Raw genomic sequence first — 57,671 nt, forward strand, 5'->3', positions numbered from 1 at the left:
CCTTCTTGTTAGTCTAATGATATCAATTGCTTGTCACCTTTTTAATATCATACATTGCAGGAAGTTTCCACCCTAATTTGCGCGATTTTCTTTTTATAATAATAAGTTAGCTTCATGGACAGACACTAATTAGCTCACATTCAGCCGTTTATTAACGTGCTCAGAAAGGAACTTGCTTCCTTTTCTATTTCTAAAACTAAGAATCGCCCAGGAATTCCAGCAACGGGTAAATCGTCGTATTAGACCCGAAATATAAGCGTATTTCATGGAAACCGGTCCGACACGTTCGCCTTGTTTTTCGCTTAACCTGTTTGCTTTGTTGGATTCTCGCGGATCAAACGCGCGGCTAAGGAAGGCTGCTCCTTGTCGTGCCGCCTCCCAGGTCCGTTGTGGAAACCCGGCCGGTCCGGCTAGAGTGAATCCCATCTATGCGCAGAGGAAGAAATGCTTCGGAATAATTGGAGGAGTGGCACCGCGGACTGAATTCCTACGAGCAACCGTTTAAGCCCCGAAAATAGAATCACGCAAGGCAAGCCAGGGGAAGCGGTGGATATGGCCTTCCTTTTCGTTGGCCGGGCCGCGCAACATCCTGTGAAGCAGAGTGTCGGTTACAGGACATTCCGGTTGTTCGATGATGGGCGGTAACTGCTGTGTAACCATCTTGGGCGGACAAATCTCGTGCCAGTCACCTCAGGACCGCAGCAGATTACTATTGAATGGGCGCAAGAATACGACTTCCTCGTCAGATGGGTGGGAACTGCTCCCGTGCCTGGCGGTGGGTCGTTGGGCCAACGATAATACCCCTTTTACTGAAGATGCTGCTCCGACTTGAGGGCCGGAGCCCCTTGAGTTGAAAACGCATGCGGGGCTCGATGTATGGCCGGAACAGTTGCCGCGACCTGAACCCGCGTTCTCGGTATATGACGGCAATTCAAGTTCTTGGAGGTTCCCGGTCCAACCCGGTCCCCATCTGCTCTCACCCCATCCAAAACACCCATTCGCACCACGCATCTTCCGGATGCGGGTCCGGGGGACAAAAGCGGCACTCCACGCGTACTCCGGGGTCCACCACCTGGATCACATTGGCGAAGCAGGCCTCGAAGGTCGGTCTGCAGGGAAATTCGGCCTTGCCCAGTCGGGCTCTCTGTTCCTGGGGAGGGCATTGCCGGCAAGTCCACACCACCCCATTATCGGTCCGCTGGTATTCATAATCGAAGCTCGGGGCCCAGGACATGAGATCAATGGCGCGAAGAACGTTCTCGATCCCTCCGCCCAAACCGAACGACTCCTTGATCCGTTTAGCCTCGATTTTCGAACCGATCCGCCACATGCGCACGTCCAGGTCCATGGCCGCGTCCAGCCCGTATTTGTCTTCCACCCCGCTGAACCACAAGCCGTCCAGGGTCATCCAGTTTCTCGAATACATCTTGATCGCGTCGATGAGTTGTTCTTTGGAAAGCGTCCTTAGATAGGCTATGCCCGGATGATCCATTGCGAAGCTCCATTACTGCTATTCATTCTCAAGGGTTCGGGGAAACGCTCCCGAACCTTTAAAGCACTGCGGGCGGGCCAAACCCCGTCCCTGCGGAACGACCTTTCATCGATGCTTTCGGACAGGACGGGCGCCAGGACAAGCTTAATGTTCATCCAACTCCGCATGCGGAGGTCCGGCGGCATGGTCTCCCCTTCATACAAGAGGCCCTTCGCTTACCATTTAAGAGGGATTCGGAGAGCTTCCTGTTCGAGACCGAAAGGTGGCTTGAATTCATCCGTTCCCACAATTCGTGGTGCACACGTTGGCCGTTATTTTCGAACTCGGGATTTTCTTGTTTGATTCGAGGGGAACCTGGGGGAAACGCGGTGTCGTTCCCCCCAGTACGATGAACGTACGTTTATGCTCTCAACGGAACGCGAACTCGGTTCGCACCCCTTACTTGGTCATCTGCTTCATGAATACGGCCTCCGACTTGCCGGCCATATCCTCCGCCTTTTTCGAAGCCGTGTCGGCGCGCGCAGCCGCCTCTTCAGCCGATGTCTTGGCGTCTCCGGCCGCTTTCAGCGCCATATCCGACCTCTCCATCACCTGTTGAAGCTGTTGCTGCGTAGACCGCAAATCGGCCTCGGCCCTCTGGATCTCCTTCATCGCCATGTCGGACTTCTCCGTGGCCTTGGCCAGTTCTTCCCGAACGGCTTGCATGCCGGCTTCTATTTCTTTGGCCTTTTTCATTTGTTCCGCGGTAGCTACCTGGGATGCGGTAGCCATTCCCAGGGCCGCCTCGGCGGCTTCCCTGTTTTTCTTGAGCTCATCCTGGACCGCCGCCAACTCCGCAGCCGTTTGTTCAGCCGCTTTTAGAGCCTCTTCCGATCTGGCCAGGGCTTGCTGGGCCTGCTCCTGAACCGTGCCCAATTCCGCGGATACGGCATCCGCCTTTTTCGAGTAGTCTGCCGTAGCCGCCTTGGCCTCTTTGGCTTCCTTGAGCGCCTGTTCCGACTGATCGAGCGCCTGTTGGACCTCTCCTTGAACGCCTTTCATTTGTTCCGTTGTAGCGCAGCCCGCAAATGCAAACGCGAGGGCCGCCAACACGATGAAGCACGCTGCAAACCTTCCTTTTTCCCGGAAAACCATGTAAGTACCTCCCATTCTGTTTGATGTATGCCATTCGGGCTCAGAGAGACCGCAATTCTACCTCCTGGTGATCGACATACCACCTCCTTCCCCTACCGTTCCAATCCAAACAGGAACACCTTTTTGTTCCCTCAACGCGCTTTCCACTTTTTCTGCCGATGCGTACTTCCCCGCGCCCGATTTGGCAAGCCGCTCTTGCCCGTACCGGTTCAAATCGGGGATCCTGCCATACACATCGGGATGAACCTCCATAAATATTTCCCGACGAAGGAATCCTACTTTTACCGGTTCATATATAATGCTTACGTGTGCACCCACAAACATTTCGTCATACAATTCACCTATATGCTCCGGATAAAGCCGAATACATCCGTGGCTGACCGCTCGCCCCACAGCCCAGGGAAAATTGGTGCCGTGAATACCGTACCCCGGCAACGACAAAGCCATCCAATAGTCCCCCAAAGGGTTTCTGGGTCCGGGTGGAATCGTTGCCCGTCTGTATTTTTCCCTCAACGATGGAGGAATATGCCACGTTGGGTGGCGTATCTTCTCGGTAACCTTGCACGAACCGGACGGAGTTTCGGTCATGTTCGAACCGATGCCCACGGGGTAGGTTTTTACCCTTCCCTGCTTACTAAAATATCGGTACAGGCGCAGCTCGGCCAAATTGACCACAACGTCCGCGCGTCGGTTCGGCGGCACTATCCATTGAGTCGGTATGGACAGACGAAGCCCCGGTTCGGGAATCCATGGATCCAGTTGCGGATAGAGGTCCCGCATCTCGTTGAAACCCAGGGCGTATTTCCTGGCGATGTCCAGCAGAGTCTCTTTCGGCGCCACGGTATGCACCCACAGACAACCCACTACCGAGCGTTCCGAGCCCAACGTTCCGCCGCGTTTGTGAAAATGATATCGGAATGCTTCGGCGGCCGCTTCCGCCGAATTCCAGGACATCGCGAAGCATGACAAGAGGATGATTGTATGTAGGACAAAGCCTAATCGCTCGAACATGAAAAACCGCATGCACCTATCTCCGAAACCTCGAAGTTCGCCTTTTCCCGGATGTCACCGTAACTAAATGCGACCTGCGGCGGTTTCCTGTTTCACTTATCCGGATACTTCATTTCCACCGGCCCGGAAATGGACACGCGTCCAGGAATGTTCAATTCGAGGAATCCGTGCACGGTATCGAAAAATTCCAAACGAATCGAAGCCCCTCCCATGAGCACATCATTGGAACAATGGATCCCATTGCTGTAGTCCGAGTCCAGGAATGCCAGATATGTATGGTCATACAGCAGCACGACTACGCAGGATCCCGTTTCGTACTTCTGGATGAATAAATTGACCTCGGGCTGGTCGCTTTTCCAGATTCCGGACTGAAATAGGATCGAAGCAGAATTCGACCCTTGAATATAGACCCACGAGTAACCAGAGTCACTGGTCTGGTACAGAAGCACCTCTTTCTCGTATCGTTCGTCCGTGACGACCAGGAGCGTCGCCGGTCCCGAGACCAGACCGCTGAATTCAGTTCCGGACGAATCCTGTATCGATGTTATGGGCTGTTCACGAAGCAGGATCACACCGTCGTATTCACCGTATCTTAACCGGTTCTTGTCCAAAGGAATGGAACCGAACACCGGATCTACATGCACGAACACGCTCCCTCCATCCGTCCAGGCGTAGAAGTCCGCCTCGCTGTTTTCCACACGGATTCGGCTCGGATTCACCCAGTCGGGCGGTTCCGAAGGAAAGGAAGCCCACGCAGGTGCAGTGAGTAGAGCCGTTGCCAATAACAGGGACAGGATCCTTATCATACGTGTTCTCCGGGGCGCCCAGGGTCCAAGCAGCGCCATCCCGAATTCCGGTCGAGTTGGACTGTGTCCCCATGCCCGTCGGCGGCCCCTATTCCACCGGCCGTCTTTACGGTTTCTCGAGCCTTCCTGCACAGGTCGACCCCTCATGGATCGATCCAACACCCCCTACAAACGGAACTTCACCCGGCCCGGATTTCCTCCGAGTTCCAAGGCGTCAATCTCGTAATGTTCGCCCGAGCAATCGGTTTCAACTGTTATTTTACCTACACTTGTCCAAAAATCGAGACGATCTTTAAAAGAAAATGCGGAATCCTCGGGCCGCGGTGTTGCTCCACGCCCGTGCAACAGGATAATCTCTGGTCTTCGACACGTTTTGCCGCCCGTATAATAAGACTTTGGTACATACGGAAGATCCTCTGTTTTCTCCAGACCCTTTCCTATGCTATATGATGTTAATGGTACTCGAACTCATCGAACAGATCAAACGCCAAGCAACAAGTATCCGAGAGTTAACCGCCCACAAAGAACTACCGGTCAAAGCAACGGCATCCTCAATCGATTCGGGCGCGTGGTTGCCGCGCCTAAAAGACAAAAAAACTGTTCTGCCTGGATCTTGGCCCGAAACTTGCTTTCCCTGTGTAAGTAAAATAACAGGCTCGTTCGCCAATGGAGGGAACCATGGTCAAAATTGAGCCGGATCTGATCTATCTTGAAGGGATCCATCAGAAACCAGGCGTTACAGAAAAAACCGGGCAAACATTCCAGGATGTGCTGAATCGTCTGAATAATGCCCCATCCGGAAAGGTAAAATCTTCCCAATCGACAAGAAGCACGGAGAGCATTTTGCCTACAAGGACTTACGATCACCCCGTATTGAATCAGGCCGAAACGCTTCTGCAAACAATGGAGCAATATCAGCAGGATCTGCTGAACCCTGGAAAGAATCTTAGAGAAATAGAACAAACGCTGGCACGGATGCGAGGTCAAGCTCGGACCTTGAAACGCGAAAGCGCTTCCCTGCCGCCGACGTTGAAGGAGCTGACCGACAGGATAACGTTGACGGCGGAAGTGGAAAGACTTAAGTTCAATCGTGGCGACTATCTCGGTTGAAAGGTTTTCTAGTTGTAAGCGATCTATTTTTATAGTGCACGCCTGAAACGCCCTCTGTCCCGTCCTTTCATCGTATCCGAGAGCTGTTCCCTGACAATCCGTGATGCTGAGAGGCATCCGCCTTCCTTCAAGCGAGGGACGGAACCTTCCCATTTCGAAGGCCTTCTTATAGGCCTCTGCTCTCACCTTCCGCTCAGTGGCCGAGATCGATCATTGACAGAAGAATAAGAAAGCATTTATAGATTCCTGGGCGGACAGAAACGAGATCCGTCTGCCGTATCGCCCTTTTCCTGGCATCTCGAGTCAGCCGTGAAGCCGCGCCTGTGCTCGAGGTATTTGAATGCCCCGACGGCTTTCGCCCTTTCCCTCCCGGACGGCGAAGCCAAGGCTTCCTCTTTTCAGCACGTCGCGCCGATGGCGGGTTTTAACTGCAAGAACGGAAAGTCCTTCCCGGCCGCGTGCTCATTTGCCATTCGAGTGTGTGAGCCGTGGATTTGTATTTGCGCATATCACCCGTGTTTCTGGTGCTCGCCTTGGGCATCATAGGAAAGCGACTAGGCTTTATCCCTGATTCGTTCGTTGGACCGGCCAATCGGCTCATCTATTATTTCGCCATTCCCTTCCTGGTCTTTTTGAAGGTTTCCTACGCTCCGTTTCGAGAAGCCTTCAACTTGAACTGCGCCATGTTCGTAGCCGCCTCCTATCTGATTATTCTGGCGTTGGCGCTTGTGTTATCCAGGTTCTTTTCGCCAAGTTCCAAAAACAATAATCCTCTGCGGGCGAGTTTCGTTCAGGCCAGTACCCACGGTAATTTAGGTTATATCGGTATCGCGGTGATTTACTATGCGTTTGGAGACGAAGGCCTGACGGCTTCGGGATTTGCTTTGGCGGTATTGATCCTGATGCAGAACGTCTTCTCGATCCTTGTTCTCATCCACTATGGCGGTAGGGAGCATGCGGGGAAGCATGGGCTTTGGGTTCCATTGAAGTCCGTGTTGCTGAATCCCATCATTATCAGCCTGCTGTTGGGGCTCCTGTTCTCGATCGAGGGATGGACCGTACCCGATTTCTTGCACCGCTCCATGGACATGATCTCCGGCATGGCTTTACCTATGGCGCTGCTCATCATCGGGGCATCGCTGTCGTTCGCCACGTTTTCCAGGACCGCGTTTGAGATGGGGACATGCGCTTTTTTGAAACTGCTGGCGCTGCCCGCCCTGGGTGTTCTCCTTTTTTCCCTGGGAGACGTTCCGTCCGTGACGCGATCTGCAGCCACCGTGCTTTTGGCGGCTCCCACAGCCACCGTAAGCGTTGTGATGTCCGGAGAACTGGGAGGAGATCCTTCCTGGGCCGCCAACACGGTATCCTTTACGACACTACTCTCGGTTGGAACCTATTACGCCTGGATGTGGATTTTGAATCTTTAGTCCATGATAGGGTTGAAAAAAAACGCCAATCGGGGAACAATAAGGGTATGGGAAACGATCTCATCCTGGGATTGACTCGAGCGGTCAAGGAGGAGGTGATTGAAAATTACCTCCTGAACCGTCGCATCATCGATGAAATTTGCCAGGATTTCGAGCATCGGAAAAACCGCGTCAACCGATATCGGGAGCTGGTGGGTAAGCGGTTCCTCAGGATATTCGGGCTGTTGATCGACCCGCACTACATAAAGGAATTCATAAAAATCATCGAAGTGGAGCGAATTCGTCCTTTCGAGTTTTTCGGAAGCGATCTCGACATGAGACAGCTCAGGCTGATCCCTGCCAGCGGCTTTACCTTTCGATCGAGGTATCGGACGCTCCTTAGGGAAGCTTACAATCGATTGGTCAAATGGGTAACGCGGTACAACGAATCTTATGCTGAGCTGTTCGAAGAGTGCAAAGCGGTCAATATCAATATCAAGAATTTCAACCAGGAGTTCGACCTGCTTGCCATCATTCACTTTTTGAAAACTATGGACATTGCGGACTTGGAACGAAAGCAATTTCTGGGGGGGAATTTTACATCCAAGGAACTCCATTCGCTCGAAAAGAAAATGCTGTTCCACCCGATTAATTGGGAATCCTTGCGACTCCCAAAGCCCATCGATCTTCCGGAATATCGAAGAATAAGAAAGCCGTTACAGTCGTTGTCCGATCGGGTTTTCGATGGATATCAGGCAAAGCTTCGAAGTCTCATCAAGTAGTCCGGATTTCCGGCTGCACTGGAATTTGGCATGACACTGCATCCTGTTTCTTTTTCGTTCCGACCGGCATGGTCGAGCTACTTCGTTTTTTATACGGCCGCGGCCTTGTTCATTCTTGGTCCCTCGCTCAACCCGGATTACGCTCCGTATCGTGTCCAGGGCCTGTTCGTCTCGGCGCTCATTCTGGTTTTCGTGGTTTTGCGGCGATCCACGACTCTGTACGCCTGGAAAGAGAATGGATTCACCGTCAACAACGGTATCCCTCGAGGCCGGGATGAAGAAATTCCCTACGGCAACATTTCGGAGGTCGAGCTGAGAAGAGGTCTGACTCAACGCATGCTGGGCATCGGGAACGTGGCTCTGCATCTCAAATCCCCCGAGGGGCGCGTTCGCGTTCTGTACGGCGTTCGCAATCCGGTGCAGTTCAAGGAACGGCTGATTCAGCGTCTGGACAAGTGACTTCTTCTTTAGGGCCAGAAACGGTGGTTGCGGAATTGACAGCCGTTTCAACTCCCAAAAATGAACGTTTGGAGGGGGCCCGGGACTGAAAAAAACCTTGTTAAGGCCTGCCCGTTCCTGATATATAGAATGTTCATTTTTGAACAATCGAATACAAGAACCGAATTTGGGTTAAGGAGGTAGTATCTATGACAGCGTTGTTTGGGGGTATCGTTGCTCTCGTTCTCGGGGTCATCGGAATTATCGTGTTCTGGAAGTTTTTCCTCATGATCCTCGGTGGCGGAATTCCATTGATCCTCATTCTGGGGGGCGCTCTTGCGACCTATCTCGGCCTCGAAGAAGTAAAGGATAAGATGGAGCAAAAGAAAGAGGAAGACGAGGGGTTTACGGCTACATACGGGCAAGAAAATTCAGAAAAATTCAAAGAGGAAAGCAAGAAATACAAAGAGGAAGTCGAGGCGCTGAAGAAAGAAATCAACGACCTGAAAGGTAAGGTCGCCAAAGATTAGTCGATCCCTCTCCACTCAATGGAGTCGTCGGGTCCGAGGCTTGATCCCGGCATCACCGCGGAACGGTTGCCCGAATTCACGGGGTGATTTCAACAAGCTGATCTGTCGTGTATCCGGGATGGCCTCACGAAAGGCTCGTCGGAGTGCGGTCTTGTCTGTATTGTAAGCCGTCCGGCCGCTGGTCTGGGCGGCGTTTTTTTGCACGTACCGTTTCCGGGGACGCGGCCTTTCGCGGATCTCAGTCCGCCGCAGGCTGGCGCCTGCACTTTCTGAACGCCTCTTTCTGACTTAGCAGCGTGATCCTGGGCCTCCCCGTCAAGGGATTGCGATCCAAAAGGACGCGCTTGCCGTAAACCTGAAAGACCGAATCCTCCGTTACCACCTCATCCGGCCGCCCCATCTTGAACACACGACCGTTGGACACCAGAACCATTTTCTCGCAATATTGGGCCGCCAAATTGATATCGTGAGATACGGCAACGATGGTTACGCCCGTGTTCCGGTTCAACTCCCAGATGAAATCAAAGAATTCTATTTGATGCCGGATGTCCAAAAACGCGGTGGGTTCGTCAAATAGAATAATCTGGGGTTCCTGGGCCAGCGCCCGGGCGATAATGACTCTTTGGCGCTCTCCCCCGCTGAGTTCATGAAACTTTCGGTCCGCCAGATGTTCGGTGTCGGTCGAACACATGGAACGCAGAGCCACTTCCATATCGTGTGAACTCTCGAATCCCAGGCGGCTCATGTGGGCGTACCGTCCCATCAACACGATTTCACGAACGGTAAAAGGATATGAGAATGCATATTCCTGGGCCACAACCCCCATACTTCGAGCCAGTTCTTTTCTGGGAAAGGCGCGAATGGGCTTGCGCCTGAACAACACCCGCCCTTTACTGGGCTCGGCCACTCCGTTCAACACCTTGAGCAACGTGGTTTTCCCGGATCCGTTGGGTCCTATGATGCCGAGGAAGTCCCCCTCCTCCACTTGGATGGATACATCGTCGAGGACCGTTTTCGAGCCGTAGGCAAAAGCCACGCCTTCGGTTTCTAAGAGGATCCCCATCCGGCTCCCTTTCGGTTCAGGATGAGAATAAAGAACGGAGCCCCCAAAAACGCGGTTATGACCCCTAAAGGCAGCTCTGTCGGTGCGATCAACACGCGCGCGCCCGCGTCCGCCGCGATCAGGAAGGAAGCACCAAAAAGCCCCGCGGCCGGCAGCAACATCCGATGGTCGGATCCCAGCACCATTCGCATCAGATGCGGGACGATCAGACCGACAAAACCGATGACCCCGCTGACCGAAACCACGAATCCGGTGATGAGCGACACCGTTACAAAAAGGATGATCTTGGTCCGCTCGACGGCCAGTCCCAAATGGTGCGCAGCCTCCTCGCCCGCAGCCAGCAGGTTCAAATTCTTAGCGTAGCTGAAAAGGAAAACCCCTCCTAACCCCACGATGGGAGCCACCGCCGCCACGTGGAAGTATCGGCTGCGTCCGAGATCTCCGTACAGCCAAAACAGAAGCGAATGCAGTTTCTCCTCGGAGGTTGTGGATATGAAGAACAGAATGATCGAATAAAAAAAGGCGTTCAGAATCACGCCTGAGAGCAGTAACGAAGTGGTGTTCACAGGTCCGCGACCATGGGCGATTCCAAGTATCAATAGAATGGTGAGCAAAGCCGCCACAAACGCGCAAGCGGAAACCGCTCCAATAAACTGGAAACCAAATACTATGGCCGCGATGGCTCCCAGAGCCGAACCGCTGGAAACGCCCAGAATGAACGGTTCGGCCAGCGGATTTCTGAGAAGCGTCTGGAAGACCACCCCACACTGGGCGAGACCTATTCCCACGCAACCGGCCAGCAGAACCCGAGGTAATCGGATGTCCAGAACGATGGTTCGCTTCACCGAATGCTCGGCGGAACCAAGAAGAATCTGCCAGAGATCCTGAAAACGTATGGTCACGGCTCCACTGACAAGCGCAATGAAGGTCACCAGGATCAAGAATAACAGCAATACTCCCGAAACGATTAGGATATTACGGGGTCGAGCCGCAATCAATTGGGATCTCCGGGTGGATAATCTTAAACATGGCTTCGAGGCCGTCCAGGATACGAGGAGCGGCTCGAGCGATGAGGTCCGACTGAACCACGTACAGCCGATGGTCCCGGACGGCCGGCAATGCCGGAAACCGCTTCCAGCGATCCAGTTCCGTCGCCAATCGAGCCTCCTCCTGCATGGTGCTGATAATAATGATCTCGGGCTGCCTTAAGAGCACGGTCTCGAGGCTGTAACGGGGATACCGGACGGACTCCTCCGCCGACAGGTTTCTTCCGCCGGCCAGTTCGATGAGTTGGCTCTGAAGCGTGTCGCCATTTACAGTGACCAGGGGGTTCTGCTCGATTTGCAGCAACACGAGGGGCCGGTCCAGGCCCTCTGTCAAATGGCGGATGCAATCCAGGCGCTTCCTCAGTTTGGCCACAAGAAGTCCGGCTCTTTCGGCGCGATCCGTGATCTCCCCGATTTTTTCGATCGAAACCAACATGGCTGGAATGGTCTTGGGATCCACCAAATATACGGGAATGTGCAGATCCCGGATCCTGTCGAGATCATGCAGAGGGTTCCCGTCCGCCACGCCCACGACCAGGTCCGGATCCAGATTCAGGACCGCTTCCACGCTGATGTTCTTGTAGGAACCTACTCTTGGCAGACGCGCCGTCTCCGGTGGAAAATCACTGAAGTCCGTCACACCGACGATTCGATCTCCAAGTTCCAGTGAAAACAGGATTTCGGTGACACTTGGAGCCAACGCCACAATACGTTGCGGTGCAGCCGGCAGTTCAATCTGAAACCCTTTCACGTCCGTCCAGCCGGCACCGTATGCCTGTTGCCCCAGGGAGAACGACATGGCGAGAATGATCACCCGTAGACCGTGTCGTCTCTGTTTGCGCTTCGCACTCGCCAAAATGATGGTTCCACCTCCGGGAGACGTTCCGGAAATCACCTATATTGAATAATTGATTCCCTTTCAACCATTAGCCGCGGATTCCCACGCCGATCATCGCGCGCTATAGGGCGTAGCATCGATCCCTTATTCGGTCGCGACGGCACTTGGCCATATCCCGATAGGTTTTGAGTCGATTGGCTAGATCGGAAAGAAAGGGAGAAAGGTCGCTCGGTCGGCAGAATCAACGGTGAGATCCCCAACGAGCAGGATCCGCCGCCCGATCACTACTGAAATCCGGCCGAGGAGGAGGATGGATGCAGCTCACCGAACTCGGGGTCGCGCACTCATTTCATCAATCCGCTGTTCCCGCTCTGCAGATGCTCTTGAGGAGAAAAACGCTCTTCCAGTAGGAGGAAGCAACAGAGATGATACCTGTTCCCGCAACCCCTGGACTCCTCGTCGAACTCAAACCAGATGCAGTCGTCGCAGACCTCTGGATCCCCTTCGCCGCGGATACGTAAAGCGCCCGGAAAAACCTGTTCCATTCAATGTCCAATTCCTTGCGTCGAACGCAGGACAGGGAACGCACCCTCCGCGCATTGACGCAACCTCTCTCTAAAATATTTTGGCGCTTTGGTCTTTAAGACATTTAGGAATGTGACAATTTGTTTATATAATCATAACAAATACGTCAAGAAAAATCTATTCCCTCGGGATCTTTGTCCCGTAATCGTGGAAGAACTGTTGAAAGTCCCGTGATGGTGTTCCGTGGGAAGGGGTTTCGAAAATGGACACCTCATTCGGCTGCGGCGCACTAACGACAAATCCACGGCCTCATGGCCGCGGATGTATTCCGTGAGAGGCTTGCACCTTCCGAACCGTCAGTCCTTTCGGCTCTCTTCTTTGACTTCTTTGGCCTCGTCTTCCTGTTTTTCAGGAGTTACATCGATCTCCGAGGGTTCTTTTGTAGCTTTACGGAAGTTCTTGATTCCTTTGCCGATACCGCTTCCGATTTCCGGCAGCTTACCTGCGCCGAAAATGATCAGAATGATGACCAGAATGATGATCAATTCCGGCATTCCTATGCCAAACATATCTGTTCGCCTCCACCGGCTTACTGCTCAAGTTCCGTTAGCAGCCGCCGAAACTCCTTGGAATTTCGATACTTCGACATGGCTTTCTGGTACTTCAGCCACATCTCCCACAACGTGACCCATTCATCGTTGTGATAATACTGTCTTTCAGCCGGTTCGCCTCGCCTCACTTTCTGGAAGATTTCCCAGTCCAAAGCGCACGCCTCGCAAAAGGAAAACTCTTCGTGCGGAACCATGCAGGCATGGGCATGGACCTCCAACTGCGTTCCGCACTTGGCGCACTTGGAAGGACAAGCGCTGCAGAGGAAAATACGTCTCGCAGCTTCGAGCTTTTCTTTCGTCCCTTCCTGACGCTGCTGTTCCCTCTTGTTGGATAGGTCGATGATCTCGCCCATAATTTCCTCGTCAATGCTAAATTTCGTTGAAACAAAGCTGCAGTGCTAAAATTCTATCATCCTGACATTCAATACGTCAAGGAACACGCCGGAGAGCCCTATTCATCCCCGTTCAAGGCAAAAATACTACGCGTGAGGTCGATATCGCTTTCCCGATTGGCCTCGTGCTTCCGCCCCCGTTTCAGAAACTGCACCGGATTGTGCAACAACTTTTTCACTATGGCGGAACTCATCGAATCAATAGCCGAAATCTGCTGCGAAGATAACGGCCCCAGCCGCGGCATCGTCTTATCCAGTTCCGCTTTCCGGATTCGTTCCGCCCACTCGATGAGGTGTTTGATCGTGGGCACTACATCGAGGGTATCCAACCATTTCTCGAATTTGATCGTCTCCTCCTTGACGATGCGCTCCCCTTTCAACGCCTCCTGTTGCCGCTCGAGAACGTTTTCATCGACCACATTCCGCAATTCATCGATATCGTATACGTACATATTCGGCATCTCGTTAATACGCGGATCGATGTCTCGGGGTACGGCTATGTCGATAAAAAACAGGGGCCGGTTCCTCCTCTTACGCATGAGGCCTTGAACGTCCCTGTGCGTGAGAACGTAGTCTCTGGATGCGGTGGAAGAAATCACAATATCCACGGACGCCAGGAGCGTGACGATCTCCTCCATCGTGACGGCCGAGCCCCTGAATTCGGAAGCCAAGTCCAGAGCCCGTTGCAGCGTCCTATTGGCCACGACGATTTCTTTAATCCCGTTTCTCCAGAGGTGCCGTAAAGCCAATTCCGCCATCTCGCCCGCCCCGATCAGCAAGACCTTCTTGGCCGTGAGATCGCCGAAAATCTTTCTGGCCAGCTCCACGGCGGCGTAACTGACGCTCACGGCGCTACTTCCGATGCCGGTTTCCGATCGGACCCTTTTGGCCACAAAAAAGGCCCTGTGCAAGAGCCGGTTGAGAACGACTCCCGTGCAATGGTGTTGCACCGAAAACCGGTAAGCTTCCTTTAACTGGCCCAGAATTTGGGGCTCGCCCAATACCATTGAATCGAGGCTCGATGAAACCCGAAACAGATGACGGACGGCTTCATGCCCTTCGAGCGCGTACAGATAGTCGCCCCAGTTCTCCATACCGAGGTCACCGTCTCCCGTAAGCAGGGAAACGGCCTCCTGAACCGTCTCTTTCGGCTCCAACGAGACGATCAGAGTCTCCACCCGGTTGCAGGTAGAAAGAAACAAGCACTCCAAAACCGAAGACAATGCGGAAAGCTTCCGCAAGAACTCCTCCGCTCCCAGCCGGTCCGAAGCGATCTTTTCCCGGATTTCCACCGGAGCTGACTGGTGATTCATTCCCACCAATACGATGTTCACCGGGAGACCTCCGGCAGGGCGTACGTATGGTAGCCCTTCATCCACGTTCCGACCACCAGAAACGTGAATAACAAGATCAGGAAGGCTACAATGGACATGATGGCCGCGCGTCGGCCTTGCCATCCCACGGTCAGCCTTTGGTGCAGAAGGGCCGCGTACATGAACCAGGTGATCAGCGACCAGACCTCCATGGGGTCCCACCGCCAGTAGGAACCCAGGCTGATCTGAGCATAAATGGACCCCGTTATCATGCCCAGGCTCAGGAGAGGAAAACCGATGACGAGACATCCGTAGTTAAGCGCATCCAGTCGATCCAGGGGGGGGAGACGCCTGAAAAAGAACCCTAGTTTCTTCTTCTTAATGGTGTGTTCCTGCAAGAGATACATGACACTGACCACGAACGCCACTGCAAAGATCCCGTTCCCGAGAAACACTGTAATCACGTGAGCCGGAAGCCAGACACTTTTATATGTGGGTTTGTACGGGAGGGTACCCAGTGGAAACAGGGAAGAACTGATCATCAGGACTACGGCCAGAGGCGCTACGAAAGAGCCTAGAACCCGTAGGTTGAATTTCGATTGCAGCAAAAAGTAACACCCCACGATGGCCCAGGCAAAAAAAGACAATGATTGCTGGAAATTCACAATCGGGAAATGCCCTGACTCGAGGTATTGCAGGATGAAGTAGACGGACTGAGACGCGAAACCGAAAGCGAGGGAGACTAGACCCAACAGGCTCAGTTGCTTCCGTTGTATAAAAATATACAACAGGTACAGGATGGCGCCCGCCAGATACGCGCACAAACAGACCCAAAAAAGAAGTTCACTCATCCGATGTGTTCCTTTGTCCGATAACCACCCCCAGATCGTCGAGTGTAACCGGTTCATCTAACACTGAACAAACCGCTTTCTCGATGCGCTCATGGTTTCCGTCCGTAATCCAATTCAGAATGGGGGAATCAATCAAGTCGCCTATCTTCTTCCTCGCCTCCTCTGAAAAACGACCCTGTTTCTTCAAACGGGACCTCAAGGCGCCCAGCAAGTCTACGAGGGGGCCGTAGGCGGGCGAAAGCTCTTTTTCAAATCGCTTCCGCAACTTTCCGGAAAGAGCGGGGCTTTTCCCTTCCGTAGATATGGCAACGACCAGGTCCCCTTTCCGCACTACCGCAGGCGCCACAAAGCTCGATAGTTCCGGGCTGTCCACCACGTTGCACAGCACGTTTCTCGCCTTCGCCGCCTCCGATACGGTCCGATTCACATCAGCGTCATCCGTGGCAGCTATAATCAAAAACGCGTCTTCCAGATCCGTATCGTGAAAGTGTCGGTCTCGGTACTCTAATTTCTTCTCCTGAATAAGCGTTTCCAAGTCCGGTGAAACCTCGGGACTGACCAGAATGACCCGGGCGCCGCATTGCAGTAGCTTCCTGACTTTACGTGCTCCAACGGCCCCTCCCCCGACCACCAGACACATGCGGTCGTGAATGTCCAAGTTGGCGCAGTAGTATCGCATCCGGAGATCCTGTTGCAGATTACACCCACAACGTTAAACGCGGGACCATGTATCGGGATCGGCTACCGACCCGGAGAAAGCTCTTGCGTCTCGATATCAGCCGCAAGGGCCCTGGAAGGGAGTTCATTCTTTTTGCAAATCTCATGAGAAACGCACCGAATGGATCATCCGGACAAGGAATGCTCGTACTTTCCCCACAGAAGCTTCGAACACTCAAAGCACGCCGGGGGCCGTTGTTGTCGGACTCCCCGAGATCCGACCCTCGGATTGTTTTTCTCTTGAGTCTTTAACAACTATTTTGCACCATTACAAGCGCTTGATCCCGAACCACCACGGGCGGTATCTGCGAATGGGCTCCATCTGAATTCTTGAACCAACCCCCACGAATGTTTGAAGGAAACCCTAATGGCTGAGAAAGCACTCGTTGCCGTAATCATGGCGGGTGGGTCCGGTACGCGTTTCTGGCCTCTGAGCACCGCGGATCGGCCGAAGCAGTTTATCACCTTTTTTGGAGACCGAACACTATTGCAGCACAGTTACGATCGTCTTATGGGAACGGCGGCTCCGGATCGCATCCTGGTTCTGACCAACCAGGCCTACGCGCAGTTCCCCAGCGGAACATCATCGGCGAGCCGATGATGCGTGACACGGCCGCCGCAGTGACCCTCGGAGCGGTCATCTGCCGGAGGCTTTTCGGCAACCCGGTAATGGCCGTGCTCACCGCGGACCATTTCATTTCTCCCGTTCGTCGATTCCAGCAGGTGATGGAGTCCGCCGCCGGATGCGCAAAACGGACTGGGGCGTTGTATACCATTGGGATCACAACGGGACGCGCGGCTACCGGTTACGGCTACCTCGAAACCGGAAAGCGTCTGGAACCGGACGGAGATGTCCAACACTTTCAACTCGTGCGCTTCAAAGAAAAGCCGGAGCCGACTACGGCGGAGCAATACCATGCAGACGAACGTTTCTATTGGAATAGCGGCATGTTTGTGTGGACGGTAGATTCCATACTCTCGGAGGTCCAGGCTCACCTCCCGATCCACTCGGAACGGTTATTTCCCTTGGGAAGGAAATTCGGGACTTCGGAGTGGACGGAAGCACTTCAAGAAGCTTTCAGCGCCTTGCCCCGAATCTCCATCGATTTTGGCGTCATGGAAAAAACGAAGAACATCCGTATGGTAAAGGGCGACTTCGACTGGGACGACGTAGGAAGCTGGAGCGCCCTCGATCGATTTCTGGCCCCCGACTCGCACGGAAATCGAGCCAGGGGCGTGCTGCATGCATCAGCCTCTGAGAATACCCTGGTTTTCTGCGAGGACCCCTCTGAAACCGTGGCTGTTTTAGGTGTTCGCGACCTGGTCGTAGTCCGATCCGGGAAACGCACGCTGGTTATGAATCGTTCTCAGGCTGAAGCTCTGAAACAGCTCGTCACTCGAATGCTCGATCCAACATGAATCGGATCCGCTGGATGTGATTAGCGATTTGGCGAAGTCGTTCCTCCCAACGTATCCAGTTGTACTTCCGGTAGGGTGTTGCCCGCCGGTCCGCCCTCAAGACCGGCGCCTCCCGGATCGTACTTTCTCGGATTTCCCCCCATCTTGGACCTAGGCATCGAACTCTTTTTGTAATCCGAAGTACCAAAACAGCGGCAGCCTGATTTAATTACAGAAGCGTAATCCTGATTTCTTCCATGTCACAGGACAGCCTTTCCGAAATGGTCGGATATTCATGGATATCCGGCCTTCATGCTCTCTCTGGCTCCTTGTCCGGGGCCTGGCCGACGTTTTGCATTCCTGTCTGGGAAAACCGATGATAGGAGTTCAAAACTGTAATGAGATTGTTTCGATTCTTTTGTATCCAAGTTTTCTTTCTGGCTCAATTACTGGTTATCTCACTCGCCCTTGCCACTGACGCCACGCTGAGCGAACTCACCATTCAAACGGCTATCGAGGATCGGGGTTTTTCCTGGACGGCCCGTGAAAACAACGTTACCCCGACTTACGAACCGGAACTCGAAGTAATCACCGTATTGAACGGTTCTTCTGCTCGCTTAGACGATGGTGCGGGCCTTTGGAACCCCCGATCACCCGTTTCGCCACTCCCCGATTCGCTGGATTGGAGAAACGTTCGAGATCAAAACTGGGTTGAATCCGGATCAGAGCCGGACCCGCAGGACAGCGGCCACCTTACCACGACTCTTCGGAACATCGGGGATCTTGCCTGCATCGCACAAGGGGATCCTTCGCGGATCCTAAACCTGACGGCGGGTTCCCTCGAGCCGGCAAGCAGCTTTTCCCAGCTATCTCTGACTGAAATTCAAGACTACCTCGTGCTGTTTGGAGCTTCCACGAATGGCCACGAACCCACGTATCTGCTGGATTCCTGGGAGTGGGTCACTAGGGAAGAAACCGACGTAGAGACCATCAAGCAAGCTGTTCTCAAAGGCCCGGTACTCACCACGATGAGACTTTTCGAGGACTTTCTGTTCTACGCCGGGGGCGTGTACGAGTCTCTCGGCTTAAACTACATAGGGCTTATTTTGGTGCGCATCATAGGGTGGGAGAACGCCACAGAAAGCTGGATCGTTCAGAACACCTGGGGCGAAGATTGGGGTGAAGACGGATGCGCTCGTGTCTATTGGGATGACCCCATTTCCAGAATCGGGAGGTTCAGCATTATTCATCACCTGTCTACAACAGAGAATTTCACCTCTGGATTGGAAACGCCCTTCACGGGCGGGGACGTCGAAAGTGAGCCGCGCGTCGTAGGAACCAAGCGCCCGATCACCTTTCTGGAAAAGAAGGACGGGGGAGCGGCCGCCTCCGTGGGTCATGCAGAGTACATTCGGAGCTTGAACGAAAGCCCCGTCACCATCCCAAGTACTTCCGTGATCCTCGAGTGGGACCCCTCCGCGAACGCGTCCTGGTACCAATTGGAATTGAACACGGATCCTAACTGGGGTGAGGCCACACGAGTGTTTTACGGCAACATCGGACCCGATCCGACTAAATCGTTCCAGGGACTCGAGGAACACGTGAGGTATTACTGGAGAGTCTGGGCTGGAAACGAAGCGGAGTCGAGCGAGCCTGCCGTTGGACCCAGTTTTTTACTCGAAGCTGCCACATCCGTCCCATCCATGGCTACGATCACCAACGTTGTGTCTGGAACTTACCGACAACTGGGAAAAGGCAAAAATCGGGTCAGTACCTTTGTGACAACCGATACCCTGAAAGCCGGCGAGACATTCGTCTTGAAGCTCTATGTTAGTGAAAAGACCACCGGATCGCCTGTCTCCAACGCAATCCTGGATATGTCAATTCAGGGTCCTTCAACCGCCCTGAAGTTATCCATGTCAAGTGATGTGAACGGGTTGGCGACGTTTACCTGGAAGACGTCCGCGCCCAACAAAAAAGGGCTGAACGGGACGACACCGGGGGCGTATTCGGCTACGGTAAAAAATGTACAGTCCCCCGACTATGTCTGGGATGGAGGAATCGTCAACGTGATGTTCTCCGTGCAGTAACAGGGGGCGGTTTCACCGCCGGGTGAAACCGCCGCCGGGAATACACACGGGCGAATGCCGTCAGACACGTGTTTCAGATAACGATCTTGGTGTCTGCTTGTTCCGCTGAGGGGGAAGTGTCCGTCATTCACCGATCCGAATTGACTTCATTCCTTCATACACGGCTCCTCCCGGAAGCAGATCGCTCCTGTAGAGGATGAGTTCGTCCAAGGTAAAGTGGGGTTGAGCGTCCAGCTTCAAATCGTCCAAAAATGCTGAAATATTGGGGGGCTTATTGGATTGTCTCATTCTTCCTAACGTCAAGTGGGCCTGAAACCGCCGTTTCTCCGGATCGAATCCCAGGGGAATGAGCCCCTGCTCCAAGTGTTGCTGCATCGTGTACAGCGGGACGAGATCCCCCTCGAGACCCGCCCAGACCACTCGGGGATTGCGCGAACTAGGGAAAGCGCCCACACCCTCTAAATACACATCAAGGGGCCGTTGTCCTTCACAGACTCGGTTCATAACCTCAAAAATCGGGGGGATGCTCTCTTTTTGTATGTTGCCCAGAAACTTCAAGGTGAGGTGGATGCCCTGCGGGCGAACATATCGAAGATCCACTCCGTTTTTTTTCAGTTTTTCCTGGATGCTCACCAGAATATCGCGCATTTCCGTCGGAATTTTAAAGGCAATGAAAGAACGGATCACCGTTGAGATACCTCCAAACCCGATAAAGGGCCGTTTCGGAAGTCACAAGTTTAATTTGCTCTCGGTTTCCGAAAAAACGAAAATGTTCCGACAAGGCGCCCTTGTGCGTCGCCAGGCCAATGTACACAGTGCCCACGGGCTTTTCTTCGGACCCGCCGCCGGGACCGGCTATACCGGTCGAAGATAGCCCCACATCCGTTCCGGCCACCCTTCGCACCCCTCGGGCCATGGCCTGGGCGCACTCCGCGCTCACGGCGCCGTGTCTCTCCAGTAAAGCGGGGTCGATACCTAAAAGCTCCATCTTCGCCCGATTACTGTACACTACCACACCTCGTTCAAAGTAGTCCGAACTTCCCGGCACGGACGTGATACGGTGCCCGATCAGCCCGCCGGTACACGACTCCGCCAGGGCTATGGCGAGGCCTTTGCTCCGCAGCAGGTCTCCCACAGCCGTCTCCAAACGGGTTTTATCCGTTCCGAATACGTAAGGATCCAGTCGCCTCCTAATCTCCGCCTCTATCCTATCCAGACGCGACTGGGCCTCCTCCTCGCTGACACCCGCAGCGGAGAAGCTTACATGGACCTCAGGGAAGTTCGGATAATACCCTATGGAGGTAGTGGGATACAGGTCTTTCAGTCCCTTGAGCGCCTGTTCCACCGAAGCCTCGTCCGTTCCAAACAGTCTGATCACCCTTTGAACCACATGTGAAAGCCCGGAAACCGCTTTTAGAAGAACCGGTATTACGTGCCGATCCAACAGACGGCGTGTTTCAGAGGGTACACCGGGAAGAAAAAAGAGGGTGGAATTCGCTTCCTGAATCACATAGCCGCAGGCTCGGGGGTGGGGATCCACGAGTCGAGCGCCTCGGGGCAGCAAGGCCAGCTTCTCCAGCGCGGGATTCCATCCCAGATCCCGATCCTCCACAAACCTCCGAATGAGACTGAACAATCGCTCGTCCCGTTCGAGAGGGCGGTTGAATGCATCGGCCACGCACTGCGTGGTGATGTCATCGGAGGTAGGTCCCAGTCCTCCCGCCACGATGACGAAAGGGGAACGTTTCGCAGCTTCGGAAACAGCGGATCGAATATGCTCGAACACGTCGCCTACGGTGATGACGCCTCTGATCCGAAAACCGGCTGAAGACAGACGCTTACAGGCGTATCGGGCGTTCTCGTCCTGCACGGCTCCGGAAACGATCTCGTTTCCAACGATGACAATATCGATCTGGTTGAGCGAATCAATGCAGGTAATCATCTTTTCGCCTCAATTTGAGCTGCTCCGGCGAAACACAGGCTGAAGCAACTCAGGCGTCCGAGTTTCGTTTCGCCGTCGCCGTGACTTCCGCATACACATCAATAACCGGAATGCCCAGTTGCCTCGCCAAGGCTGCACAGGACTCGTATTCGGGATAATGTCGAACTTTTCCGTCCGGCATTTCCACCGTCTTGACGACAACCGAACCCAACTCGGTTTCCAGAACACCTGCTTTTCGGGGCAACGTCTCACGTTGAACCCGATAATACCGGACACCGATGGTGGTGGTTTCATTAAACAACACACGCACCAGTCGATCTCGTTTTTCCATCGGCGCCAAAACATGAACCATCAGACCCGGCCGGCATTTCTTCATTTGAACGGGCAGAAAACCCACGTCAAGAGCCCCCTCGTTCAAGAGGCGCTCCATGAGATAGCCCGCCCATTCCGGGGTCAGGTCGTCAATGTTGGTTTCGATGGCTACGACCGCTTCAGGGCGAGTATTCCCGGTACCCAGAACAGCCCTGAGCACATTGGGTCGATCCGGCCATTCCCGCTTTCCGGCACCGTATCCGATGCGGGAAACCTTCATTTCCGGTAACGGGCCGAATTCCAGACAAACGACAGAAATGACGGCGGCGCCGGTGGGCGTGACCGTTTCTCCCTCGAGTTCCACGCCGTAGACCGGCACGCCTTTCAGTATTTCCAGGGCGGCCGGTGCGGGAAGGGGGATAACCCCGTGCGCGCAGGAGATACTTCCTCTTCCAAGGGGAAGGGGTGAACAGTAGGCCTTTTCGACCCCGAGAATATCCAGCGCCAGCATGATCCCGACGATATCCACAATGGAATCCACCGCGCCCACTTCGTGGAAGTGTACGGCTTCCACTGGTAAACCATGGATTCTGGATTCAGCCTCGGCGACCTTTCTGAACGCCTCGAGGGAGCGGCTCCGGACCCTCGAAGGAAGATCACTGCCTTCGATCATGCGGGTGATGTCCCCGAGACCGCGGTGGCTGTGACCGGCTTCGTGTAAAACTTCAAACCGCTGACCGCCGATTCCCATCCGGTCCGTGGTGGTCTGCTTCAAAGTATAGCGTCCGATTCCAAGGCCGGACAAAGCTGATTCAATCCGGCGCAAGTCCAGCCCAAGATCCAGCAAGGAAGCCAGAATCATGTCCCCACTCAATCCGGCCGGGGCATCAAAATAAAGAATCGTGTTTCCCATAAGACCAAGACATTCTTGAGATTCGGCGAGCGTGATCGGCCCATCCTTTACACCGGGGCGATGCTCACCTCCCTGGCGGACGTTCGCTATTTCGGCGCCGGAGATGGGCTATCCAAGGCAACCTCGAGTATTTGATCCATGTGCGACACAGGAACAAATCGGACTTTTCTTCTGATATTCTCCGGAATCTCGATCAGATCTTTAACATTCTTTTCCGGAATGAGTACCGTTTTTATACCGGCTCGATGCGCCGCCAACGCTTTCTCTTTGAGCCCGCCCACGGGTAAGACCTTTCCCCGAAGCGTAATCTCACCCGTCATCGCTACCGAGCGTTTCACCGCCACCTTGGAAAGCGCTGAAATGACCGCCGTCGCCATGGTGACACCCGCGGACGGGCCATCTTTAGGAATCGCCCCTGCCGGCACATGGATGTGAAAATCCATTTTCTCATGGAAATCGGGCACCGTGCGTAAAGTGTCGCTGCGGTTTCGCGCATAGCTTAACGCCGCCTGGGCCGATTCCTTCATTACGTCGCCGAGTTGGCCTGTAAGGAGCAATTTCCCTTTGCCCTTCATGAGAGAGGCTTCCACGTACAGTACATCCCCGCCGCTTTCGGTCCAGGCCAGCCCTGTTGCTACTCCGACCTCGTCCACCTCCTGCTCCAATTCCGATAAGAACGTGGGAGGACCCAAATAGCGATGCAGGTTGCCGAGTGTGATGCGGAAAGGACCTTCTTGTCCTTCGGCTACTCGACGCGCCACCTTCCGGCATATCTTTCCAATTTCGCGCTCGAGGTTCCTCAGCCCCGCCTCGCGGGTGTAGCGGGAAATAACGCCTCGCAGAGCCTCTCGTCCGATGATGATCCGGCTTGTAGAAATCCCGTTGTCTTTGATTTGTCTGGGTAGTAAATAGTTGAAGGATATGGAGAGCTTCTCTTCTTCGGTATAACCGGAAAGGCGGATAATTTCCATCCGGTCCCTCAGCGGCGAAGGAATGGGATCCGACAGGTTCCCCGTGGTAATGAACATCACTTTGCTGAGGTCGAATGGAATGTTCAGATAATGGTCGCTGAATGTGCTGTTTTGTTCGGGGTCCAACACTTCGAGCAAAGCCGACGCCGGATCTCCCCGGAAATCCTGGCCGATTTTGTCCACCTCGTCTATAATAAACACGGGGTTATTCGAACCCGCCTGCTTGATCCCCTGTATGATTCGTCCGGGCAAAGAACCGACATACGTACGCCTGTGCCCCCGGATTTCGGCTTCGTCACGCACTCCGCCGAGTGAAATGCGGCACATCTTTCGGCCCACTGCGCGTGCAATGGACCTGCCCAGCGAAGTCTTTCCGGTACCCGGAGGTCCAATGAAACAGAGGATGGGGCCTTTCATGTTCGGGTTCAACTTGCGCACGCTCAGGTACTCGAGGATTCGATCCTTGACCTTGCTCAGATTGTAATGATCTTCATCAAGGATCTCTTTGGCTCGTTTGAGATCCAGCAAATCCCGGGTGCTTTTTCTCCAAGGCAATTCCACCATCCAGTCCAGGAAAGTACGGATGACCGAGGCCTCCGCGGTATCGGGATGCATCTGATCGAGCCTCTCGAGCTGTTTCAAAGCTTCCTTTTCCGCCGGTTTGGGCATGCGGGCGCGTTTGATTTTCTGCCGGTATTCCTTTGCCTCCTCGTTGCGATCGTCGAACTCTCCTAGCTCTTTTTGAATCGCCTTAAGTTGTTCGCGAAGGTAATAGTCCCGCTGCATCTTGCCGATCTCTTCCGTGGCTTCGGATTGGATCTTCGCCTGCATGGCGGACACTTCCAGTTCCTTGCCCAGATAACGCGTGACTTTCATCAGGCGTTTTACGGGATCGGTCATCTCCAGTATCCGTTGAGCGTCTTCTCCCTTAATGCGCAAATTGGACGCCACGAGATCGGAGAGACGTCCGGGGTCCTCTATGCTGTTCAGAATGGATAAGACATCCGGATTCAGCATGCCTCTCAAAGACAGAATCTTTTCAGACTGTTCGCGAACGGTCCGTACGAGGGCCTCGACTTCCGGCGTAAATTCGGCTAAAGGTATATCATGGATGGGTTCCACCGACACCTGATATAGGGGGTCATTCTGAACGTAGTCCAGTATGCGCGCCTTGGTGAGGCCCTGAACCAGCACCTTGAACCTGCCGTCCGGGATTCGAAGAACGCGCATGATCATGGCCACGGTGCCCACGGAATAGATGTCACTGGGTTTAGGTTCTTCTATGGTGGGCTTCTTCTGTGCGGCCAGAAATACCAGACGATGTTTCCCGTAAGCCTCCTCCACTGCCCGGATGGACCGCTCTCGGCCGACAAATAAGGGCAGAAGCATGTAGGAGAAAATGACCACGTCTCTGAGGGTCAGCAAAGGTAAGTGCTCCGGGAGATCTATGTTTTCCAGGGGCAAACCGTGTTCTGTTTGACTTCCTTGTCTCATTTCCGTCATAAAAAGATCGTATGCCATTCAACAGTGTTTAGTTATGGGTGGTAGTAACGGGGGTCATCTTAACAGAAAAAGAGGTGGAGTCAAGACGAGCCCAGGGGGACTTTGCCGGCCGAGCGAATAGACGTATACGGCAAACATTCCCGATGTGACTCAAGACGACCTCCCACGCCCCCGTAGGAAAGGTCATTTCCGCCTGCAGACATTCCAATACAACGCCGGAACGATTCGTGTGTCGGATTACGGCTCCTTCAACCACGGGACACGGCGGATCGAGACCTTTTCTTGTTGACCACCGGTATTCGAGAACCCAATGCTTAATGTGACTTTGAGTCGGGTCTTTTTCTAATGGGTTTGAAACGAAGCGCCGATCACGCCACATAGAACGCGGTTTTCGATCTCATAACCTCGGTGAACCGTGGCCCGTCGAGCTTCCCGGTGCACCACCACCCCCGGTAACCCTTACGTCTCGGCTCCCCCGCCCCCTTCAAGGAGTCGAGACGAGCAAAGATGCCAATGGACATTCGTAATTCACATATTCTTCTCGTTTTCCCCACCCGTGCGGAGATCAACAGGCTCTCGAAGTGGCTTGATGAACTGGGTTTCAAATACGTCCACGCCGCGCAGAATTTCTCCGCGGCCTGGGAGATTTTGACTACTTCGAAATGCGACCTCATTGTTTCCGAACGCGATTTGTCCGATGTGGACGGCATGGATTTCTTGAGGAAAATAAACGCGGATTCCACTCTCTTTCTCATCCCGTTCATACTGGTTACCTCCGAGAATCGGAAAAACAAAATCATGGAGGCCGTATATGAAGGTGCGAGCGGATATGTGCTAAGACCCTACTCCTTCAAGACGCTCCAAGGAAGAATGCTGGACCTGTTGAAGGCCAAAGGCGCTTTCCTGGGCAAGATGAAGCAGGTGGAAGAAGGCGATCAGCTCACGATCCAGGGCAAATACGATGAAGCTATTGAAGCCTACAAGCACGCCATTGCCGACGCCGAAGACGAGGAACAGTTCTACCAGAAAGGCTACCGCTTTATGGCGGAAGGGCGGTACGAGGATGCCATTTCCGCCTTCCGAAAGGCGATTGAAATAAATCACCTGTTCGCAGAAGCCTACCGCGGGCTCGGCGAAGTGTACATGAAAAAGGGCAATATCGATGAAGCGGAGGAATATCTCATCAAGGCCGGAAAATTGTTTATTGAAAAGAGCCAGTTCAACGAAGCCCGGCAATCCATCCTGTTGGCGCTAAAAGTCAACCCCAACAGCGCGAATCCATACAATACTCTGGGGATCGTTTACCGTAAATCCGGGGATTTCCACAAATCTATTCAAAGCTATCGGTTGGCCCTTCGGATCGATCCCTTCGATGCAGCGGTCCACTACAACCTGGCGCGTGCTTGCACGTCAGCCAAACGGTACCGCGAGGCCCTGGACGCCATCGAGAAAGCACTCGAGTTGAGGCCTGATTTCCAGGAAGCCATCGAGTTGAAAGATTTCCTGCTGCGGTCAACCTCGGCGGCCGAACCCGAACCACCAGAAGCGATCCTCAACAAATATCTTCCCATCAGCCAGGAAACGAGAGGGCCACGCACGAATATCGTTGCGTCGGACCGCGAGATGGGACGCAAAGTCGAAATCGTACGTTATGCTCTTCCAAAAGCCGACGAACGGCTCATTGACAGACGCCTGCTCGATGAAACCTGGGACCGCGTGATCAAGACGGCGCGTTTGAGCCATCCATCAGCCATACTGATTTTCGATGTCCATCGAGAAGAAAAGGAGTTTTACCTGGTTCAGGAATACCTGAATGGGGAAAGCCTGGTCGGTTTCTCCAAGCGTGGAAAAGAGGTGCCTTTCCGGTTGGGACTGGAAATCGGGCTTCGCGTGTCCAATGTATTGGGTTACATGCACAAGGAAGACATCTTGCATTTGGCGTTGGACCCCGGCAACATCCATATTACCCGGGAGCGCGATGTGAAAGTGTCCGGTTTCTCGCTCTATCAATTCGAAACCGTGTTGACCTCTCAAAGCGGGGAAACCTCTCAAAAGGGAAATCAGTATCTGGCGCCGGAACACTTTTCCGGAGAGCAGCCCCTCTCCCCGGCTACGGATGTATTCTGCTTGGGCGTCATATTGTATGAGTTGGTCACCCGATCTCATCCGTTCAAGGGCGCGTCTCCCTCTTCCACCATGTACAATATCTGTTTCAACGAGCCGGAACCCTTCAAGCACGTGATCGATCCCTTCGAACGGGTGATGCAGGCCGTCTTCAAGAAGGCCTTGGCCAAGGACCCGAGCCGGCGCTACGCCGACGGAAAGGAAATGGAAAGAGCGCTGGTCGACACCGTAAGCGTACTTGACAGGAATTGGAAAAGGGAGCCAAGCTATCTGAAGAAGTAATCGATCGGCAAAGCCCCCTGCATTCGTCCGGAACTTGGAAGGAACTGTCGGTTTTCAGGGCTTGCGTAAACGACGACACGCATGCTCGGGATCGAATCGAGAAAGACCGGGGCTTCCGGGTTCGGTCGAAGGAATCGACGGTTCGGGCCGCCGAAAGTTCGACTCGATCCTGCGGGCGAGTAGTCTGAACCAGGCCCTCAACATAGGAGTAAGCGAAAAGTGACTTCCGGAAAAGCCGGCATCGACGGCAGTCAGGACTATGCAACCAGGCACGATACCTGTTCTTTCAACCATCTGGGGAAAACCGGACTGCGTGTCAGCGCGGTAGGTTTTGGCTGCTACCGGGTGGATCGAACCGTCGATGCCCACTATCAGGCCCTCAGTAAGGCGCTTTCAAAGGGCGTCAATCTGATCGACACCAGCACCAACTACGCTGACGGAGGCTCCGAGTTGCTCGTCGGAGCCGTGATTCGAGACCTAGCGGGTGCGGGCGGGATTTCCCGAGATTCAGTAGTGGTGGTCTCCAAAGCAGGCTACCTGCAAGGCAAGAATTATGACCTTAGTCAGGAGCGGAAAAGCCGGGGGAAACCGTTTCCGGACGTGGTGAGCGTTATGCCTAACCTCGAGCATTGTATTCATCCCGAGTTTCTCGAGGATCAGCTCACCCGCAGCTTGGAGCGTCTGGATTTGCAGACCCTGGACGTGTTTCTGTTACACAATCCGGAATATTTTCTCACCCGCGCCATGGAAGCCGGAGAGTCCCTCTTGGACGCGCGGAATGAATACTACCGGCGAATAGAACTTGCCTTCAACCATCTCGAATCCGAAGTAGAACGCGGCCGCATCCAGTACTATGGTATCAGCTCGAATACGTTCCCTCATTCCGGCGACCATCCCGAATGCACTTGCCTCGAAACGGTATGGAATATCGCTCAAACCTTAGGCGAAGATAACCACTTCCAGGTCGTGGAAATGCCTCTGAATCTACTCGAGCCCAATGCGGTTCTCGGCAGGAACCAACCCAATGGCCAGAGCGTGCTCGAGTTCGCTCGGGACAAGCAACTGGGTGTATTGATCAATCGCCCTTTGAACGCCATTGTTGATCATAAGCTCCTTCGACTGGCGGATGTGGAGCCGACGGTATCCGCCGGCGAAGTCGTGGTGAACGCGCGAATCCGAGACCTGATCGCGTCGGAGGATCTGTTGAAACAGGAACTCTTTCCAAACCTGAATCTAAAATCTTCCCTTCAGAAGCAACTCGAGGATGCCGTCTCCGTGGGGTACAACCTGAAACGCCACTGGAAACAGTATGGAAGCTATCTGCGGTGGCTGGATGTACAGACTCAGTTCTTGATCCCCAAAGTGCAGGGCGTGGTTCAGTTCTTAGCGCAACAGGACCTGTCGGACGAGATGATCCGCAGGGTGGAAGCCCACGTCCGAAGTGTGCAGGAAAGCTTTTTCGCAGTGACAAGCGTCTACCAGGCCGAAGCATCCAAACAGGCCGGCTTCGCCAAGAAATGGGTCGCGGCGGCGGATAGAGACTGGGGATCCCCGAAAACACTGAGCCAAATGGCCATCAGGGCGATTCGATCCACTCCGGGTATTACAACGGTGCTGGTGGGCATGAGGCAGGATTCTTACGTCGAAGATGCGCTTGAAGAATGCCGACGCCCCGTGGATCAGGAATCGGACAGAGCGGGCTCCTGGAGGAAGCTCACCGAAACGATTCCGGACTTCTGGCGGTGATTCGGAATATACCGTACTCCTCCGGGGCATCCGGTTTCTTAAAACGAAATCGGCCGGTCGAAACAGCCCGGTGAACGAATAGGTGTTCACCCATCTTCATTCATGCGGCGATCCCAAGCACAGGGTCGCCGCATGCGTCCAAGCCTCCTGATGGAAGTGAAGTCGAATTCCGCAACGGGCGTGACTTTAGACTGACTCCCGTTCGGGAGAATTGGAGTTCGATGCACGTTCGGCGTCATACCATAACGGATATCATCATCTGCCATGAACCCCTATGAGCCATATCTCGCCTGGATCGATTCCCAACTCGACTCCATGCGCCGGCTCGTAATGGTTTGGGCGGGCACGAACTCGGCCGGCGGTAATCAGGCGGGCCTGCTTGAAATGTGTGGGCTGTTGAAGAAGGCTTTCCAGGTACTGAATGCAGATATCGAGGAAGTGGCGCTGCCGAGCTATGCGTCCATAGACGACAGAGGAAACGCCACGGAAAAGGCTCTTGGCAGAGCGCTGGTCATAAAAATGCGCTCGGAAGCTCATTTAAGGGTATTTCTTTCGATCCACATGGACACGGTGTTCGGACCGGAGGATTCCGTTGGAACCCCGACCCAGCTCGGTGAGAAGCGGCTTCAAGGGCCCGGAGTTGCGGATGCCAAAGGCGGACTCGCCGTTGTGCTCAAGGCGTTGGAAGCCTTCGAGCGCAGCCCCTTCGCCGACCGTGTCGGATGGGAGTTGTTGATCAATCCGGACGAAGAGATCGGCTCACCCGGATCCGCTTCGATTCTGGCCGAAGCCGCGGCCAGGCACCAATTCGGACTGGTGTTCGAGCCGGCGCTGCCCGACGGCGCCCTTGTGGCGGCCCGCAAAGGGTCCGGCAATTTCGTGGCCACGTTCCACGGCAAGGCGGCGCACGCCGGAAGGGAACCCCATAAGGGCCGAAGCGCCATTAACGCCATGGCCCGGTTCATCCTGGACTTGAACTCGATACAGGAAGAAAGTCCGGGCATCACCGTCAACGTGGGGCGGGTCTCCGGAGGCGGAGCCCTAAACGTGGTCCCGGACCTGGCTCAGTGCCGGTTCAATATTCGCATCCCGACACCCGAGGACCAGGCGGGTGTTTTGGGACGGCTCGAGCATCTTGTCGCACAGGTGAACAGGCGTGAAGGTCTCTCCGTGGAACTTCGAGGCGCCTTTACCCGACCGGCCAAACCCCTCGACTACAGAACGGAACACCTTCTTAATCTGATTTCGAAATGCGGGAACGAATTGGGTCTGTCCCTGGACTGGCGCTCCAGCGGAGGCGTCTGCGACGGGAACAACCTATCGGCGGCGGGATTGCCCACGGTGGATAGTATGGGAGTTCGAGGGGACCATCTCCACAGCCCGCATGAAGTCCTATATCTGGACAGCCTGACGGAAAGGGCTAAGCTCACCGCATTGCTGCTGATGAAACTGGGATCCGGAGAGATCGAAGCTCCCTGACCCCTTGAGTCCATCTTTTCCAAACAGCAACCACCCTGATCGGGATGCCCCGAGGAGCGCTGCATGGTCTTCGTTCGGCCGGTTTCAATAAATGATCTGGATACACTGGTCCGCCTCGCGGGCAAAGCGGGCTACGGCCTGACATCACTGCCCGCCGACCGGGAACTCCTCAGAAAACGCATTGCCAAGTCGGAACTAAGCTTCGCGTCCCTGGCGGAAGAACCCGGCGGAGAAACCTATACGTTAGTGATGGAGGACCGCAGTACCGGGGAAGTGATCGGCACCGGCAGCATCGTGTCCAAAGTAGGTGGGTTTGAGCCTTTCTATGCGTACAAGCTCACTGTGGATGTCCACGAGTCAAAGGCCTTGAACGTGCATCGCGAGATTCCGATGCTCGAACTTGTGACCCAGCACAGCGGCCCCTGCGAAATAGGCGGACTCTTCATGGATCCAGAGCGTCGGGGTCACGGTAACGGCAGGCTCATGTCACTTTGTCGTTTTTTGTTCATGGCTGAACACGGAAACATGTTCGAACCACTGGTCACGGCTGAAATGCGAGGCGTTGTGGACGCGTCGGGGCGGTCTCCTTTTTGGGAAGCACTCGGAAAACTGTTTTTCGGAATCGAGTATCCCCGAGCCGACTACTTGAGCATGAAAGACAAGAAATTCATCGGTGAGCTTATGCCGAGACATCCGATTTATGTTCCTCTTCTTCCCGCCGAGGCTCAGAAAGTGATCGGCCAGGTGCACGAGAACACTCGTCCGGCCATGAAGCTGCTGCTCGATGAAGGATTTTCGGACAGCGGAATGGTGGATATTTTTGACGCCGGCCCCATCCTCACCTGCGCTTTGGATCAAGTCCGGACCATAAGACAAAGCGTTAGAACCCATGTGGAGTCTGTTGTGTCCGACCTCGATAACGCTTCAACGTTCATGATATCAAATACGGCCTTTGATTTCCGGGCTTGCAACGGGCCAGCTGAACGAGCGCCCGGTGGAGGGGTGCGCATCACGGAGTCTTCGGCCTGCGTGCTTCGTGTAAAGTCCGGCGATCGGGTGCTGCTGGCGACCCCGAGATCGGATCAGCATTGATAGGAACTCTCGCCATGGCCTTCAAATCCCATTTTATCCGCAATCAATGGATCGAGGGTAAGGGAAACGATTTTGTGTCCACAGACCCCGCTACGGGCGAGACCGTTTGGCAAGGACGCATGGCAACAGAGGACGAAGTCCATCAGGCGGTCATGGCCGCCCGATCCGCTTACGAACACTGGGCGTCGGGCGATCTGTCGGCCCGAATCCGCGTTCTTGAAGCCTTTCGGGACAGGCTGGTCGAACATCGGCAAACCCTGGCTGAGACGATATCCATGGAGACCGGAAAACCGCTGTGGGAATCGCTGTTGGAAGTAGCCGCCATGGCGGCCAAGGTGGACATCTCCAGGGATGCCTACGAAGAGCGGCGGAGTCCCATTGTCCAGGAACGGGGGGGCGTCCAGACCGCAGTCCGTTTCAAACCCCACGGCGCATTCGGCGTCGTGGGTCCATTTAACATGCCGGGCCATCTGCCCAATGGTCATATTGTGCCCGCGCTTCTGGCCGGCAATACGGTGGTGTTCAAACCCAGCCGCAAGACGCCTGGGACGGCGCAAAAGACACTCGAACTTTGGGAAGCCTCCGGAATCCCGGCCGGCGTGATCAACCTCGTTCAGGGAGATCATTCCTCGGTTCATGCCATCGTCCGTCATCCCGACATACACGGCCTTGCGTTCACCGGCAGCTACGCAGCGGGAAAAGCGCTTCATCAGGCGTCCGCGGAACACCCGGAACGCATTCTCGCGCTCGAGATGGGCGGGAACAACCCCTTGGTGGTGCACGAAGTGTCCAATCCCATGGCGGCGGCGTACATGACTGTCCAATCCGCTTTTATCACTTCAGGCCAGCGCTGTAGTTGCGCCCGAAGACTGATAGTCACCTCGGGATCTCGCGGCGATGAGTTCGTAGACACTCTTCGAGGGATGATCCAACGGATCCGCGTTGGCCCGTGGACGGATCTACCGGAACCTTTCATGGGTCCCGTCATCTCCGCAGCCGCGGCAAAGGAGCTCTTGAAGGCGCAGGACGACTTGGCCGAGCGGGGTGGGCGTCCTCTTGAAACCATGGGGCTCAAGAGCGATACCAGCGCTATGCTCACTCCCGGCCTGATGGACGTCACATCGGTCAAGGATCGCGCCGACACGGAAACCTTCGGACCATTTCTCCAACTGATCCGGGTTCCGGATTTCGATGCGGCCCTCGTGGAAGCGAATCGAACGGCCTACGGGCTTTCGGCGGGTATTCTGACGGATGAACCGGCGCTCTATAGACGCTTTTTCAACGAGGTCCGCGCCGGAGTGATTAACTGGAACCGGCCCATCACCGGCGCCAGTTCCTATCTGCCCTTCGGCGGAGTCGGCATCAGCGGCAACCACCGTCCGAGCGGCTATTACGCAGCGGACTATTGCGCCTATCCCGTCGCCTCTCTCGAGTCGTCTTCCCTTGCCCTTCCCGAGCAGCCGACGCCGGGGATTACCTTATGACGCCCGGTGTGTTCGAAGTCAATTTCGACGGAATCGTGGGGCCAACCCACAATTACGCCGGGTTATCGCACGGTAATCTGGCGTCGGAACGCCATAAATGGAACGTGTCCAATCCACGCGAGGCGTTTACCCAGGGGCTCCGTAAAATGAAGCTTCTGGCGGATATGGGATTGAAACAGGCCGTACTGCCCCCCCACGAAAGGCCGGACATAGAGACGCTGAGGCGACTGGGGTTTCACGGGACTGAGGCCGATATGATCGCCGAGGCGAAACGCAAGGACCCGGTTCTTTTGGCCTCCTGCTACAGCGCCTCGAGCATGTGGACCGCCAACGCGGCCACGGTTTCTCCTTCATCGGACACCTCCGATGGACGCGTACATTTCACTCCCGCCAATCTGGTAACCCAATTCCATCGCTCCCTGGAGACGGACGCCACCGCATTGGTGTTACGAAAGATTTTCTTCGACAATGCCGTGTTTGAGCACCATCCTCCCCTGCCGGCGACTCTACATTTCAGCGATGAAGGCGCCGCCAACCATACGCGCCTTTGCGATGCGCTTCATCATCCCGGCATCGAGATCTTTGTCTACGGGAAGGAAGCCTTCGATCCAACCTTGCAGGGGCCGGCGATTTACCCCGCCAGGCAGACATACGAGGCGTCCCTGGCCATATCTCGCCTTCATCTTCTGGACCCGAACGCTGTTTTTTTTCTTCGGCAAGGCCCTGCGCTCATTGACGCAGGCGTATTCCATAACGACGTCATAGCCGTAGGGCATCGAGACACCCTTGTTTATCATGAGAGCGCCTTTTGCCGAGGCAGGAACACTCTCGAACAGATTCGATCCGTTTTTAACAAGCGATACGGACAAGACCTCCATTGCATCGAAGTGCCGTTGTCGGCGCTCTCCGTCGAAGAGGCCGTACAGACGTACCTGTTCAACAGCCAGTTGGTAACGCTGCCCAATGGTTTCCTGTGCCTGATCGCGCCTGTCGAGTGTCGGGAGAATCCCAAAACAGAGGCGATATTGAAAGAAGTGGTTCGTTCGGAGAATCCCATCGAGAGTATCCGATACGTCAACCTGCGCCAAAGCATGCGAAACGGAGGCGGTCCCGCCTGCCTCCGGCTCCGGGTTCCGCTAACCCTTGATGAAACTACCCGAGTCCATCAGGCCGTCTTCCTGACGGATGTGCTCTACAAAACACTGGAAGTCTGGGGCCAAACATATTATAGAGATACCCTGCACGCGGATGACCTGTCCGATCCAAAACTGGCGGAAGAAAGCCGCGCTGCATTGGACGCGTTGACGGAAATATTGAAACTGGGATCGATTTACCGCTTTCAGAGGGCGGGAGCCTGAAAGCAACCGATGATAGTCCGTGTCCTGCGGCTACGAAAGCGAACGATACGGGGTAACGTCCTGGTGATGGATCGGAGGATGGGCTACAACATGGATTCCAACGAAATCAACCGGTTGTTCAGTGAACAGAAACTCGCGGAACTCTTGCCGGCCAACATCGCGGACGACTTCTTCGAAGCGCTTTACGGAAGTTCCAATGACGGCGCCTATGACATCTCGCTTTCGTTTAGAGACGTTGACCCGGTGCGCAAGACGCTCGAGTTTGAGTTCGTTTTAAGGCAGCGTGCAGGAAAATGTCTGGGCTGCAGCCTGACCTTCGGCTTGCCGCAAGTGTTCTCGCGCCATCCGGTGATCAATGTCAAGGGGATCGTGGAAAGAATCGGCCGTTTGCTTGACGGCAAAGGAACATGCACCGATTGGACTCTAGGCAGGACGAAAATCGTTTCCGGCGATCTGCACATCATCCCATTAAGCATCAGCTATTCGGAGTAGAATTCCCTTCGACCATACAGGTTCCCGACCGTTCCATTTCGGATCACTCATCCTGTAGGGCTCTTGGGGCTGAAGCCGATGGGTGCGCGTCTCTTCTAATAGCCCTGTTCGTCCGCTCCTTCCACGCTCACCTGAAGCCTCAACCCGACCTGCTCCCGGCCGGATTCGGATGTCGCAAGGCTTGGGCAAGGTGTCTCACGATCACCGGATCTGCGGTACTCTGTTTTACTCCGGATTGACAACTGCGTCCCGGACATCTAGGTTAAAGACCGATGTTTGATGGGATATCGAATCGCCAAACCAACGATACGGAATCCAAGCCATGAGTTCCACGCCGAGCAGCCCTCACCCATCCATGTCTTGTCACGCTCTTCTAACCGACATCAAATGGATTCGGGACCTAAACCTGGCTCTGGGTCGCGCTGTAACCCTTGAAGGGCTCCATGATGCGATCCTCACGGAAACGCTCGACCGGTTTAGGGCCCGTGTCGCCTTCCTGATCGAGTTTGACAATCGCAACGGCAAAACGCATCCCGTCCTGCGGAGCTTCGGAATCGAGACGAAAGGATTGGAACGCCTCAGAAGAATTCCCTGGGAAACCGCGTTGACGCGAAACGAACCCGTCATCGGACCGAGCGATCCCGAGTTTTCCAACCTTCATCACCTCCTGTCGGACATTGGAGGCGATCACCGATGGATGGCGATTCCTCTTCTATCCAGCGAACGGAAGCTCGGATATCTCGTTCTAGGTACGAACCGTCATGCGCAACTCCTCGAGTCTGTCGATCGTGAAGTCGTCCGTCTCTTGAGTGTGGAGCTGGGGAGGTTTATTCAGCACTTTCGCGTGCACCGCGCACTGGACGATACGGAAAGGCGCTACCGAAGGATCTACGAAAACTCAAAAGATGTGTTTTACGAAACCACCAAAGAGGGTCGCTTTGTGGATGTAAATCAGTCGGGGGTCGATCTGTTCGGTTTCAGCAATAAGAGCGACGTACTAGCACTGGAATCCATCGCTTTTTTGTATCACGACGCAGCGGACCGTGTCCGATTTCAGGAAGCGATCGAACGCGACGGATACGTCAAGGATTATGAGGTGAAGTTCAAGACCAGAACCGGCCAGCCATTAGACGTGCTCATCACCTCGAACGTTCGAAGGGACCTGGAGGGGCGCATCCTTGGATATGAAGGCGTTATTAAGAACATTACCGCGCGCAAGAGCCTCGAAACCAAGCTGGCTGAGTCGGAAGCCAAGTACCGTCTGATGGTCGAGAATTCGATTGACGGCATAGCCATCTATGGGGAATGGCGTTTCCTTTATGTAAACCGGGCGTTCCTGTCCATGTTCGGGTACGAGGACGTGGAAGAAGTCAAGGGTATGGACATTCTCCAGATCATTGCACCGGATTCCCAAGTCAGTTTCCTGGAACGGATCCATTGGGATCGGTCCATGAAAACAGGGCTTAAACTCTTTGAAGGTTATGGTTTGAAAAAGGATGGAATTGTTTTTGCCCTCGAGATGAGTGTTTTCCCCACCCAATTCGCGGGTCAGGACGTCCATCAGATTACCTTCCGCGATATCACCGAAAAGAAAGAGATGGAGGAGCAGCTCATACAGAGCGAGCGCCTTCGAGCCATGGGCAAGCTCGCCTTCGATATCGCCCACGAGATCAACAATCCACTGGGCGGCATCATCACCTATTCGTATCTTGTGCTGGAATCTCAAACCCTGGACGATACCGACAGACGGAACATCGAAAAAGTGATCAAGTTGGCCAATCGCTGCAAAATCATCGTCAAAAGCCTTCTGGATTTTGCCCGGGACGACAATCAGGACCGGGAGCAGATGGATTTGAACGAAATCCTTCAGGAGACACTGATGTTGGTTGAAAACCACCTGCTCCTGAGACACGTGGAGTTAAAGATCGATTTGGAATGGAATCTGCCGCTGGTTTCGGTGGCCCGCGGAAAAATGGAACAGGTTTTTCTGAATCTCATTATGAACGCAGCGGAGGCCATGGAAGGATCCGGAGTACTCGAGATTCGAACGAAGCTTTCCGAAAGCGGAGAATGGGTTCAGGTCATCTTTAAGGACAACGGTCCGGGTGTGGAGGAGGAAAATCTTCGAAAGCTGTTTCAACCCTTCTTCACCACCAAGAAACGGGGTCGCGGGACCGGTCTGGGCCTTTCGGTCAGCCACGGCATCGTGAGCCAGCACGACGGACGAATTCTAGTGAGGACCAAGCCCGGCGAAGGCTGCGAGTTTACCATAGAATTACCGTGCTCTTAGCGTCGGATCTTGACATCCGCTCCGGCAACCTGTATTTGCTATCCAGTTGCGCCCCTTTCGGTGCGGCGCCGGCTGTATTTGGGGTGCATGTGTTCAGATTCACTGCGTAATAAGGTGCACCTGCCTTGCCACATCCGTTGCTGCGAGCGACTATGAGCGCCGCAAGGGCGTTTCGGGCAACGGATCGGAAAACAAAAGCGTCAGCGACTTGGAAAATGGCAAAACCAGGACTCTCAAGTATACGTAATATTGGAATAATGGCCCATATCGACGCCGGTAAGACGACTCTTACGGAACGGATACTCTATTATACCGGTCGTACTTACAAGATGGGCGAAGTGCACGACGGCACGGCCGTAATGGACTGGATGCCCCAGGAGCAGGAGCGGGGCATCACGATTACTTCGGCCGTGACGACCTGTCTGTGGAAATCCACCTCCATTAATATTATCGATACTCCGGGTCACGTGGATTTCACCATTGAGGTGGAACGCTCGTTGCGCGTTCTGGATGGGGCCATTGCCGTCTTTTGCGCCGTCGGAGGCGTCGAGCCTCAATCCGAGACCGTGTGGCATCAGGCGGACAAGTACAAAGTACCCAAGTTGGCTTTCATTAACAAGATGGATCGGGTTGGGGCCGATTTCTGGGACACCGTCCGGCAGATGCGTGAAAAGCTGGGCGCGAATGCGCTGTTACTCCAGATTCCCTGGGGATCCGAATCCAATTTCCGAGGAGTGATCGATCTGTTGGTCATGAAGGCCATCCGCTGGGAAGAATCCACCCTGGGCGCCGAATTCAATGACGTGGACATACCCGAGGATCTCGTGGACCAGGCTAAGGAATACCGGGAAAAGATCCTCGAATCCCTTGCCGAAGTAAACGACGAACTCATGGAACTTTACCTGGCCGAAGAGGAGATTCCCGAGAAAAGGCTCGTCGAGGCCATCCGTTCGGCGACGCTCGAGTTAAAACTCGTGCCCGTGTACTGCGGAACAGCCCTCAAGAACAAGGGCGTACAGCCGCTTCTGGACGGAGTGGCTCATTTCCTGCCCAGTCCTCTGGACGCCAAACCTATTTCCGGAGAAAATCCCGAGACCGGCGAACGGGAAATACGCCGTCCCAACGAGCGGGATCCCCTTTGCGCCCTTTGCTTCAAGATCATGAATGAAGAGGGACGAAAGCTCTGTTACGTGCGTATCTATGCGGGACGATTGGAGACGGGAAGCGAGGTTTACAACGCCACCCGTGACAAGAAAGAGAAGATCGCGCGCATCCTTAGAATGCATTCCAACAAGCGGGAACGGATTGACTCCGCCTCGACCGGGGACATCGTTGGCGTTATCGGACTGAAGAATACGTTCACGGGAGACACCCTGACACACCCCGACCACCCCATTCATCTGGAGCCTATAGGGTCCTACGAGCCGGTGATCAGTGTGGCTGTGGAACCCAGGAGCACGGCGGATCAGGAGCGCATCGACGCTTCCCTGGCCAAGCTTGCCGAAGAGGATCCGACCTTCCGGGTCAAAACGGACGAGGAGACGGGTCAGACGTTGATTTCCGGCATGGGAGAACTCCATTTGGAAATCCTCGTTCATCGCCTGAAACGTGAGTTCGGCGTGGAAGCCAACGTGGGCAAACCACAGGTCGTTTATCGCGAAACCATCACGAAAAGCGTCGAACACGAAGATACGTTCCAGCGTGAATTGAGCGGCCAGCAGCATTATGCCGCCGTCCGGGTACTCGTAGAGCCTCTGGCGCGCGGTGAAGGCGTCCGGGTCGAGCATCGCCTGGATCCCGGGATCGTGCCCCAGGAGTGGATAAACGCGGCTCTTTCCGGCGCAAGAGAGGCTTTTGCCAGCGGTCCCATCATGGGATATCCTGTGTTGGACGTTGCGGCTACAATACTGTCCGGTTCGTTTCGCGAAGGGCAGACTTCCCCCCTGGCGATCCAGGTGGCTTCCGGAATGGCCGTAAGAGAGGCCTGTGCGGCCGCCTCTCCGGTGCTGCTCGAACCGATCATGAAAGTGGAGGTGCTGGTGCCCGAGGAATTCATGGGTGACGTTATCGGCAATCTGAATTCCAGAAAAGGCAAGGTGCTCAAGATTACCCCAAAACCCGGAACCAACGTCGTGGTGGCGGAGGCTCCTCTGTCACGCATGTTCGGATACTCGACCGACTTGCGTTCTTCCAGTCAGGGCCGCGCCACTTTCACCATGCATTTCCTGCGATACGACGTACGCGTCCAATAATAAGAGAAACCATTCCCTTCCACCGTCCCCTTCGACGTCCGTTTCGAGAACCACTTCATAAGATCCGGAAACCGGGGGGAATCCCACCGCTGTTTGGATAGCGTCCGAACGGGATCTCCGGAAAAAGGAATAGAACGGCGGTGTTCGGAAAGGTACGCCTCGAAGGACGTGAGGATGTCCGCTCGACCGGCGAAAGGAATCTTCGTTGCCCGAGAATACGCAGCAAGAACTTGCCGGCCTGCTTCATGTGGATCCGAACGTCCGCTTGGCTTCGATAAAGGCGCTTCGAAACTCGGAGGAAGTCCAAACTGTGGAACCGATCATGAAGATCGCCGTACAGGACCCCGTGGCTTACATTCGAAGCGAGGCTGTTGAAACGCTCGTTTCTTTGAACGACGGTCAGGTCGTCGGCGCCTTGGCCGCCATTCTCGAGAACGATGAAAAGGCGTACGTCAGGTGGAAAGCCGCTGAAGCACTCGGCAGAATTCGCAGCACGGAAGCGTCCGAACCGCTGCTCCGGGCGTTGTCCGACCCCGATCCGAACATCGTATGGAAGGCTGCGGAAGCACTGGGATACCGCCGTGAGACCCTTGCCGTAGATTCATTAATAGGTTTACTCTCGCATGCGGACATGTACGTCCGGGAAAAGGCGGCGGAAGCGTTGGGCCATATCGGCGACCATCGGGCCGTGGAACCGCTTCGGAGCGTGGTCGACGATCAAGAGACGGTATATTCGTTGGACCACCAGCGTTTCCGTCGGGCGGCGGCAGCGGCGATCGAGAGGCTTGGTGCGTGAAAACCGGCTGCAATCCGGCTTGGCATCCACAGGAATCGCATCGACATACCGTTTGAGGGTCATCAACTAGTCTGGTATATTTGGAACACGGCAGGAATGCCGACCACAGCCCCGGGGTTAGGTCCTCGATGTCGCGGACATCCCCTAGGATCGGACGACCTCGGCTGAATCAGCGTTTCCAGCCTTTCCCTGACCTGCTCATACGTTTATCTTGGCCAATAAGCGCCGGAGATCCCTATGATCTACAATCCTGACGGGCAATTCGATGCAGTGATCCGACTTACGATGATTGTGGCGATCCTGGTGGTTGGGTGCAGCAGCTACCAAGATCTCGTGTACGGCACCCGTGGCTATACCACTAGGCTCCCTCGAGAAGCGCCTGTCTACGTGGCCGTTCCGAAGGACGCGCCGATTTCTTATTCTTCCGGTAAGACGGGAGACACCGGAGGTACGTTTCCGCAGTCCGGACAGTCCACGGCCGAAGTCATTGTGGGCGCCTTTGCGAAACGCGCATCCAGAGTCCAGTTGGCCCCGGAAACGCAGTCGCTGGCCGACGCATTGAAACAAGCGAAGACGGATGGATTCAAGGTTCTGGTCTGGCCGACCCTGATCCATTGGACGGACCGGTCCGAGCACCGCCGGGATCAGATCGTCGTAAAATTGGTGTTGTACGACACCGGTACGAGAAAGGCTCTCGACTCGGTCACGATCAGAGCCAAGAGTGTAAAATCCGCGCTAGCCTCTCCGAAGGAACTCCTTTCCGACCCGGTGAGCGATTACGTTGATTCGCTCTATTTCGGCACATAGATCCCTTTCTGCCTCAGAAGCGCCGCAATCCTATTGACGAGGTCTTAGGCGAGACAAAAAAACCGGGAGAACCCGATTCAACAGGTTTTCCCGGTTCCGGATAATGGCATCATAAGTGTGTGTTGTTAAAAACCCTCCCGCTCCGCTCAACGAAAGCTGTGACAACTGCAGCAATCAAGCCTTTCAGTATGTCCCGCCGGTTGCGCAGTGATCGGACCCGGGCCGCACAGATCTACCTGCGACCCGTCGCCCCCGCTCAGGTCCGGAGCGAAGGGCACGAACTCGAAGTTGGCGCCCTGATCCGCCATGTGGATTTTTGGATCCACACCGTCGTGACAGGAAGAGCACGCGGAAGCGGTTGGAGTGATGTTAATATCGTCGTTGGGACTCGCCGCGTCGTTCCCTACTTCGATGGTCGTAGGCAACACGTTGTCGCCGATGGCCGGCAATTCAAAGCTTCCATCGATATGACAGGCCTCGCAATCGTTTAACGGCCGGGGATAGCGAACTTCGCTGTAGTCGTTGGGGCTACCGCCAAATCCGTACACCACGATGCCTTCGGTCCTGAAACCGTCGGCGGAGGAGGCGCCGGCATGGATGGCATGGATCAAGTATTTGAAATCAATGGTTTCCTGTGTCTTACCGTCGGCCGTTGTCGCTGAGCCACCCGGGCGCCGGCCGATATCCGTGGCATCCGGGTTATGGCAGATTACGCACAGCTGAGTTTCGTCGTTCCGGTTTGCTCCGTGCAAGCTCAACAAACCGTGGCACTGATCGCAGTTGGCGATGTCCACAACCTCCCGACGCGCCTGTGGCGTAGCGTCCGTGACGGCAAAAAAATTCACCACGCCTTTGACCGGCACCCGTACATCGAACACGCCGGGTTCGGATTCCACCGCAGGATGCCCCTCGATGGCCACAACCCCCGATCCGGTCACAGCCGCAGGAATGGCCACTCCGGATGTCACTGTAAACGTGCCGTCGCCGTTGTCCACCGCGCTTGTAATCGGATTGATCGAGATGGGCTGAGCCGGGGTGCTGGTGCTGCCCGTGTTCGTATAATCTTCGGAATTCCAGCCGATGAGGATCGCCAATCGGCTGGCGCCTCCGGGAGCATTGAATTCCGGATCGACGAGAATATCGTAGGGCGCGTCACCGTTGGTGGGATCCGTAACCGAGAATGTGATCACCGGAAACTGTCCGGGCCCCGTGTTCTGGACGTCCAATATGTTGTATTCGAACCTGGCTGCGGCGGCCTGTTCCGGAATCACGTGAGTATCCGTGATGCCCGCCGCGCCTCCGGACGCCGGATGACAGTTGACGCAGCTGCGGTTGTCGGGTTGGGCGCCCCCGGCATGGTTTTCACCGGTCACCAAGTTGACGTCGTCGTGACACGACGTGCATGCGGCAATGGTGGGAACGTTCATCCAGTTGTCACCATCCGGCGTATCGGAGTCCGAGCCGTCGTGACATTTGGTGCAGTTGCGCCGATCCTGAGGAAAGACCACGTTGGAGTAGTCGTTTACCGAATCCCCAAAACCATATATCACATATTCACCGCCGGCCTGCACACTGGGCAGGTCCTCACCCGAGTGGATCTTGTGGATCATTACCTTGAAATCAACGGTGTTGCCGCTGTTGGCGTCCGTACTGCCCGGATTGTGGCAGGTTACGCAATACTTGACAGCGATCCTATCCCCGCCGTGAAATCCCAGCTTCCGGTGGCACTCGTCGCAGTTCGCGTTCCTCACGATCGAGCGAGTGGTTATCGGCGTGCTGCCATCGGGCACGAATTCGAATATGGCGTTATCCGTGTTCTCCGTAGTCTGCATGGCCACGCGATGCGTCAGGGCGGGATTATACGCGACGGCTACGGGAGACGTTACGTTTTGGATATCGAACGAGAAGGTATAGCTGTAGCTGCCGTCCTGATTGTCCACAAACACGCCCCCCTGCGTACTCGTCCTTTCCGACGAAGCTTGAACCTGGTCCGTGGTCCCCGGCCCTACATCAGGGGTTTCAATCACATTGATGTAACTCTGCCAGAAACTCGCATTGCCGTTTGCAGCGGGATTCAGCTGCGCCAGAGTGAAGCGGATGTTCGAAGGGGCCACAAACGCGAGCGGCTGGCCCGCGTTGAACAGCCTGAAATTTATGGTCGTGGCGCCGCCAACGATCGTCACTGCGTCTATGACCCCGGTTATAGTCGTCTCCGGAGTGCTGTGCTGCGCGGCCACGTCTACGATCCGGCCCGGATCGTGGCACAGCATGCATTCTTCGTTGAATGTCTGCTCCACGAGAGGGGGCGCCTGATCTCCGGTACCGCCGCTCTCGCTGCCGCACCCTGCCAGAAGTAGAACGTAACCGATCGCAAGGCACAAGACCAAGCTGTTAAACAATCCTTTTCTCATGACACCATCTCCTTCCACTCTGAGGTCCGTCACAAACTTATGTTATCCCTTGTCGTGAAGGTAGAACTCCTCGTACAAGACGATCGCCTTCTTTACTGCGAATGTCGCCGCACGGGATGATATGGTCGCCCCGGCGATCCCGGTAATGTCTTTACCGACCGTTAGAACGGAACCGCTGGTCTTACCTTGGTACTGATCCATGAAACTACGTCTCGCGATGGGACGTCCCCTTTTTTCCTGATAGCTCATCACGAGCACTCTCTGGACGGCGCCCCTCAGATCCATTGCGATCATGAACTCGACAGGGCCCCATTTTCCGGGTTGGTCATCAATAACGGCCACCCCTATTTTTTTTCCGTCCTTTTCAGCAAAGTAGAAATCGATCTTCTTGCTTGCAACCACGGCTGCGGACTCTGAACCTTCCTGGAGAAATTCGAGGCTTCCTCCCAACCGTTCCGTCACGCGTTGCTCAACCTCGCCTTTCAACCTTTCCGTCTGTTTGATGATCTTGGTGCCCGCACCAAAAACCTCGAGCAGGGCCTCTTTGAGCGTCAACAAGGTGAACGCGTGGCCGAGAACAACAGAAGCGGCGAAAACGGCCACTGCGCTTACTACAACAAGAGCTTTCTGCTTTGTCATGTGGTGTCTCCTGCTATTCGATAGTGGAAATCGCCTGGAGGCGATCTTTGAGACCGGAAGAGTACAAGACTTCACCGGATTCGGTGACCATGATCACCTCCATGCCGGGAATGCTCTCAACGATCTCGAGACCTTTCTCGGGCCCCAAAACGAACAACGCCGTATTCCAAGCGTCTGCGAGAGCCGGGTCCCCGTACAGGATCGTAGTGCCCGTGAGTCCTGAAGCGGGATACCCTGTCTTCGGGTTAAAGATGTGGTGATAGCGCTTACCCTGGTCCATGAAGAATCGCTCGTAATCCCCCGATCCCATGATCGAGAGGTCCTCCGCCTCTATGAATCCGAGAAGGCCGTCGCCCCGTGGGTCTTTGATTCCCACCTTCCAGGACCGGAGTCCCTTTTTCCCCATGGCGTATACGTCTCCCCCGGCATCGATCAAGGCTGAGGTCACTCCTTCAGCCCGCAACACTTTTATCGCCTCACCCACCGCGTATCCTTTTGCAATGCCGCCTAAGTCGATCCGAATATCGGGCCTAGTCTTTTCCACCTTCGAGTTCCGGACGACCAGATGTTTGTAGCCGATCTTTTCGATGCATCGTTCGATGCTTTCGTGATCGGGGACGGAGGGATGGTCTCCATAAAACCCCCATAGCGATATGAGCGGACAGATCGTGATATCAAAGGCGCCGTCCGAATCGCGACTCACGCCTAAGGCTAATTTCACGAGATCCACGATCTCGCTGTCTGAAATGGGGGCGCCCTCATTGTTGAATGCATACAGGGGGCTTTTAGGGTTCAGGAAATCAAACTTCTCATCGACTTCTTCCATCCGCTGCAAGGCCGCGTTCACGGCCTTGGATGTCAATTTCTCGGGGCCGACGGCATAGACGGTTACGTAGGTATCCATCATCACGCGCGTCTGCTTTTCCAGATGGAATCGATAGGAGTTGTAGGTTCTCACGCTAAAAAAGACAGCGAACAGCACTCCGACAACTATGAATATGACTTTCGCCGTCTTAGACAGGCTATTTTGCTTCAATCCACCTCCTAGTTATGCTTCTTCCAGATCAGATCTCTCAGCCGGTCCGACCACGTGCGGCGGACTACGCTTGTCCTCGTCAAACATAAGCCGGACATCATTTGGATCTTCCGGTTCTTAAAAGGTCGTCCTCCATCCCAACGTCCATCGGATGTACTTGAGCGTTTCCGAACCATCAGACCGATCGGCATCCACGAGTTCGATCTGTGGTATGATCGTCGAGTTACTGGTAATCCAGTAGTTCAAAGCCATGGACAATGTCTTATAATTATCCGTAACGGCGCTCGTTGAAGGGAAGAAGAGATCTACATCGCTATACTTGGCCAACACCCGCCATTCGGGATTGAAAGTGTACATGGCCCGGACGTAATATCCTTCGTTCACCGCATCCGCCGTTCCCCCGCCGATCAGCGGGGAATCTTCCTGTTCTCTTCGCAGGTATTCGCCGAGAAGGCTGATGCCCTTGTATCGCAAGTCCGCACCACCGAGCCATTGCCACGAGTTGTTATCATCGTCGTTATCCCACCTGCCCCATCCCAAGGAGCCCAGAATCCGTATGCTTACGTCCATCAAGGAGAATTCGGGCGCTACATGCAGCAACAGATTCTTGGTGCCGTTGTTGTCCACGTAACGGCTCTCTTCATTGTCCCCGTTCAGATATGGATAGAAATACACGGGCAATGAGAAATTCTCGAAATCGAAGTTGCGGTACAGCTCCACCCCCAGCGATCGCCAGGACTCCAAAAAGAGCAAGCCATTGTTCCCGTGATACTGCTCATGCCACCAAGTCTGTCTGGCGTATTCCTCGCTGAACATCGGGTAGAAGGCGCCCACCCGCGCTTCCAGTTCCCAGGGAAGCCTGACCGTCATGTATGCCTCGTCAAGGTCCACATCCACGGAAGCCGAGCCCGCTCGGGTGATGTCTCCGCCGAGCCCGGGGGTGGCGGCGGCCAACACTTCGATCTTGGGAGCAACATCGAGACTCAGCCACTCGTTGAGCACTTTGCTGAAATAGAGATATACGTCACTGATGCCGGCGGAAAGATTGTTGTTCTGGCTCACATCGTTGCGCTCACCGTCCGTCCGATCCAGCATGAAGAACTTGAAATGTCCCCCAATGTTGACCCCCTTCCGCACCTCCTCCATGATTTTTGAAGGCATCTGCGACAGTTCGTCAACACTGTCCTCGAGCTCGGGAATGGCTGCAATCTCTTCCTTCTGGGATTTCTGCTCCTCCTCGAGTTGTTCCACCCGCTCTTTCATCGTATCCATTGCCTTTTGCATCTGCTGGATCTGCTCTTTAAGATCGGCAATTTCGTCCGACATCGACCGAGCAGGCGCCAACAAAACACAAACAATGACAACCACCAATGCAATTCGCAGCTTCATACCTCCCCCTCCTTATGTTTACCTAATAATGGTCCGGATCATTCTATTGACGGACAGGCCGAGTGACTTCCGGAACCTCCGGGCGCCACCCACCCTCTCTACGTTTCCCTCCTTTTTATCCGTTCTCGTTTCACTCGGGGGTTCCATCCCTGGCCGGAGAAGCATAGCTACCAAGTGATTCTCGTGCTGTTGAGCAACCCTCCGATGAGTAGAAAGATCCCGCACAGTTTCCAGATCGGCGCTGCCTTCGAACATCGTCCGATCCATGGGGAAGTTCTGCCTGCGAAGATGAGCAACGGTGAAATGGATGATAAACACGTGCCCCATGGCCAGCATGCCCTCGATACGATGCACCCAAAGGGCTATGTTCAAGCCCCATCCCGGTATGATGCGCGTCGAAATCAGAGGGAAAGCCAGGATCAAGCCCGTTGTGCCCATGACCATCATGCCCCAGAATACCGCTCCCAGGTAATCCACCTTTTCCCAATATCCCCAGCGGTCAAGACGTGGATGAGATCCTTTGCCGAGAAACCAGGCCACATGCTGGAAAAAATCCTTCACATCATGAGGTTGGGGAAACATGGAATCCGGGCCCATGAGGGATGACGGAAAAGTACGCCAGCGAATCCGGAAGGCCAGGTACACGAGATGGAGCAGAAAGGCCAGAATCATGAAAAGTCCCACGTACTTGTGAACCACGAGGGCCGACTCGTAGCCGCCGAACACGCGGGCAAGCCCTTTTCCCCAAGCCGTTTGGATATACATGCGCGCAAGTCCGGACGCGCCCTGCGTCAAGAACGTGATGATCAGCACCACATGTGAAATGCGTTCTACGGTGTTAAACCGTTTAAGTCTGATCTTCTCCATCCGTTTGATGACCCTCGTCGCTAGGTTTTCTCTTGAGCAACAACTCCCTGAGACTCCAAAGGAACGTATGAGGCAGAAACACCACAAAGATGCTCACCGACATCCCTATCATGATCCAGAACGCATAAAACAGGATCGGGAAATCTTTTCTTGTGCTGAGAGACGCCGGATTTGGCGAATGAACGACGTAGCTGGCAAACGAGGCGTTGGCTCCTTCGTGACACTTGGAGCAGACGTAGGCATGCCTTCGTATGGGATTCATGGGTGAATAATAGTATTCGCCGCCGGAGATCGGCTCTCCACCATGGCACTGGCGACACGTCAGATTGGCCCGAACGGTGTGCAGGTCTCGGGTTTCTCTTGGATGGCAATCTTCGCAGGTTTGATACTCGTAGAACCTCAGCCCCACATGGGAATCTTCGAGGCGGCTCCGAATTCCTATCCTGGCCGCAGCCGGAGTGTACGGCAGCAGTCCTCGCCTCAAACCCGGAATCGCAATCAACGGGGATTCGCTGAAGGGTCTAGCCTCATATTCCTCGTAGTACCCGGTACTCGCTTCATAGTTCTTGTAGCGACGGATGGACGACGCCACTTCCTCCTGAGCATGGCACAAAGCAGGCCCCAGGAGCAGCGCCGCCGCCAGGCCTAAAAGCAGGGCTATCGATACTCTCCCTGCGGCTCGGTTTCTCATAAGGAATCGCATATCCGTATCACCAATATTCCCGTATCAGCGCTCAGTGCATTTTCCCGGTCAGGATTCACCCATTGTTGGTGGAACGGGTGACCTGTTCGGCCCTGTCTGGATCTTCTTCCAAAGAAGAACTCACTTCTTCAATCGGTAGGTTTCCGCCGGATTCCTTCCAACTAAAGGAAGTATTCTGTCTTCCGGATTTCCGGCATGTTACTTGAGTTCAAACGTTTCCGCGCCTTCCTCCTTAAGCTGTATTTCCGGATCTTTTCCTTCCCCTTCCGGGGAGCCGGCCGATTCCGATTCGCCTCCGCCAAAGCCTCCAAAAGCATCTCGCTGCAACTTCTTCAAGTCGGCGCCCTTATGCTTGTGGCACGTCTCGCAGGAATTAGGAATGTTGGGATTCTTGATCGTGTCGATGGGCAACAGGGTGACGAACACATGGCTGTGTAGATCCCCGGATTCCGCGTTTTTCGCGATCCTCGGCATATGACATCCTACGCAATTTGCAAAAGTGTGGATGGCGTGCGCCTTAACCCTGTTGACCAACTGATGGCACTGGAAGCACTGCTGCGAACCGGCGGCGGACGTTTGGGACTTGGTTGGAGGCAGACCGATCTGGTGTACAAAGTGGCAGGAGGTACAGGTAACGCCTTCCACGTAATGAGCCGATTTCAGCCAATCGTTGTATTGCTGATGATGCCCCTTGGAGAACTCATTCATGTAGAAGTTTCCCGTGTCGCCCTCAGCATACGAAGTGGCGTTGTAATAGGCGGCAAGGGCTTCTCCCGGCTGGTAATCGACGGGCCAATGAACGCCTTCGGCTACCGTGGACATGCCGCGCTCGTGACACGAACCACAGATCTGAACCCTCGCTCCCGTGGACAATTTGGCCGGATTTACAATTGTTTTACGCTTTTCGAACACGGCTGTTTTCGGTAAGGCGACATGCCAGGAACCTTTCCCATGACACGCCTCGCACCCTATGCTCAACTCGCTGAACCTGTTGTTTTTCAGATCCACACCGGTGGCGTGGCAACCACCGCAATACTGGAGCCAGGGTTTTTGATCCCAGTCACCTTCGCGATAAGTCACCCATCGATGAGTGTCCATATTGTATTGAATGGGAGCGATGTAAAGAGCGCCGTTTTTTTCAACGATGAAACGCTGCTGCCATTGCCCCCCAATGGCGTATTTGATCTCGTCAAGTTTGGGGATATAGATCTGATCCGTCGATGGCTTGGCTGCATCTTCCGATTGGGTGAAGCTCTCCCGAATCTTGGCCTCACTATAAGGGACCATAATGGCGCTGGCGTCCTTTTGCACATCCAGGGTGCTGCGGCTGTGAGAGGTCATCTTCCAGGAATCGTAATGCTGCAGGTGGCACATCTTGCATCGATCCGATCCGGCGTACGTTTTTGGAGCTGCTGTGATTTCTTCAATATCTACAGGCGCTTCCGGACTACATGCGGCTAAAACAAGGAGTGTCAGACAGACTGCGATAAGCTTCGAACGGCTTCCCATGACCATGTTCCCCTCCTCCATAAACGATAACCGTTTTCTCGATGACCCGGTTCGGCATTTCTGTCGGATCGGGTTCCGGCCGCCGGCATCGGCGCCTGGGTGATCACATGAAAGGAGCTTTTTCTTTCACTGAAGATCCGAGGTTCTCATCGATCGTTTCGACACGCGCAAGGTCCCACAGACGGCTCGTACCGTCCGCCATGACATAGAGAGTCGCCACCCAATTACTGATCCACTCAACGAGATGACTAATTCTTTTCTTCTTTTCCAGCCTTGCTCCACGAATGCTGGTCCGCGCCGTTTCCCACAGGTACGGTATGGCTTCCCAGGAAAGCGTGAGTTTCGCCGCCACACTCTTTGACGAAATCCCGAAAAATCGCAGGAACGACAGTAAACCGGTCAGTCCGTTGGCCAAGTCCGCCAGCGACGTGGTCATGGTTAACAGGAAACTCAGAAGCATCAGATAGAAAAGGCGAAATGCAAACTGAAACCCGTAGGTAACCCCTTCAATGGTCATCGTCAAATACGGTATCTCGAATATCGGACGGCCTTCCCCCTGAAGCAGAGCCGGGATCAGAAAAGATGTCAGAAGCAGCCATCGATACCTTCTTGATCTCCCCAGTAGCTGGGACACCGGAATTCTCGATAGCAACATCGAAGCCAGGAGAAGTCCGGAAAGGCTGAGCATTAACCAGAGGTTGGCGCTGATCAGAAGAATGAGCGACAAAATCCCACATCCGGCAATCTTTGCCTTGCTTGACAACTGATGGATACAAGAGTCCCGATGCACATAATGTCGAGATTCCGGCCTGGGCATCCCCTCCGATACCGTCAGAGCGGCTTCGGTCATCGTCCCGATGTGTTCCAACCGTATGCACACGGAGCGTGCAATCGCTCCGGTAACCCAGCCCATGAGCACGCCTCCGATGCAAAGCCAAGGCAGGAACACAAAAACACCTTCGTGTTTGATTAGTATGAGGTAGGCGAGGACCAGTTGGGTCAGATTATGGCAAAGGGCGCCCAAAATACTGATCCCGATCAAGCTGAAACGATAGTGACTGCTCGAACCGGAGACCCAGAAAAGGAAGCCCATGGCGCAGGTGCTGAGAAAGGCCCCGGAAATGCTCAGTACGAAAGGAGGGGACAGGAACGTGCCCATGAGGAAGGAACTGAGAATGGCCCGCAACAAAGCGACTTCCAGGGCTGCTTTAAAACCCAGGGTCACCAGGGCTACCAAAGTAATCATGTTGGCCAGCCCCAGCCTGAGACCGGGTATGGGGTGGGGCACAATCGATTCCGCTATTTGAAGCACACAAGAGAGGGAAACGAAAAGCGCTATTTTTTGCATTCGATCGGCTGACAAGGATGCTTCCATAGGGCGGCTTCCACTTCCGGTTCAGCGAACCACGGCATCCACTAGCGGCGCTTTAGTGGATTGAACTTCGATCAGAATCCTGTTTGGGACACAAACGATAACCTCTCCCGGTACCTGTATCCAACCCGTACGAACGCAAATCTGTTTGCGGCAATTCGATCGCGCCACTCTGACTTTGCCCTCGTTTACTTCGATGTCCATCTCCTTGGAGGGAAGCGTGAATACGTTGTTTTTCGACAGGTTCAACTCGGCCACCAGAAGGCCGTCCTTGAAAACGACGGCCGAGGTAGCTCGCCGGCTCTGACGGCCGGAGTCGTGTCCCATCCAGAGGATGCTTCCGGCGGAAAGGACGACAATCAGAAAGATCGAAAGCTTTTCGAGTCGAGTCATCCTGCGCGCATAGACTTGCCCCTGGCCTTCGTCCATCATTCATGGAGACTTTCTTGATGGAGAGCGCGTCCACAATTCACACGTATGGGAACCCTCAAGAGATATTTCAAGTCCCGAATCCCACTTTGCAGCACACAACGAGCGGCATTCATTCCGATCGGGGTTGGACTAGAGACTCACGCGGCAGATAGGCGTTTTCTTCGTTGTGCGCCAAGCCACATATCGACTTTTTATTTTCTATACGAAATATAGTACAGGAGTCAACACCGATCTTAACTTTTTGTTTTACTATTGATTTCAACCGCCGGCGTCTTTAGCTGAAACTATATCGAAATCATCTACTTTGATCACAAAACAGACGCCGGATGACAGTTGGAAATCCGTTTCCCGGTCAAATGATTCTCAGCAAATCGATCTCTCTGTCAAAGACGCAGCTGTAGAAGAGAAACCGCCCTTAAGAGCACATCATAACACTGGGAACTGCTTAAGATTGAACTTCCTGGGTTTTTTACACGAATCGGCGTTCATACTCATGTATGGCCGCATCGAGCTACGATCCCGACGCTGACTTCATGTGCAAGGGCTTCTTTCGATCACGGTCTTTTTAGAGGCGGGACTCGATCACGCACCATGCGTTCGTGATTCGATCTGTTTTGCTCAGGCTGCGATACCTCTATAAAAAAGAGGGCTCTATGCCCTTACGAAGCAATTATACGATAACAGGAGAGCCGCAGGCCTGTCAAGAAATCGCCACGAAATTGCAGCGAACTCCGCACCGGGAATTGGCCTGTAATCGCGCACGGCCATCATGACTTCGGGATCACGCGGACGGTATAGCCCGAACAAGAACGATTTCTCAATTGCCTTTTCACGAAAAGGCGACTACTTTTTTGATGGTAATCCTGTTGAACAACATCGGCGAACTGTCACGACCGAAATCATCCTGCCGCGGGAATACGATCCGTATACCCCCGAGTAATTAGGAGGACCACCATGTTCAAGACTAGAGTCACCGAGATGTTGGGCATCAAATATCCGATTATCGGTGGAACCATGATGTGGCTCAGCACTCCGGAATATGTTGCCGCCGTGTCCAGGGCCGGGGGGCTGGGCATTCTTGCTTCCGCCATGTACCAGAGCAAGAACGAACTGGCCGTCGCCATAGATCGGGTGCGCGAACTGACGGAAAAGCCTTTTGCCGTCAACCTTAATCTCTTTCCCGCCATGCGCGCGATAGACAACGGCGAGTACCTGGATGTGCTGCTCGAGAAAGATGTCAAGGTCGTGGAAACTTCAGGGCATTCCGCACCTGACGACTTGTGCGCGCGCTTCAAGAAGGCCGGAATGACCTGGATACATAAATGTGTCGGTGTCCGCTACGCCCTAAAGGTCCAGGACATGGGCGCGGACATTGTTACGGTGGTAGGCTATGAAAACGGCGGCGCCACGGGCAAGCTCGATATTGGCGCCCTGGTTCTGGTGCCCAGCGTAGTCGACGCCTTGAGCATTCCCGTTATCGGTGGCGGCGGGGTTTCCGACGGCCGGGGTTTCCTGGCGGTGCTGGCTCTGGGAGCGGAAGGCGTCATCATAGGAACCCGGCTCCTGGCCACACGGGAAGCCCCCCTGCATGATGCATTGAAGCAGTCCCTCGTCGGCGCGAGCGAGCTTGACACCATACTTGTCATGCGCTCGATCAACGCCACTCACAGAGTCTGGAACAATGCCGCGGCGCAAAAATGTCTAGAAATTGAAGCCCGGGGCGGAACGTTGAACGAAATCCTGGCAATCGCCACCGGGGCGAATGCAAAACGAATGTACGACAGCGGGGATCTTAACGCAGGCATCATGGCTTGCGGCCAGGGCGTGGGACTGGCGCATGATATCCCCACCATACGGGAGCTGTTGGACCGCATCGTGTCGGAAGCGGCCGGCTTGGCGAAAAAACTCGCTTCCAACTAGGAAAGCACCGCTGCATCACCTCCTTACCATTAGACGTTCAATTGAGATAGCAGGAGAATTCCGGGGGAACCTCTATTCTGAAGACTATGGCTCCGGGCTCGCTCCGTTTTCCCGGGCCGGCAAATGGTGACGCACCGGGTGGTGAGGGGATGTTCCTCGATGCCCGGGATTAGAAACCATTTATCGCTTCGCGGCGGGCGCTATCGGTTCGTATTGCGGTCGCGTGAACCCTTGCCGGAACAGCGGGTGGCGGAGCACCTGTTCCGGCAGCTTTATTGGGGGCTCTCCAGTCAGGCCGTCATAGTGCAGCCGAATCTGCCTTACCAGGGCTGTCTCCACCGCCTCTTTCGCCGCCCATCCGATCAATTGGGCCGGCTTGCAGTGCCCCCCGGCGCAGGTCACTGAACGGCCCGAGCCGGAAACGATCATCACTTCATCCGTCCCGGTGCCCGTGGCCATGGCTTCCGGCGTATAGGAACTTCGAATGCCCAGGTCCTGCAGCACAGCGGTCTTGGCTTCCGTAACCGTAATGATGGATCGGGCCATCTGTGCGTCTCCCAAAGAGGCGTTTGTCAGCACGATAACATTAATGGTCCCAAAGGGAATGCTTTCCTCGGATGAAGTTGATTCGGAGGCTCCTGTTTCCCTGGGTACGTGTTTATTCTCGAACCAGTCCCCGTAGTCCGTTCCCACGCGCATGGCGTTCGTTCCAGCACCCGCTGTCGCCAGGACGGTGACCGTGAGCCAGTCGTAGCGCTGGGTGGCCACGCCCAACGTATCCAAATCCGCCCCGGTGGAGAGCCGGACCAGATCAACGATGGAAAAACCGGCCATGTCGGCCAACCGCTCGAAGGCCACGCGCGTATAATCGGCGATCTGTCGGTCGTGCAGGACTCCCCACAGGGACGGGGGCACGTTGTGATTGGCGGCTACGGAGGAATGACGCAGCCCCTGAAGCGTGGAAAGGATCCACCTGGGACTGTCCAGCTTGATCAGCAACGTTTTCAGGGTGTGCCGCCCTTCCATTTCAAGCGAATAACGATACACCTGGGCCTGAGCCCCCAGTTCCTCGGGCGTCGGGATGGCCCGGACCCCTATGTCCGCTTCGGAGGCCACACCGTGGGTTGCGACAACCAACCAGCACGCCACGATGACCCATTTCAGCAGGGATAAACCGTTCCTGGACCTGTAGTTCACTCTGTACCTCCTCGCCTTTCAATTCGGATATGAAAAACGTAGCGCGCTGCTCCGGCATCGGTCAAGCCGATTGTTCTTCGTGCGGTTGCCATCGCCAGGATCCCGGGTTTTTTCACGTTTCCGGAAAATGGCGTCTTTCGTTCAGCTTCGGGCTTTCGGCTGAGGACCGAGGAATCGACGGTATTGACCGGAAACCACGTCTTGGCCTGAAAGGAGCAGCCCTAGGTCTCTGATCCGGCCGTTCCGGATAAGGTCCCGCCGCCCCGGCGCGCCAATTTTCCATCGGACGGTCCGCTTTTTGGCGACCCTTTCTTTCGCTGCTTTTCTTCGGGTACTTGTAGGGCGACGGAGAAAAAAGTAAAATGACCGCTTGGAAGGAATCGCTTGCATTACACCTGTGGAAACAGCGTTTCCAGTTCGTTCCCCATATGATACGGTCTTCCACAGAAAGAACGGCCGCCGGATCGTCGTAACATCCACAGCGACGTGAGCATCCCGGCCATGATACCTCTTTACACTGACCCGTCGATAAGGCTAATGAATCTGACCGAATCCTTTCGAACATCACCCGACACCGAGTCATCGTCTTTGGACACAGGCATTCGAATGGGCAATCCGGGTGCGGGTGTACGTTTCTTTAGAACCAAGGCCTTCGCGGTAATACTGATCGTGTGCCTTGGATTCTCTTTGCGCCTTCGTACCGGGTTGCTGTTTCCTTTAAGCTATGACGAATACCATTATCTGTCGGCGGCCAACAACTACGCTTACTGGATATATCAAGGGCGGATCGATCGTGTATTGACCGCCAAGCAGAACTATATGCATCCCCCCCTGGTCAAATATATCTTCGCCGCCGCGATACTCCTCACCAACAGCAAAGGCGACTTCGAGAACAACCGTCTGGTGGTTCGAATGCTCTCCGTTCTTGCGGGAACCGCATGCGTGGCGGTCCTGGCCTGGATGTGCCCCATGGCCGGTCTGGCATTGGCGGTCCATAACATAGGGGTTAAATTCAACGGCTTGGCCTACCTGGACTCCTTCCCCATGCTGTTCTCTTTCCTCGCCGTGTTGGCTTGTGAAAAGGCCGGCGCCCGGACCGGTAAATGGTTCTACGGTTCCGCCGTCCTGTTGGCCGCCACTGCGGCCTCGAAGTTGCCCTTTGTTATCGTGGGCGTTCCCATTGTGTATTTCACGTGGATCTCGCACCGCCCCAGGACCCGTTCACTGCTTAAATACGGTCTGACGTTTTTCCTCGCATTCGCACTTCTCAACCCGGTCTGGTGGTTTCGAACCGGAACCGAAGTAGTGGCAACGGTTCTGTTTCACTACGACTACAGTCGCAGTGAATATGTAAGCCACTTTGGGCTCCCGTGGTATCAGCCATTGAAATACCTGTTCATGACCCGTACCGTGGCCACGGAACCGAGGCAGTTGCTTCAGCTCGACCCTTACGTCTTCTTGGCGAGTCTTTTAGGATTGGGTCTGTTGTGGAAGCAAAGACCCATTTACCTTTGCTGGTATGCGACGGCGATGAGCTTTCTGTTCATCTGGCCCACGAAGTGGACTCACTACCCCATGATTCTCCTGGTTCCGCTCTGTCTTTCATGCGGGCTTGCCGTTGAATGGACGGCCCGGAGATGGGGTTTCTTTACGAAATCGCTCGCTCAACGGTGGCCGATAAAGATGAAGGCGCCATAAGTCCGGAGGAGATGAAATCCCTAAGACCTTTGTAGCACCCGAGATGTTCTTTGGCGCAACCGTTGGCAACAGGCCGCTCCCGGATTCGGACGGCGGCAACAGACACCTTCTACCCTCTTTTGCGGGACATGGCCCCCGGAAGATCGACCACCCTGAGAGATCGCGATGATTGAATTCAAGCTAAATGGAAACATCGTCCGATTGGAGGTTTCTCCGGACATGCCTTTGTTATGGGTGCTCCGGGACATCCTTGGACTGACCGGAACCAAGTACGGTTGCGGAGAGGGCTTATGCGGGGCCTGCAACGTTCTTCTTAACGACAAGGCTGTTCATTCCTGCGTCACGCCGGTTTCCAGGGTTCAGGGCATGAATGTCACCACCATCGAGGGTTTGGCGGCGGTCGAGAACCATCCGGTGTTATCGGCCTGGATCGAGGAGGAGGCGCCGGAGTGCGGGTATTGCCAGCCCGGACAGATTATCTCGGCCACGGCCCTTTTGGCTGAAAACCACAGCCCCACGGATTCGGATATCGACGAAGCCATGTCTCAGAACCTCTGTCGATGCGGAACATATCGCCGAATCCGTCGCGCCATCCATCGTGCGCGGGCGCGCATGAATAAGGAGCGGTGATCCGGCGATGGGTACGCAGACCCGTATCTCTCGAAGAACCTTTCTAAAGGCCGCGGCGCTGTCCGGCGCCGGTCTGGCGATCGGGATTTCTCCGGACTCTTCAGGGAGAACCCCTCATGAGGGACAACATACCAGACTTGCCGGCTGGGTAAAAATCGGGTCGGACGATACGGTAACCGTACTCATCTCCAGGTCGGAGATGGGACAGGGCATTTCGACGGCTCTCGCCATGGTCGTGGCCGAAGAGCTGGAAGCGGACTGGACAAAAGTGCGCACGGAGTGGGCGCCTGTCACTCCCGAATACGCTCCACAAGCAACGGGCGCCAGCAAATCCATCCGAACGCTCTGGAAAAGACTTCTGATAGCGGGAGCCGCCGCCAGGGAAATGCTCATCGAGGCGGCCGCACGGACCTGGGAGGTCGGTAAAGAGACCTGCGTCGCTGAACGCGGATTTGTAGTTCATCGTTTTACC

At 54.7% G+C, this 57,671-nt stretch carries 49 protein-coding genes (1 of these 49 running past the window's edge); 23 read left to right on the plus strand and 26 right to left on the minus strand.

The annotated features are described in order from the left end of the window. Positions 1-976 precede the first annotated feature (976 nt). The 4 genes from HY788_11430 to HY788_11445 form a co-directional block, all read right to left on the minus strand. A complete protein-coding gene (locus tag HY788_11430) occupies positions 977-1,492 on the minus strand; it encodes a hypothetical protein (protein MBI4774770.1) in 516 nt (171 codons plus the stop codon). Between the two features lie 438 nt (positions 1,493-1,930). Continuing rightward, complete coding sequence (locus HY788_11435; protein ID MBI4774771.1) at positions 1,931-2,626, minus strand: hypothetical protein; 696 nt, start codon at positions 2,624-2,626, stop codon at positions 1,931-1,933. 57 nt (positions 2,627-2,683) lie between these two features. Further along, the gene (locus tag HY788_11440) at positions 2,684-3,649 is read right to left on the minus strand and encodes a L,D-transpeptidase family protein (protein MBI4774772.1); all 966 of its coding nucleotides are present in this window, start codon (positions 3,647-3,649) and stop codon (positions 2,684-2,686) included. An 80-nt stretch (positions 3,650-3,729) separates the two neighbouring features. Then, positions 3,730-4,443 (minus strand): hypothetical protein, encoded by a 714-nt coding sequence (locus tag HY788_11445; protein ID MBI4774773.1) that lies wholly within the window; start codon positions 4,441-4,443, stop codon positions 3,730-3,732. 678 nt (positions 4,444-5,121) lie between these two features. Here HY788_11445 and HY788_11450 point away from each other — a divergent pair. The 5 genes from HY788_11450 to HY788_11470 all read left to right on the plus strand — a co-directional run bounded on the left by HY788_11450 (position 5,122) and on the right by HY788_11470 (position 8,709). Beyond that, positions 5,122-5,553: a hypothetical protein gene (locus HY788_11450; GenBank protein MBI4774774.1), complete on the plus strand. Its 432-nt coding sequence runs from the start codon at positions 5,122-5,124 to the stop codon at positions 5,551-5,553. 500 nt (positions 5,554-6,053) lie between these two features. Further along, entirely contained in the window at positions 6,054-6,980 is a 927-nt protein-coding gene (locus HY788_11455) for an AEC family transporter (GenBank protein MBI4774775.1), read from the plus strand. 47 nt (positions 6,981-7,027) lie between these two features. Then, complete coding sequence (locus tag HY788_11460) at positions 7,028-7,741, plus strand: hypothetical protein (protein MBI4774776.1); 714 nt, start codon at positions 7,028-7,030, stop codon at positions 7,739-7,741. A 30-nt stretch (positions 7,742-7,771) separates the two neighbouring features. Continuing rightward, positions 7,772-8,200 carry a PH domain-containing protein gene (locus tag HY788_11465; protein ID MBI4774777.1) on the plus strand — a complete coding sequence of 143 codons (429 nt, stop codon included), beginning with the start codon at positions 7,772-7,774 and terminating at the stop codon, positions 8,198-8,200. A gap of 188 nt (positions 8,201-8,388) precedes the next feature. Then, complete coding sequence (locus HY788_11470; GenBank protein ID MBI4774778.1) at positions 8,389-8,709, plus strand: hypothetical protein; 321 nt, start codon at positions 8,389-8,391, stop codon at positions 8,707-8,709. Positions 8,710-8,947: 238 nt separating this feature from the next. Here the strand turns inward: HY788_11470 and HY788_11475 are convergent, their stop codons facing one another. The 8 genes from HY788_11475 to HY788_11510 all read right to left on the minus strand — a co-directional run bounded on the left by HY788_11475 (position 8,948) and on the right by HY788_11510 (position 16,027). Beyond that, complete coding sequence (locus tag HY788_11475; protein ID MBI4774779.1) at positions 8,948-9,772, minus strand: ABC transporter ATP-binding protein; 825 nt, start codon at positions 9,770-9,772, stop codon at positions 8,948-8,950. Then, complete coding sequence (locus HY788_11480; GenBank protein MBI4774780.1) at positions 9,757-10,713, minus strand: iron ABC transporter permease; 957 nt, start codon at positions 10,711-10,713, stop codon at positions 9,757-9,759. The genes HY788_11475 and HY788_11480 overlap by 16 nt, the downstream gene beginning before the upstream one ends. Positions 10,714-10,747: 34 nt before the next feature. Beyond that, positions 10,748-11,674 carry a cobalamin-binding protein gene (locus tag HY788_11485; GenBank protein ID MBI4774781.1) on the minus strand — a complete coding sequence of 309 codons (927 nt, stop codon included), beginning with the start codon at positions 11,672-11,674 and terminating at the stop codon, positions 10,748-10,750. A 326-nt stretch (positions 11,675-12,000) separates the two neighbouring features. Further along, positions 12,001-12,201 carry a hypothetical protein gene (locus HY788_11490; protein MBI4774782.1) on the minus strand — a complete coding sequence of 67 codons (201 nt, stop codon included), beginning with the start codon at positions 12,199-12,201 and terminating at the stop codon, positions 12,001-12,003. 336 nt (positions 12,202-12,537) lie between these two features. Beyond that, the gene (locus HY788_11495; protein MBI4774783.1) at positions 12,538-12,750 is read right to left on the minus strand and encodes a twin-arginine translocase TatA/TatE family subunit; all 213 of its coding nucleotides are present in this window, start codon (positions 12,748-12,750) and stop codon (positions 12,538-12,540) included. 20 nt (positions 12,751-12,770) lie between these two features. Beyond that, entirely contained in the window at positions 12,771-13,145 is a 375-nt protein-coding gene (locus HY788_11500) for a hypothetical protein (GenBank protein ID MBI4774784.1), read from the minus strand. Between the two features lie 98 nt (positions 13,146-13,243). After that, positions 13,244-14,641 (minus strand): glutamyl-tRNA reductase, encoded by a 1,398-nt coding sequence (locus HY788_11505; protein MBI4774785.1) that lies wholly within the window; start codon positions 14,639-14,641, stop codon positions 13,244-13,246. Positions 14,642-15,340: 699 nt separating this feature from the next. Then, a complete protein-coding gene (locus HY788_11510; GenBank protein ID MBI4774786.1) occupies positions 15,341-16,027 on the minus strand; it encodes a bifunctional precorrin-2 dehydrogenase/sirohydrochlorin ferrochelatase in 687 nt (228 codons plus the stop codon). Between the two features lie 405 nt (positions 16,028-16,432). Between HY788_11510 and HY788_11515 the strand changes: the two genes are divergently transcribed. The 3 genes from HY788_11515 (at position 16,433) to HY788_11525 (ending at position 19,553) form a co-directional block, all read left to right on the plus strand. Beyond that, positions 16,433-16,666, plus strand: coding sequence for an NTP transferase domain-containing protein (locus HY788_11515; protein MBI4774787.1), 234 nt, complete (start codon positions 16,433-16,435; stop codon positions 16,664-16,666). Then, a complete protein-coding gene (locus HY788_11520) occupies positions 16,663-17,484 on the plus strand; it encodes a mannose-1-phosphate guanylyltransferase (GenBank protein MBI4774788.1) in 822 nt (273 codons plus the stop codon). Before HY788_11515 ends, HY788_11520 begins: the two co-directional genes overlap by 4 nt. A gap of 377 nt (positions 17,485-17,861) precedes the next feature. After that, on the plus strand, positions 17,862-19,553 hold the full coding sequence (locus tag HY788_11525) for a hypothetical protein (protein ID MBI4774789.1): 1,692 nt from the start codon (positions 17,862-17,864) through the stop codon (positions 19,551-19,553). A gap of 123 nt (positions 19,554-19,676) precedes the next feature. Here HY788_11525 and thpR read toward each other — a convergent pair whose 3' ends face one another. From thpR to lon, 4 genes are all read right to left on the minus strand, one after another. Then, on the minus strand, positions 19,677-20,240 hold the full coding sequence (thpR, locus tag HY788_11530) for an RNA 2',3'-cyclic phosphodiesterase (protein ID MBI4774790.1): 564 nt from the start codon (positions 20,238-20,240) through the stop codon (positions 19,677-19,679). Further along, positions 20,215-21,495, minus strand: coding sequence for a competence/damage-inducible protein A (locus tag HY788_11535; GenBank protein ID MBI4774791.1), 1,281 nt, complete (start codon positions 21,493-21,495; stop codon positions 20,215-20,217). The genes thpR and HY788_11535 overlap by 26 nt, the downstream gene beginning before the upstream one ends. A 49-nt stretch (positions 21,496-21,544) precedes the next feature. Beyond that, positions 21,545-22,720, minus strand: a complete 1,176-nt coding sequence (gene larC, locus HY788_11540) for a nickel pincer cofactor biosynthesis protein LarC (GenBank protein ID MBI4774792.1) — start codon at positions 22,718-22,720, stop codon at positions 21,545-21,547. An 86-nt stretch (positions 22,721-22,806) separates the two neighbouring features. Beyond that, the gene (lon, locus tag HY788_11545; GenBank protein ID MBI4774793.1) at positions 22,807-25,212 is read right to left on the minus strand and encodes an endopeptidase La; all 2,406 of its coding nucleotides are present in this window, start codon (positions 25,210-25,212) and stop codon (positions 22,807-22,809) included. A gap of 489 nt (positions 25,213-25,701) precedes the next feature. Here lon and HY788_11550 point away from each other — a divergent pair, with 489 nt between their 5' ends. From HY788_11550 to HY788_11600, 11 genes are all read left to right on the plus strand, one after another. Continuing rightward, positions 25,702-27,600, plus strand: a complete 1,899-nt coding sequence (locus tag HY788_11550; protein MBI4774794.1) for a tetratricopeptide repeat protein — start codon at positions 25,702-25,704, stop codon at positions 27,598-27,600. A 219-nt stretch (positions 27,601-27,819) separates the two neighbouring features. Next, positions 27,820-29,346, plus strand: coding sequence for an aldo/keto reductase (locus HY788_11555; GenBank protein MBI4774795.1), 1,527 nt, complete (start codon positions 27,820-27,822; stop codon positions 29,344-29,346). 264 nt (positions 29,347-29,610) lie between these two features. Further along, positions 29,611-30,825, plus strand: coding sequence for a hydrolase (locus tag HY788_11560; protein MBI4774796.1), 1,215 nt, complete (start codon positions 29,611-29,613; stop codon positions 30,823-30,825). Positions 30,826-30,888: 63 nt separating this feature from the next. Continuing rightward, on the plus strand, positions 30,889-31,917 hold the full coding sequence (locus tag HY788_11565; GenBank protein ID MBI4774797.1) for an arginine N-succinyltransferase: 1,029 nt from the start codon (positions 30,889-30,891) through the stop codon (positions 31,915-31,917). Between the two features lie 14 nt (positions 31,918-31,931). Further along, positions 31,932-33,401 carry a succinylglutamate-semialdehyde dehydrogenase gene (gene astD / locus HY788_11570; GenBank protein ID MBI4774798.1) on the plus strand — a complete coding sequence of 490 codons (1,470 nt, stop codon included), beginning with the start codon at positions 31,932-31,934 and terminating at the stop codon, positions 33,399-33,401. After that, positions 33,398-34,759 (plus strand): N-succinylarginine dihydrolase, encoded by a 1,362-nt coding sequence (astB, locus tag HY788_11575; protein ID MBI4774799.1) that lies wholly within the window; start codon positions 33,398-33,400, stop codon positions 34,757-34,759. The genes astD and astB overlap by 4 nt, the downstream gene beginning before the upstream one ends. Positions 34,760-34,849: 90 nt before the next feature. Then, positions 34,850-35,251, plus strand: a complete 402-nt coding sequence (locus HY788_11580; GenBank protein ID MBI4774800.1) for a pancreas/duodenum homeobox protein 1 — start codon at positions 34,850-34,852, stop codon at positions 35,249-35,251. A 322-nt stretch (positions 35,252-35,573) separates the two neighbouring features. Further along, the gene (locus HY788_11585) at positions 35,574-37,541 is read left to right on the plus strand and encodes a PAS domain S-box protein (protein ID MBI4774801.1); all 1,968 of its coding nucleotides are present in this window, start codon (positions 35,574-35,576) and stop codon (positions 37,539-37,541) included. Positions 37,542-37,756: 215 nt separating this feature from the next. Then, positions 37,757-39,793: an elongation factor G gene (fusA, locus tag HY788_11590; protein MBI4774802.1), complete on the plus strand. Its 2,037-nt coding sequence runs from the start codon at positions 37,757-37,759 to the stop codon at positions 39,791-39,793. 205 nt (positions 39,794-39,998) lie between these two features. Further along, positions 39,999-40,589: a HEAT repeat domain-containing protein gene (locus HY788_11595; GenBank protein ID MBI4774803.1), complete on the plus strand. Its 591-nt coding sequence runs from the start codon at positions 39,999-40,001 to the stop codon at positions 40,587-40,589. Between the two features lie 237 nt (positions 40,590-40,826). Continuing rightward, positions 40,827-41,396 carry a DUF4823 domain-containing protein gene (locus tag HY788_11600; GenBank protein MBI4774804.1) on the plus strand — a complete coding sequence of 190 codons (570 nt, stop codon included), beginning with the start codon at positions 40,827-40,829 and terminating at the stop codon, positions 41,394-41,396. Positions 41,397-41,542: 146 nt separating this feature from the next. On the opposite strand, the gene HY788_11605 is transcribed toward HY788_11600, so the two are convergent. From HY788_11605 to HY788_11645, 9 genes are all read right to left on the minus strand, one after another. Then, positions 41,543-43,807, minus strand: coding sequence for an OmcA/MtrC family decaheme c-type cytochrome (locus HY788_11605; GenBank protein ID MBI4774805.1), 2,265 nt, complete (start codon positions 43,805-43,807; stop codon positions 41,543-41,545). Between the two features lie 42 nt (positions 43,808-43,849). Beyond that, entirely contained in the window at positions 43,850-44,446 is a 597-nt protein-coding gene (locus HY788_11610; GenBank protein MBI4774806.1) for an FMN-binding protein, read from the minus strand. Positions 44,447-44,459: 13 nt separating this feature from the next. Then, positions 44,460-45,482, minus strand: a complete 1,023-nt coding sequence (locus tag HY788_11615) for an FAD:protein FMN transferase (GenBank protein MBI4774807.1) — start codon at positions 45,480-45,482, stop codon at positions 44,460-44,462. A 117-nt stretch (positions 45,483-45,599) separates the two neighbouring features. Then, on the minus strand, positions 45,600-46,871 hold the full coding sequence (locus tag HY788_11620) for a hypothetical protein (GenBank protein ID MBI4774808.1): 1,272 nt from the start codon (positions 46,869-46,871) through the stop codon (positions 45,600-45,602). Positions 46,872-46,889: 18 nt separating this feature from the next. Further along, positions 46,890-47,738 carry a cytochrome b/b6 domain-containing protein gene (locus tag HY788_11625; protein MBI4774809.1) on the minus strand — a complete coding sequence of 283 codons (849 nt, stop codon included), beginning with the start codon at positions 47,736-47,738 and terminating at the stop codon, positions 46,890-46,892. Continuing rightward, on the minus strand, positions 47,719-48,441 hold the full coding sequence (locus HY788_11630) for a hypothetical protein (GenBank protein ID MBI4774810.1): 723 nt from the start codon (positions 48,439-48,441) through the stop codon (positions 47,719-47,721). Before HY788_11630 ends, HY788_11625 begins: the two co-directional genes overlap by 20 nt. A gap of 198 nt (positions 48,442-48,639) precedes the next feature. Then, positions 48,640-49,956, minus strand: a complete 1,317-nt coding sequence (locus tag HY788_11635) for a hypothetical protein (protein ID MBI4774811.1) — start codon at positions 49,954-49,956, stop codon at positions 48,640-48,642. A gap of 97 nt (positions 49,957-50,053) precedes the next feature. After that, positions 50,054-51,325 carry a Gx transporter family protein gene (locus HY788_11640; protein ID MBI4774812.1) on the minus strand — a complete coding sequence of 424 codons (1,272 nt, stop codon included), beginning with the start codon at positions 51,323-51,325 and terminating at the stop codon, positions 50,054-50,056. Between the two features lie 21 nt (positions 51,326-51,346). After that, positions 51,347-51,754, minus strand: a complete 408-nt coding sequence (locus HY788_11645) for a NusG domain II-containing protein (protein MBI4774813.1) — start codon at positions 51,752-51,754, stop codon at positions 51,347-51,349. 954 nt (positions 51,755-52,708) lie between these two features. On the opposite strand from HY788_11645, the gene HY788_11650 reads away from it, so the two are divergent. Continuing rightward, positions 52,709-53,674: a nitronate monooxygenase gene (locus HY788_11650; protein MBI4774814.1), complete on the plus strand. Its 966-nt coding sequence runs from the start codon at positions 52,709-52,711 to the stop codon at positions 53,672-53,674. 180 nt (positions 53,675-53,854) lie between these two features. Here HY788_11650 and HY788_11655 read toward each other — a convergent pair whose 3' ends face one another. Further along, positions 53,855-54,871, minus strand: coding sequence for an adenosylcobinamide amidohydrolase (locus tag HY788_11655; protein MBI4774815.1), 1,017 nt, complete (start codon positions 54,869-54,871; stop codon positions 53,855-53,857). Between the two features lie 537 nt (positions 54,872-55,408). Between HY788_11655 and HY788_11660 the strand changes: the two genes are divergently transcribed. From HY788_11660 to HY788_11670, 3 genes are all read left to right on the plus strand, one after another. After that, the gene (locus HY788_11660) at positions 55,409-56,569 is read left to right on the plus strand and encodes a glycosyltransferase family 39 protein (protein MBI4774816.1); all 1,161 of its coding nucleotides are present in this window, start codon (positions 55,409-55,411) and stop codon (positions 56,567-56,569) included. A 165-nt stretch (positions 56,570-56,734) separates the two neighbouring features. Next, positions 56,735-57,199 (plus strand): (2Fe-2S)-binding protein, encoded by a 465-nt coding sequence (locus HY788_11665; GenBank protein ID MBI4774817.1) that lies wholly within the window; start codon positions 56,735-56,737, stop codon positions 57,197-57,199. A 7-nt stretch (positions 57,200-57,206) separates the two neighbouring features. Further along, positions 57,207-57,671, plus strand: partial view of a xanthine dehydrogenase family protein molybdopterin-binding subunit gene (locus tag HY788_11670; GenBank protein ID MBI4774818.1) — the 5' end (the start) only. 1,776 nt of this gene lie beyond the right edge of the window; the window shows 465 of its 2,241 coding nt (coding positions 1-465); it begins with the start codon at positions 57,207-57,209; the stop codon falls past the right edge of the window.

The sequence above is a fragment of the Deltaproteobacteria bacterium genome (assembly GCA_016208165.1).
In the GTDB taxonomy this organism is placed as follows: domain Bacteria; phylum Desulfobacterota; class Desulfarculia; order JACQYL01; family JACQYL01; genus JACQYL01.

Excerpts from the sequence above, each read along its gene's own strand:
- HY788_11430 (MBI4774770.1), bottom strand. The coding sequence starts at position 1,492 with ATGGATCATCCGGGCATAGCCTATCTAAGGACGCTTTCCAAAGAACAA.
- HY788_11435 (MBI4774771.1), bottom strand. The coding sequence starts at position 2,626 with ATGGTTTTCCGGGAAAAAGGAAGGTTTGCAGCGTGCTTCATCGTGTTG.
- HY788_11440 (MBI4774772.1), bottom strand. The coding sequence starts at position 3,649 with ATGCGGTTTTTCATGTTCGAGCGATTAGGCTTTGTCCTACATACAATC.
- HY788_11445 (MBI4774773.1), bottom strand. The coding sequence starts at position 4,443 with ATGATAAGGATCCTGTCCCTGTTATTGGCAACGGCTCTACTCACTGCA.
- HY788_11450 (MBI4774774.1), top strand. The coding sequence starts at position 5,122 with ATGGTCAAAATTGAGCCGGATCTGATCTATCTTGAAGGGATCCATCAG.
- HY788_11460 (MBI4774776.1), top strand. The coding sequence starts at position 7,028 with ATGGGAAACGATCTCATCCTGGGATTGACTCGAGCGGTCAAGGAGGAG.
- HY788_11465 (MBI4774777.1), top strand. The coding sequence starts at position 7,772 with ATGACACTGCATCCTGTTTCTTTTTCGTTCCGACCGGCATGGTCGAGC.
- HY788_11470 (MBI4774778.1), top strand. The coding sequence starts at position 8,389 with ATGACAGCGTTGTTTGGGGGTATCGTTGCTCTCGTTCTCGGGGTCATC.
- HY788_11475 (MBI4774779.1), bottom strand. The coding sequence starts at position 9,772 with ATGGGGATCCTCTTAGAAACCGAAGGCGTGGCTTTTGCCTACGGCTCG.
- HY788_11490 (MBI4774782.1), bottom strand. The coding sequence starts at position 12,201 with ATGGAACAGGTTTTTCCGGGCGCTTTACGTATCCGCGGCGAAGGGGAT.
- HY788_11495 (MBI4774783.1), bottom strand. The coding sequence starts at position 12,750 with ATGTTTGGCATAGGAATGCCGGAATTGATCATCATTCTGGTCATCATT.
- HY788_11500 (MBI4774784.1), bottom strand. The coding sequence starts at position 13,145 with ATGGGCGAGATCATCGACCTATCCAACAAGAGGGAACAGCAGCGTCAG.
- HY788_11505 (MBI4774785.1), bottom strand. The coding sequence starts at position 14,641 with ATGGCAAGGCCGACGCGCGGCCATCATGTCCATTGTAGCCTTCCTGAT.
- HY788_11510 (MBI4774786.1), bottom strand. The coding sequence starts at position 16,027 with ATGCGATACTACTGCGCCAACTTGGACATTCACGACCGCATGTGTCTG.
- HY788_11515 (MBI4774787.1), top strand. The coding sequence starts at position 16,433 with ATGGCTGAGAAAGCACTCGTTGCCGTAATCATGGCGGGTGGGTCCGGT.
- HY788_11520 (MBI4774788.1), top strand. The coding sequence starts at position 16,663 with ATGATGCGTGACACGGCCGCCGCAGTGACCCTCGGAGCGGTCATCTGC.
- HY788_11525 (MBI4774789.1), top strand. The coding sequence starts at position 17,862 with ATGAGATTGTTTCGATTCTTTTGTATCCAAGTTTTCTTTCTGGCTCAA.
- HY788_11535 (MBI4774791.1), bottom strand. The coding sequence starts at position 21,495 with ATGATTACCTGCATTGATTCGCTCAACCAGATCGATATTGTCATCGTT.
- larC (MBI4774792.1), bottom strand. The coding sequence starts at position 22,720 with ATGGGAAACACGATTCTTTATTTTGATGCCCCGGCCGGATTGAGTGGG.
- lon (MBI4774793.1), bottom strand. The coding sequence starts at position 25,212 with ATGGCATACGATCTTTTTATGACGGAAATGAGACAAGGAAGTCAAACA.
- HY788_11550 (MBI4774794.1), top strand. The coding sequence starts at position 25,702 with ATGCCAATGGACATTCGTAATTCACATATTCTTCTCGTTTTCCCCACC.
- HY788_11560 (MBI4774796.1), top strand. The coding sequence starts at position 29,611 with ATGAACCCCTATGAGCCATATCTCGCCTGGATCGATTCCCAACTCGAC.
- HY788_11565 (MBI4774797.1), top strand. The coding sequence starts at position 30,889 with ATGGTCTTCGTTCGGCCGGTTTCAATAAATGATCTGGATACACTGGTC.
- astD (MBI4774798.1), top strand. The coding sequence starts at position 31,932 with ATGGCCTTCAAATCCCATTTTATCCGCAATCAATGGATCGAGGGTAAG.
- astB (MBI4774799.1), top strand. The coding sequence starts at position 33,398 with ATGACGCCCGGTGTGTTCGAAGTCAATTTCGACGGAATCGTGGGGCCA.
- HY788_11580 (MBI4774800.1), top strand. The coding sequence starts at position 34,850 with ATGGATTCCAACGAAATCAACCGGTTGTTCAGTGAACAGAAACTCGCG.
- HY788_11585 (MBI4774801.1), top strand. The coding sequence starts at position 35,574 with ATGAGTTCCACGCCGAGCAGCCCTCACCCATCCATGTCTTGTCACGCT.
- fusA (MBI4774802.1), top strand. The coding sequence starts at position 37,757 with ATGGCAAAACCAGGACTCTCAAGTATACGTAATATTGGAATAATGGCC.
- HY788_11600 (MBI4774804.1), top strand. The coding sequence starts at position 40,827 with ATGATCTACAATCCTGACGGGCAATTCGATGCAGTGATCCGACTTACG.
- HY788_11605 (MBI4774805.1), bottom strand. The coding sequence starts at position 43,807 with ATGAGAAAAGGATTGTTTAACAGCTTGGTCTTGTGCCTTGCGATCGGT.
- HY788_11610 (MBI4774806.1), bottom strand. The coding sequence starts at position 44,446 with ATGACAAAGCAGAAAGCTCTTGTTGTAGTAAGCGCAGTGGCCGTTTTC.
- HY788_11620 (MBI4774808.1), bottom strand. The coding sequence starts at position 46,871 with ATGAAGCTGCGAATTGCATTGGTGGTTGTCATTGTTTGTGTTTTGTTG.
- HY788_11625 (MBI4774809.1), bottom strand. The coding sequence starts at position 47,738 with ATGGAGAAGATCAGACTTAAACGGTTTAACACCGTAGAACGCATTTCA.
- HY788_11630 (MBI4774810.1), bottom strand. The coding sequence starts at position 48,441 with ATGCGATTCCTTATGAGAAACCGAGCCGCAGGGAGAGTATCGATAGCC.
- HY788_11635 (MBI4774811.1), bottom strand. The coding sequence starts at position 49,956 with ATGGTCATGGGAAGCCGTTCGAAGCTTATCGCAGTCTGTCTGACACTC.
- HY788_11640 (MBI4774812.1), bottom strand. The coding sequence starts at position 51,325 with ATGGAAGCATCCTTGTCAGCCGATCGAATGCAAAAAATAGCGCTTTTC.
- HY788_11645 (MBI4774813.1), bottom strand. The coding sequence starts at position 51,754 with ATGATGGACGAAGGCCAGGGGCAAGTCTATGCGCGCAGGATGACTCGA.
- HY788_11650 (MBI4774814.1), top strand. The coding sequence starts at position 52,709 with ATGTTCAAGACTAGAGTCACCGAGATGTTGGGCATCAAATATCCGATT.
- HY788_11660 (MBI4774816.1), top strand. The coding sequence starts at position 55,409 with ATGAATCTGACCGAATCCTTTCGAACATCACCCGACACCGAGTCATCG.
- HY788_11665 (MBI4774817.1), top strand. The coding sequence starts at position 56,735 with ATGATTGAATTCAAGCTAAATGGAAACATCGTCCGATTGGAGGTTTCT.